We start from the raw sequence: 45,549 nt of genomic DNA, 5'->3' as shown, positions 1-45,549 counted from the left end.
GACGCCACCGGCGACGGCCGAACGGGTGGTCGGCCCGATGCCGGGCAATCCGCCATAGCTCGTCGCATGCGTCTGCCCGTCGATGACGCCGGGAATGATTATGCCGTCGCCCGCCTCGAAAACCTCTGCAGCTTCGGGCGCTGCACCATTGCCGATCGCGCGGATGACGCCATCCGAGACCGCAATCCAGCCTCCGGGCAGAGCCCCGTCGGGAAGCGCCAGCGTCCCGCGTATCACAAGATCAAACATCCTATCCTGTCCTTTCAGTCAGTGAGCCTATTGCCGGGCATGGCGGAAAAAGCGCTGGACGCGTTCGGGTGCATCGTCGGAGAACATCGTCTCCGGCGACCCCTGGGAAACCATCCGTCCGGCCTCCATGAAAACGATGTCGTCGGCTACCGTCCGGGCAAAACCGGTTTCATGGGTGACCACCAGCATGGTCATTCCGGCCCCGGCCAGTTCCTGCATCACCGCCAGAACCTCACGCGACAATTCGGGATCGAGCGCCGATGTCGCCTCGTCGAAGAGCATGACTTTCGGCTGCATGGCGAGGGCACGCGCGATGGCGACCCGCTGCTGCTGACCACCGGAAAGCTGCGAGGGTAAAGCATTTTCCCGATGCGAAAGCCCGACCCTGGTGAGAAGCCCGCTCGCCCTGTCCCGCGCTTCGGCGTGACTGCAAAGCCCCGCGGAAACCGGGGCAAAGGCGACATTGGCAAGCGCGGTCAGGTTGGCGAACAGATTGAACCGCTGGAAAACCATTCCCGTACGCCGGCGATGACCGCGCAGAACACGCTCGCTGGCCGGGTAGAGCCGCCCGCCGCGTTCCTCGCAACCGACCAGTTCGCCGTCCACCCATACCTCCCCGGCCACCGGAGTGGCGAGATAGTTGACGCAGCGCAGCAGGGTGGTCTTCCCCGAGCCGCTCGGCCCGACCAGCGCCGTCGTCGTCCCTTCGCGCACGGCAAGGTCGACGCCTTTGAGAATATCATGAGCACCATAGGAAAGATGAAGGTCGCGCAACTCGACGGCAATTCCCGGATCAGGCCTTTGCGGCCAGGAGCGTAGTGACCAGACGCCCCACACAAGGGTCGTGATGAGAAAGAAGGCAAGGAGAAGCAACGCTTCGACGGAGGGCAATGCGACGGGGATCATGCAAACCCATAATTCTGGGGAATCGTGTCCGTCCTAAGGGACATCCGTGCTTTAACTCACAGGCTGTGGTCATTTCAACGGCGATGGCGAGAGATGCGACGTAGCCTGACGGAGGGCGAGCGTCGTCATCGGACGCGTTCGCATGACGACCCATGCAGGAAGAGCGCGCCAAATACCGCTTGACCTCAACTGCGCTTGAGATCGTACCGATACATGGTGTTTCACCATTGCTCCGGGACAACGATGATAACAAAACTCATGAAGATGCTGGAAGACGGGAGGGACAGTCCCCTTCTGCGCTTTTCAATCGCGAAGGCTCTGGCGGCAGCGGGGCAGTTCGAAAATGCCGCGCATCACCTGCAGGAGGCTATCCGGCAGGATCCCGACTATTCGGCGGTATGGGCAGAACTCGGCGAATGCCGTGCACGGTTGGGAGACAATGACGGCGCGATTACGGCGTGGGTGGAAGGGATGTCGGTCGCCGTCAGGCGAGGCGACATTCAGGCGAGGAGACATATGGAAGTCCGGCTCCGGCGTCTGCGATCACGCACAGCGCGACCTCATTCGGCGGCTTGATCACTATGAAATCCGCCGTGATGTCTCCACAGGATGGATTTGCAGGATGATACGGAGCCGTCTTGGTCGTTCATCCGGGGCTGACTACACCGCTTACTGACGGCGACGCTGACCCACATGTCCGGCCCTCGGAAAGGCTCGGCCCGCCTCGATGAGACGGGCCGGCCGTTCGTTTACGGCTGGGCGCTATCCGACCGCCAGAACCGGTAAAGCTCCGCAACATTGCCGCTGGTCATGAGTGGCATCGCGGCTTTCAGCCGGTCCGCCGGCCAATCCCACCACTTCATCTCCAGAAGCAGCTCGATCGAGTCGTCGTCGAAACGCTTGCGGATCGTTTTCGCGGGATTGCCACCGACGATAGCGTAAGGTTCGACATCTTTCGTCACCAGCGCACGCGTTCCAATCACGGCGCCGTCGCCTATGGTAACACCGGGCATGATGACAGCTTCCGAGCCTATCCAGACATCATTGCCGATGACTGTATCGCCGGACGGCAGATAGCCGTTTGCGGCATTCTCGAATTCCGGCACCTCGGGCATGAAGAAGAAGGGAAAGGTGCTGATCCACTCATTGCGATGGCCCTGATTGCCCGCCATGATGAAGGCTGCGCCCGAACCTATCGAGCAGAAGCTCCCCACCACCAGCCTGTCCGCGCCCTCATCCGGCAACAGATAACGGGCACAATCTTCAAAGCTGTGGCCGTGATAATAGCCGGAATAATAGCTGTATTTTCCGACCAGGAGGTTTGGGTTCTTTACCTGCTTGTCGAGCGTGATGCCCCGGAACGGGCTTTCGAAATAGTTTTCCATTGAGTAATCTCACTGCATGTCTTCGCTTTCGCTTGCCTTGCGGCAAGCCGACACCAGGCGAAAAGCCGGCTGGCTTCTCGTCCGATGCTCCTCGCGCTGCGGCGGGAGCTAGATGCAGGTGGTACTCGATGCTTTGATCATGGCCCCCTGTTACCGCAAAACGAGCCAAAGGCAAAGTGCCGCCACACGACAACCTTCAAAGATCAGGAAGCGATGGCCAGAATGAGCGCGATCATAAGCAGCATGGGGCCCATCCACTTGAAGTGACGCGCCACCGGTGGCCGGTGGGCTGGATTTCCCGACAGGGACAGATATCCGAACCCCACCAGCGTCATCCAGAGGCCGACGCAGAACATGATGAATTCATCAATATAGGCTGCGATCATGTCTTCCCCTCCCAGGCACCGCCCCAATGGCGGCAAACCTTACCAACATGACGACGAATGGCAACGAATAGCCACGGCGCAGTGGCAGGCTGATCCGTCCCGAAAAGCAGAACACCGGGCTCAGGCTAAAAACCCGACCCCGGTGCCCCTGTCTGGAATAGTGCTTTCAGCGCCATGGAGGGCGTGAAGGCAGAGTGGGTATCAGAACTCCTCCCAATTATCCGTTGTCGTATTCAGTGCCGCGTTGCCGGAGAACGCCGCCCTGATCCGGCCGCCAAGGGCGCGGGCCGGTGAGGTCGCCGGTCTGTCGGCCGACGAAGCGGTTCGCACGGGCGCGGAAGCCTCGCTGTAACCGGCTTCAGACAGCTTGAACTGGGCGATCAGCCGGTTGAGCGACGACGCCTCGCGTGCGAGTCCGTGGCTCGCCGCGGTGCTCTCCTCCACCATTGCGGCGTTCTTCTGGGTGTCCTGGTCCATCTGGTTCACGGCCGTATTGATCTGCTGGAGACCGGAGGACTGTTCCTGTGCCGATTCCGCAATCGCCGCCACGTGGCGGTTGATCTCCTGCACTTCCGTGACGATCAGTTCCAATGCCTTGCCGGTCTCTCCGACGAGCTGCACGCCTTGCTGGACCTGACCGTTCGAGGTCGTGATCAGGTTCTTGATCTCCTTGGCGGCGCCTGCGGAACGCTGCGCCAGTTCGCGAACCTCCTGCGCGACAACGGCGAAGCCCTTGCCCGCCTCGCCCGCACGGGCAGCCTCCACCCCGGCATTCAGTGCCAGAAGGTTGGTCTGGAAGGCAATCTCATCGATAACGCCGATAATATTGGAAATCTCATTCGCGGATGTCGCGATCTGTTCCATCGCGGCAACGGCCTTCTGCACCACGTCTCCGGATCTTTCGGCGCCGATCTTCGCGCGGCTGACGAGGTGTCCCGCTTCCTGCGCCCGTTTGGTCGAATCCTTCACCGTCGTGGTGATCTCTTCCAGCGCCGCAGCGGTTTCCTCTACCGCCGCAGCCTGCTGCTCCGTCCGTTTCGCCAGATCGTCGGCCGCTGCGCGGATTTCGTTTGCGCCGGAATCGATGCCACGGGCATTCTGCGCCACCTGGTTGAGCGTCGACTGCAGCTGTTCCGCGGCCCTGTTGAAGTCGCCGCGAATACCGTCCAGGCTCGGCACAAACGGCTGCGCTATGCGGTAAGTGACATCGCCTTCGGCGATCTTCGAAAGCGCGGTGGCAAGATTGTTGACCGCAAACTGAACGTCGGCGGCTTCCTGCGCCTTCTGTTTCTCCCGCTCGATCCGATCCTTTTCGGACATGGACCGGTTCGCGTCCGTTTCAGCCTCGAGCCGCAGGCGCTCCACTGCGCTTTCGCGGAACGCTTGAACGGTGGCGGCCATCTGACCAACTTCATCCTTGCGATCCATGCCGACGATTTCGCTTGCAGTATCCCCAGCCGCCAGCGCTTCCATGCGGGCGCGAAGGCGTGCAATCGGCGTGGTAATGCCGCGGGACGAGATGAGCAGGCCAAGCGCGATCACGGCCAGAGACATGAGTGCGAGTGTGACAACACCCGTCCAGATCGTCGTATTCGTGCTTGCGGTAAGGCGCTCCCGGCCCTCATTCATGACCTGGATGAGCTGTTCGTTACCCGCACTGATTTTCGGCGAAACCTCGGTGATTTTCCGCAGGACGTTAAGCGCCATCTGCTGGGCTTCGGCCCGTTGTCCTGCCTGCATGAGGGAAATGACCTGATTGCCGATTTCCTCGACTTCGACAACACCCTTGAGGATGTCCCGCGCGGCGTCCGTGCGGGCCGGCACGAGTTCCATAATCTTGTTCTGGCGTTCCTCGAGCTGCTTGCGATCTGCCCTGAAGGTCTTTACGGCCGCTTCGAAATCGCTGCTGGCCGGATCGTTGAGGCTGGCGCGAAGCATCTGCATGCCGAGCGCATTGAGATTTCCGCTTGTTCTGGCGTTCAGCACCGCAGCAAGGGCCTCGTGGCCGATGAAATCACTATAGACATTATCGGTGCTTTTATATTGCAGGCTGACATAGCTTATGCCGGAAAGCGACATCAGGCTCATCAGCGAGATGACAAAAACGACCTTCGTTTTTATCTTGGTATTCTTCAGGAATGACATGAACGGCCTCAAGGCAAGCGCTCCTCCTGCCGCCGCACGGGTGGCCGGGGGAACCATATGATGAAACATCGCGGGTAGCTGTTGCCCCTCCTCATAGGGCGACAAGCGGGTGCCTTTTTCGAACCGCAGGGCAGGTCGTGACGGGTCCGCTTGTTCTACCGGCTCCACCGATAAAACCTTGGAACCTGCGTATTTTAGATTTCACAAAACAACTAAACGAAGTGTTACCCTTGCCATGCAAGTGCTGACAATTCGGCATGCCGCAGACGGCTATTGTCTTGATAATGCTCAAGACCCGGCGGGCCAGCGACAAGGGCCAATACAAAAAGAGCAGCGGGAATATCTCCCCGCCGCCCTCTTTCATTCACCGCACCGTCCCGCATCCAGATGCAGGCGGTATTGCGGATTAATAATGCACCGACTGCGAATCGATCGGCGTCGTCTTCGGCGGAGCGAACTTCGTCAGATCGATGCCCTCGACGGCGGAACGATACTCCTCGATGCTCGGCGTACGGCCGAGAATGGCGGACAGCACCACGACCGGTGTTGAGGCCAGAAGCGATTCACCCTTCTTTTCGGCACTGTCTTCAACGACACGGCCCTGGAAGAGACGCGTCGAAGTTGCCAGAACCGTGTCACCCTTGGCTGCCTTTTCCTGGTTGCCCATGCACAGGTTGCAGCCCGGGCGTTCCAGATAGAGGATGTTTTCGTATTCGGTCCGGTTCGTTGTCTTCGGGTTGATGTCATCGAATTCGAAGCCGGAATATTTCTGGAGGATTTCCCAATCCCCTTCCGCCTTCAGCTCGTCGATGATGTTGTAGGTCGGCGCGGCAACGACGAGCGGCGCCTTGAATTCGACCTTGCCTTCGGTCTTTTCGATGTTGCGCAGCATCTGCGCGACGATCTTCACGTCGCCCTTATGCACCATGCACGAGCCGACGAAGCCGAGATCGACCTTCTTGGTAGCGCCATAATAGGAAACCGGACGGATCGTATCGTGCGTGTAGCGTCTCGAAACGTCGTTGTTGTTGACGTCCGGGTCGGCGATCATCGGTTCGTTGATGACATCGAGATCGACGACGACTTCAGCGAAATATTTCGCGTTCGCGTCAGGCTTCAATGCTGGAACTTCACCGGAACGGATTTCCGCAATACGCTGATCCGCCTTCGCAATCAGGCCTTTAAGCGTCTGTGCGGCATTGTCCATGCCCTTGTCGATCATGATCTGGATGCGCGACTTGGCGATCTCCAGCGACTCGATCAGCGTTTCGTCTTCGGAAATGCAGATCGACGCCTTGGCCTTCATCTCGGCCGTCCAGTCGGTGAAGGTGAAAGCCTGGTCGGCAAGCAGTGTTCCGAGATGGACTTCGATGATACGGCCCTGGAACACGTTGTCGCCGTGCTGCTGCAGCATCTGCGCCTGCGTTGCGTGCACCACGTCGCGGAAGTCCATGTAGGGCTGCATCGTTCCCTTGAAGGTGACCTTGACCGATTGCGGGATCGGCATGGTCGCCTCGCCCGTGGCGAGCGCCAAAGCGACGGTGCCGGAGTCCGCACCGAAGGCGACGCCCTTGGACATGCGGGTGTGGCTGTCGCCGCCGATGATGATTGCCCGGTCATCAACGGTGATGTCGTTCACCACCTTGTGGATCACGTCCGTCATGGAGTGATAGACGCCCTTCGGATCACGGCCGGTGATGACGCCGAAATTGTGCATGAAGGCCATGAGCTTCGGCGTGTTGGCCTGAGCCTTCTTGTCCCAGACGGACGCCGTGTGGCAGCCAGACTGATAGGCGCCGTCCACCAGCGGCGAAATGACGGTGGCCGCCATCGCTTCCAGTTCCTGCGCGGTCATCAGGCCGGTCGTATCCTGCGAACCGACGATGTTGACCTTGACGCGAACGTCGGAGCCGGCGTGCAGGACCTTGCCAGGCGTCACGCCAACGGCGTTGCGGTTGAAGATCTTCTCGACGGCGGTGAGGCCCTGGCCTTCGATCGAAATTTCCTTGTTCGGTGCAAAGACAGGGGTCGCCTCGACGCCAAGCGTTTCAGCGGCAAAAGTCTGGAGCTTCTTGCCGAAGACGATGGCATAGGAGCTCCCAGCCTTCATGAATTCCATCTTCTGGGGCGTGAAGGACGAAGCGAGATCGACCAGCTCGGTGCCGTTTTCGTCCCGCAGCTTGCGATTCTTGGCGTCGATCTTGAGGACCGTGCCGGTCTCGACAGAATATTTCTGCTCAAGGATGGGGTTGCCGTCATTGTTGAGGATCGGCTTGCCGTCTTCGCCGAGCTTCTTCACCCAGTTCTTCAGATTGATGCCGATGCCACCCGTCACGTCGACGGTGGTGGCGAAAATCGGCGAAATGCCGTTGGTGCCCGCAACGATGGGGGCATAGTTGACGAAGGGCACGTAGGGGCTGGCCTGCTTGCCGGTCCACAGCGCCACGTTATTGACGCCCGACATGCGCGAGGAGCCAACGCCCATCGTGCCCTTTTCGGCGATCATCATCACCCGCTTGTCGGGGTGCTGCTTCTGCAGCGCGACGATTTGCGCCTGCGCTTCCGGCGAGATCATACACTGGCCGTGCAGCTGGCGGTCGGAGCGCGAATGCGCCTGATTGCCCGGCGACAGGAGGTCGGTCGAAATATCGCCTTCGGCGGCGATGAAGGTGACGACCTTGATCTCGTCCTCGACATCGGGAAGCTTGGTGAAGAATTCGGCCTTGGCGTAGCTTTCAAGCACGTCCCGCGCAATCGCGTTGCCGGCCTTGTAGGCATCACGCAGGCGGAACATGTCGGCATCGTAAAGGAAGACCTGGGTCTTCAGCACTTCACCCGCCTTGGTGGCGATTGCGGCATCGTTGCCGAGCGCGATGTCGAGCAGCACCTTGATCGACGGGCCGCCCTTCATGTGCGACAGCAGCTCCAGCGCGAAGGTCGGGGTGATCTCGGGGACGATGACGTCGCCGAGGATGATCTGCTTCAGAAACGCAGCCTTCACACCGGCGGCGCTCGTGGTTCCCGGCAATGTGTTATAAATGAAAAACTTCAGGGCATCGGCGCGGTGTTCGCTGCCTGCATCCTTGATCAGTTCGATGATTTCGGCGGTCAACGCACCGTCATCGATCGGCTTGGGCGCAAGTCCCTGTGGTTCTCTGCTTTTGATTTCAGCCAGGTAATCCAAGTAAAGGTTCATCGCAATCCCAACGTCATGATGTCTATGGAGCCGAACACAGCGCCACCAAACGGTAGTGCTGGTCGCCCCCGGGTTTCTGTCGGTTTCGACTACGCCAACCGGGGGCCGCTGACAAGATGTCGCATGCCTGTAAGCGCGGGGATGCGCGATATTTCGCCCATCCCACATCTTCGCCGCCAGGTCGCGCCGGCACTCCCCGCCTTATCGTCCCTGCGACGGCTTGCCGAGGCCGAGCAGATGATAAAAGGCGATGGCGCCGATTGTGGCCGTGCCGATGCCATCGAGCGTGAATCCGCCCACATTCAGCTTGAAATTTCCTGCCCCCAGAACAAGGGCGATACCCACCGTGATGAGGTTGCGTGGCTCGGAAAAGTCGACCTTGTTTTCCACCCAAATGCGCCCGGCGGTTGCCGCGATGAGGCCGAAGACGACGACGGACAGGCCGCCGATGACCGGCCCGGGTATCGTCTGTATCAGCGCGCCAAACTTCGGCGAAAAGCCGAGGAGGATGGCCACCAAAGCCGCGACAATGAAAACGAGCGTCGAGAAGATGCGGGTTATCGCCATGACGCCCATGTTCTCTGCATAGGTGGTCATGCCGGTTCCGCCAAAGGCGCCGGAGAAGATGGTCGCGATGCCGTCGCCGATAAAGGCCCGACCGAGGTAGGGATCGAGGTTCCTGCCGGTCATCGCGCCGATTGCCTTGATGTGCCCGAGATTTTCCGCCACGAGGATGACGACGACCGGAGCTATGAGTGCGATTGCCGACGCGGAAAAGACCGGCGTGGTGAAGGTTGGCAATCCGAACCAGGCTGCGGCGGCGACGCCTGAAAAATCAACCGGTTTGCCGAGGCCGAGACCGTTCGCCACCAAGAGATAGGCGAGATAGGCGATCGCGCCGCCGATGAGGATCGGCAAGCGCCGCGCCATTCCGGGCGCATAGACGGCAATCGCACCGACCGAGGTGACCGTCAGAATGGCAATCCATCGCGATAGCTGGTCGCCATCGGGATTGCCAGGGCCGGAGCCGGAGGCGCTGGCTATCGCGATAGGCGCGAGCACGAGGCCGATGGCGGCGACGATGGCCCCCGTCAGGACCGGCGGCATCAGCCGCTCGATCCAGTTATGACCGGCAATCATGACGATCACGCCAATCAGTGCATAAAGCACGCCCGCAGCGATGATGCCGCCGAGCGCAAGCGCGATATTCGGGCTTGCCGCGCCCGCCGCCGCCCCGGTCGCCACCAGAACGGGGCCGATGAAGGCGAAGGATGAACCAAGATAGCTCGGCACGCGACCGCCAACGGCGATGAAGAAGATCAGCGTGGAAATACCGGAAAACAGGATCGATACATTCGGATCGAAGCCCATGATCAGCGGCGCGAGAACCGTGGAGCCGAACATGGCCACGACGTGCTGCAACCCGAGCACCGCGGTCTGCCCGGCGGGCAATCGCTCATCCGGCATGATGCGCCCTTCGGTTTTCAATCGCCAGCGAGGAAAATAACCACCCGTGTCGCTCATCGTCGTCCCCCACGAACCGCCCGGCGCGAGACTGACGGTTTTTCCGTCGCAGATCGCAGCCGCGCAAAAAGAGTTGCCTTTTGATGATAAGCGCGGTTGGCCGAGATCGAATCGGTGGCCGGCGTATCTTTTCTCCGGTAGCGCGATTGGTTCTCGCTGTCATCCGGGCGGCGGGATCGAAATGCGTTTGGCGCCGGCGGGAGTGCGCCCCGCGCCGGCACGGCAAGGAAGCATCGAGCGGATATCAGTCCGCCTTGTCGACAGCCGTCAAAATCTCAACGGCCGCCGTGACACGATCCTCATTGGGATAGTTTTTGTTGGCCAGTATGACGATGCCGAGTTTCCGTTGAGGGATGAAGGCGACATAGGCGCCAAAACCATTGGTGGAACCCGTCTTGTTGACGAAGACATCCTGTCCGGGCTTCAGGGGCGGCGCGATTTCCTGCACCGGAACGGTTTTGAGAAGAGCGCCGGAATTGGACTGGACAAGCGTCTTCAAGGCGACAGGCTGGGCATATTGCTCCCAGACGAGATCCTGCGTCATGGCGCCGACCGCGAAATAACCGGTATGGGTGCTTGCGATCGCCTGCCGGATCTTGCCGTCCAGCTTTTCAAGCCCCAGATTCGCGTTGACGAAGCGGATCATGTCTGTCGCCGTCGATCTGACGCCATAGGCTTCCGAAGAGAGAATGCCCGGCGTCAGGCGGGCCGGCTCGTCGTTTCGCGTGTAGCCCTGTGCATAATTGGCCAACTTCGCCTGGGGAACGACCGTGAACGTGTCCTTCAGGCCGAGCGCGGGAAAGAGCGTGTCCTGCATGGCGGCGTCGTAGCCCTGCCCCATCGCCTTTGCCGTGATGTAGCATGCCGATGCTGGGATTGGCGTAGGTCCTGTGCGTTCCGGCGCCGTAAGAAGGCTTCCAGCTCTTGAGATAAGCCAGCAGCTGCGTTTCCGTTTTGACATTGTCAGGCACCTGTAGCGGAAAGCCGCCTGCGGTGTGGGTGCCGAGATGCGTCAATGTAACGTCACCGAAAGCGGTGCCCTTCATGCCCGGAAGATAATCCCTGACCCTGCCGGACAGCGACAAATGCCCGTTCGCCTCGGCGTAGGTCGCAAGAATAGCCGTGAATGTCTTGCTGATGGAGCCGAGTTCGAACAGCGTTTCAGCCGTCACCGGCTGGCCGGTGCTTTTTGACATCGCGCCGTAAGTGAAAATGTAACTCTCTCCATCGACGCTGATGCCGACCGCAAGCCCGGGTATGCCGTTCTTTTCCATGATGGGCTTGATCGCCGCATCCGTTATCGCCTTCAGCCTCGCCTCGTCGGCGGCCAGAGCCGGCGTGAGGAGGATCGCCGAAAGCATGGCCGTCCATACGATATGTCTGCGGTGAAAATTCATCTGTCGCGTCTCCAAAACCTCAGGTGGATATCAGGCGTTTCCCCAGCCAGCGCGAAAGACGTTTAGCCGCCCTACATTGCACGAACAAATCATGATATCTCGGAGGAGACACAAGAAAATCTAGGTCTCGAATGGTCCGTCAATTTCTTCCCCTGAACGGTCTGCGCGCGTTCGAAGCTTCCGCGCGGCATCTGAGCTTTACCCGCGCGGCGATCGAACTTTGCGTGACGCAGGCCGCTGTGAGCCAGCAGGTCAAGGGACTGGAAAAGCGGCTGGGCGTCGCGCTTTTTCAACGTCTCCCGCGCGGCCTGAAGATAACTGCGGAAGGCGAAGCCCTGCTGCCGACGGTGACCAGTTCCTTCGACCAGATGGCAACGACGCTTGACCGCATCGAGGCCGGGCAGGTGCGCGAACTGCTGTTTCTCGGCGTTGTCGGCACCTTCGCGGTCGGCTGGCTGCTGCCGCGCCTGCAGGCGTTTCAGAAGCGCCACCCCTTTATTGACGTCAGGGTGTCCACTAACAACAACCGGGTGGATATGGCGGCAGAGGGGCTCGATTTTGCCATTCGTTTCGGTCAGGGCTCGTGGCACGGCACGGATGCGTTTCGTCTCTTCGACGCGCCGCTTTCGCCGCTGTGCACGCCGAAACTGGCGGAAACGCTGAAAGCGCCGGCCGACCTGATGGAAGCGACATTGCTGCGCAGTTACCGCGCCGATGAATGGAGCAGCTGGTTTGCGGCGGCGGGCGTCACGCCGGCCGCACAGGTCAATGCCGGCATTGTCTTCGACACGTCGCTCGGGATGATGGAGGCCGCCCTGCAAGGGCTCGGTGTCGCGCTGGCGCCGCCGTCGATGTTTTCACGGCATCTGGCTTCCGGAGCGGTCGTCCAACCTTTTCCCGTCACCATATCGCTCGGAAGCTATTGGTTGACCCGGCTGCAATCGAAACCGCCGACCCCAGCCATGCAGGTCTTTTCCGACTGGCTGTTCGACAGCATCGGCACTGCCTGAAGCCTTTACACGAGGGCGAGCGCCACGCCGCCGGCCGCGCAAAGAAGAACGACGACCCATGGCGGCGCTTTCCAGACCGTCAGCAGGATGAAACCCGCAAGCGCCAGTGCAAAATCCCTGGGGGTGAAGACGGCGCTGGTCCAGACGGGATCATAAAGCGCCGCGCCCAATATGCCGACCACCGCGGCATTGGCACCTCGCATGGCCGCCTGCGCCAGAGGATGCCGGCGAAAACCCTCCCAGAAAGGAAGTGCGCCGACGAGAAGCAACATGCCGGGCAGGAAGATGGCGACGAGAGCGATGGCTGCGCCCGCCACGCCGTTCGGCTGAGGGCCCGCCACCGCGCCGAGATAAGCAGAAAAAGTGAAGAGCGGACCGGGCACGGCCTGCGTTGCGCCATAGCCGGCAATGAAGGCATCCCTGGTGACCCAGCCTGAGGCGACGACTTCGGATTGCAGAAGAGGCAACACCACGTGGCCGCCTCCGAAGACCAGCGCGCCGGCCCGATAGAAGGCGTCAAACAAGGAGAGCCCCTGCCAGGCCGCGCCCGCCGCAAGAACCGGCAGCAGAAAGAGAAGAAGGGCAAAAGCCGCAAGCGAAACATATCCCACGCGTTTCGACACGCGGAAGGCAAGATGGCTGGTCGACCCCGCCGAGGCGGCGCGGCAGAAGACGAGCCCGGCGAGCGCTCCGGCGCAAAGCGCCAGGATTTGCCCGAAAGCGCCGGCGATGAACACGACACAGACGATGGCGGCCATCGCGATGGTCGCGCGCTCACGATCCGGTGAGAGGCTTTTTGCCATTCCCCATACCGCCTGGGCGACCACGGCAACAGCGACGATCTTCAATCCATGCAGCAGTCCGGTGCCGACGGGGCCTTCGATGGATGCGGCGACCATTGCGAAAGCGACGAGAAGAATGGCAGATGGCAGCGTAAACGCCGTCCAGGCGGCCAGCGCCCCGAGCGGCCCTGCCCTCAGCAGCCCGAGCGCAAAGCCCACCTGGCTGGAAGCGGGACCGGGCAGAAACTGGCAGAGCGCCACGAGGTCCGCATAACCGGCTTCATCGACCCATTTGCGCCGGACGACCAGCTCATCGCGAAAATAACCGAGATGAGCGATGGGGCCGCCAAAGGACGTGACCCCGAGCTTCAGAAAGGCCGCGAAAACTTCGCCGGGCGTTCCGATTTTGTGACGCGCGGTGTCGTTCGAAATCGTGGGTGTCGAGGAATTCAACGATAGCTCCCTAAGCGTATGACGGCTGCGCATACACATCGTCCGCACTGAAACGCCGAGGGTATCAGACACTATTACGACAGGGATATGAAGGGCCTTGCGAAATCAGCACCGTGTGAACCGGACCGGGAAACGCTTCAGCCGCCCTCCGGCATCCCGCCGCTCCTGCCCGGCTGAAACATGTCCAGCAATCCGCGATAGGGCTTGGCGACCGGCGTGGCATAAGCACCGCGCTTGGCGGTGGAGAGCCCCATGGATACCAGTGCTTCCGCCTGTTTGACGGCTGCTGCGACGCCGTCAATGACAGGGACGCCGAATTCGGCGCGGAGTTCCGCCGTCAGGTCGGCCATGCCGGCGCAGCCGAGCACGATCGCCTCGGCACGATCCTGCCTCAGAGCCAGCGAAATTTCCTCCCGCAGCCTTTCGCGTGCATTCGAACCCGCCTCTTCCAGCGACAGTACCGGAATGTCGGCGGCGCGGACATTGCAGCGGGAAGACATGCCATAGCGATGGACGAGATGTTCGAGCGGCAGCCGGGACCGTTCCATCGTCGTGACGATGGTGAATTTCTGCGCGATGAAGGCCGTGGCGGAAACCGCCGCCTCACAGATGCCGATGACGGGAATATCTGCAAGAGCCCGGGCCGCATCAAGCCCGGTATCATCGAAACAGGCGATGATCGCCGCGTCGACGCGCAGCACCGGAGCCTTGGCAAGCTCCAGCAGAAGGCCGGGCACCGCGAATACCTCGTCGTAATAACCTTCGATGGAGACAGGCCCCATGGAAGAGGTGACGGCGAGGATTTCCGTATCGCGGCCCGCCACCCGTGTCGCGGCGTCGGCGATGGTCGCGGTCATGGACTGCGTTGTATTGGGATTGATGACGAGAATGCGCATCTTGGGTTTCTTCATCCGCGCGAATGGCGTCGATTGAGTGTGACGATCAGGCCAAGCGTGGCCGCAATCACCAGGAAGGAAAACAGGGTGGTAACGGCGCCGAGCGCATAAAGCACAGGGGTCGTGACATTGGTGGTCATGCCGTAGATTTCCAGCGGCAACGTGTTGTAGGTGCCAGACGTCATCAGCGTGCGGGCGAACTCGTCGTAGGAAAGCGTGAACCCGAAGAGGCCGACACCGATGAGGCTCGGCGCGATCATCGGCAGCACCACATGGGCGAAGGTCTGCCATGAGGACGCACCGAGATCGCGCGCCGCTTCCTCATAGGACGGCGAAAACCGGTTGAAGACGGCGAGCATGATGAGAACGCCGAAGGGCAACGTCCAGGTCAGATGCGCGCCAAAAGCTGATGTATACCATGAAGGCTCAAGCCCAAGCTGCTGAAACAAAACGCCAATGCCAAGGGATATGATGATGGAAGGCACCACCAGGCTGGCGACCGACAGATAAAACAGCGGCGTCGCGCCGATGAATTTGCGACGGAAGGCAAGGCCTGCCAGCAGCGAGACGAGCACGGTTACGACCATGACCATCAGGCCGAGAGCGAAGGAACGGCGGAACGATCCGCCGAAATCGCCGACTGCCTGCTGTTCGAAGAGATTGCCGAACCAGTGCAGCGAGACGCCGTTCAGCGGGAACGTCAGGCCTCCGTTCGGCCCCTGGAAGGCGAGGATGAGGATGGCCGACAACGGGCCGTAAAGGAACAGCACGAAGAGGGCGAAAAAGAAAGCGAGGATATAGAATTCGCGGCCGCGTTTTTCCCGGTGCATAATCAAAGCTCCTTGCGGATATCGACGATGCGCAGGATGCCCGCGACCATCAGGAGAACGAGGACGAGCAGGATGACGGCATTGGCGGCAGCGGCCGGATATTGCAGCAGCGACATCTGGTTCTTCATCATCAGCGCCACCGAGGCGCTTTGGCCGCCCGACATGACCTGAACCGTGGAAAAATCGGCCATGACCAGGGTGACAACGAAGATGCTGCCGATCGCCATGCCGGGTTTTGCGAGCGGGATGATGACATTGGTGAGCGTCTGCCAGCCGGTCGCACCAGCGTCGCGCGCCGCCTCGATCAAGGATTTGTCGATGCGCATCAGCGTGTTGAAGATCGGCGTGACCATGAACAGCGTATAGAGATGCACCATGGCCAGCACCACGGCGAAATCGGAATAGAGCAGCCATTCGATCGGCTCGGGGATGATGCCGGTGCCGACCAGCGCGCTGTTGACGAGACCGTTTCGCCCCAGAACGGGTATCCACGAAATCATGCGGATGATGTTGGACGTCAGGAAGGGCACGGTGCAGACAAGGAACAGCACCATCTGCATGGTGGTGGTGCGGATGTGAAAGGCGAGGAAATAAGCCACCCAGAAACCGCAGAACAGTGTGATGGCCCAGACCATCGCTGCATATTTCAGCGTATTTAGATAGGTCTGCCAGGTGACCCACGATCCCAGTGTCTCGCTGTAATTGAAGGTCACGAAATCAGGATACATCTGGGCAAAATCGTAATCCCAGAAGCTGACGACGGCGATCATCAGGATCGGCAGAGCCAGGAAAAAGCCGAGGATCAGGAAAAGCGGGGCAGCCTGCACATAGGAGACGAGTTTTTGCGGCAGCGCGAAGCTGCGGGGCGGTCTGTCCTTCTTGTCGCTGACGCCGATGAGTCTGACCGTCACCATGGGGAGCCTTTCTGTGGATTTGCAGAAGTGCCGGCGGCATTGCCGCCAGCGGGCACGTTGGAAGGTCCGCCACACCCTCGACGTCATCCTCGGGCTTGACCCGAGGATCCAACCACGTCTGATGTGGTGGTTCGTTAGATCCTCGGGTCAAGCCAGAGGATGACGTCGAGAGGTGGGTGCCTGTCGCAATTGACCGGCGGCACTTGCCGCCGGTCGTCCTGAAAGCATCACGCCGCGATGAACTCGTTCCAGCGGCGGACCATGTAGCGGTCTTCGTCCATGACCGAGTTCCAGCACGCCACCTTGCCCATGCGCTCCTCGAAGGAACCGCCATCGCGCACGGCACCGGCCTTTTCCATGACCTTGCCGTCTGGCGCGATGATATCGCCCTGAGCCGCCTTGCCCTCGACCCAGTAACCCCACTCGTCGGCGGTCATGTGCTCCTTCGCGGTTTCCATGGCGGCGGAGTAATAACCCTGACGGTTGAGGTAGGCGCCGACCCAGCCCGAGGTGTACCAGTTGATATATTCATAGGCTGCATCGAGCTTTGCACCGGACAGATGCTTGGCGAGACCGAGACCGCCGCCCCAGGAGCGATAGCCTTCCTTCAGCGGCTGATATTTGCAGGCGATGCCCTTCGAGCGGACCGCGGCAACGGCCGGTGACCACATGGACTGGATGATGACTTCGCCCGAGGCCATGAGGTTGACGCTTTCGTCGAAGCTCTTCCAGAAGGCGCGGAACTGGCCGTCCTTCTTGGCCTTGATGAGGAAATCGATGGTCTTGTCGATTTCCGCCTTCGTCATGTTGCCCTTGTCGGCATATTTGATGTTGCCCATGGCTTCCATGATCATCGCCGCGTCCATGATGCCGATGGACGGGATGTTGAGGATGGAGGTCTTGCCCTTGAACTTGGGGTCCATGATATCGGCCCAGCTGGTGATATCGCGGCCGACGAGATCGGGGCGGATGCCGAGCGTATCGGCATTGTAGATGGTCGGAACCATGGTGAAATAATCGGTCTCACCCTTGGCAAATGTCTTGTCGCCGGGCTTCTCGACGTAACCGACAGTGTGCGGCGCAGTGCCCTGCGCCACCACGCTGTCAGGCTTCAGCTTGCCGTTTTTGAACAGCGGCACGATCTTGTCGTAATATTTGAGCTTCTTGATTTCCATCGGCTGGATGACGCCGGCCGGATAGACCTTCTTCAGGATCCAGTATTCGATATCGGCGATATCGTAGGAGTTCGGCTGGGTGACGGCGCGCTGGGCAGCGGCGTCGGAATCCGTCGCCGTCATCTCAAGCGTGATGCCGAGGTCCGCCTTGCACTTTTCGGCAATGGCGTTGAGGTTGGAGACGCCGGTGCCGAACTGGCGGATGGTGATGGGGTTCTGCGCCCAGATGGTCGGGAAGCCGGTTATGAGGCCGGAGCCGATCGCCGCACCCGTGGCAGCCGCGCCCGCTTTCAGGAGGCCGCGGCGGGACAGGCCCTTCTTGCTGCTGGTGGTATCGGTCATTTCAAAGTTCTCCTCTGGTTATTTTTGGGGTCACTTCTCTACCCGGCCGAGCACGATGGCATCGGCCGCATTCCATGAGAGCGGTATGGCGTCGCCGGTCCTGACCGGGTTTTCGAAAAAGGCGGCGTCGCTGAGGATGACGTTGAAATCCTCCATGCCGGCGCCGGTCACGGCGATCTTCACGGTGGCGCCGCGATACTCGACATTGGAGACGATGCCCGTGAAACCGAGACCGGGTTGATCGGTCTCACCCACACGCACCCGATCGGTGCGAACGGCGATATCGACCGCCCCGTCATCCGGCGCCGCGCCTGTCGCGGTAAATGTGCCGCCGCCTGCGACTTCAAGCGTCACCAGTTCGCCGGACCTTTCCCTGAATCGTCCGGAAATGACATTGTGGTCGCCCATGAAACGGGCGACGAAAGCGGTCGCCGGTCGCTCGAAAACCTCACGCGGGGTCGCGGCCTGCTCGATGCGGCCGTCATTCATGACGACGATGATATCGGCCAGTGCCATCGCCTCTTCCTGACTGTGGGTGACGTGGACGAAGGTGATGCCGAGTGAAGTCTGCAGCTTCTTCAGCTCTGCGCGCATGCGGATCTTGAGGAAGGGATCGAGCGCCGAAAGCGGCTCGTCCAGCAACAGCGCCTCGGGATCGGTAATGAGCGCGCGCGCCAGCGCCACACGCTGCTGCTGTCCGCCGGAAAGCTGGGCCGGGCGGCGGCCGGCATAAGGCTCGAGCTGCATCAGGCGCAGCATGTCCAGCGCCTTTGTGCGCCGGGTCTCCCTGTCCACACCCTTCATCTTGAGGCTGAAGGCGACATTGTCGACGAGATCGAGATGCGGAAACAGCGCATAGGACTGGAACATCATCGCCGTGCCGCGCCGGGCGGGCGGCAGATCGGTCACGACGGTGTTGCCAAGCCTGACATCGCCGCTGGAAATGCTCTCGTGACCAGCGATCATCCGGAGCGTCGAGGTCTTGCCGCAGCCCGACGGGCCGAGCAGGCAGCAGTAGCTCCCCGCCGGTATCTTCAGGCTTATCGCATGGACGGCGGTGGTGTTGCCGTAAATCTTGGATACGGAAGCGATGTCAATTGCGGCGGCTTTGCTCATAAACACTCTCCTGCGACACTTCTATCCATGCAGGAGGCGTGCCAATCGGCTTTCTCATTGATGCAAAAGGATAATTTAAATGGGGAGAACCACCGGTTGGGAAGAGTGCCCAAATTTACAGCGATTGTTTTCGATGCGATGGAAAAATTGTATGCAATCTTGGCGACTAATTGATTACGCGCCGCTGGTTCACATGGCGCATGAACGCGCAAGTCGCAGCGCGAAGCCTGCGGCGCACGGGCCACTGCGCACGCCGTTCTGCGGGCGTGCGCAGCCATGGAATGTTAGAGCACACCGAGGAACTGCCTGAGTTCCGGTGTGCGGGGGTTAGCGAAAACTTCTTCCGGCGGGCCGATCTCGTGTACCCTTCCCTGATGCATGAAGACGACGCGCGAGCAGACGTCACGGGCGAACTTCATTTCATGCGTCACCATCAAAAGTGTCATGCCCTCCCTGGCAAGCTCACGCACGACAGCGAGCACCTCCGACACCAGTTCCGGGTCAAGCGCGGACGTGATTTCATCACACAGAAGCGCGATGGGCTGCATGGCAAGCGCGCGGGCGATGGCCACGCGCTGCTGCTGACCGCCGGAGAGCTGGTCCGGATAAGCGTCGAACTTGTGCGCCAGACCGACACGCTCCAGCATCCTGCGCGCCATCGCCTCCGCCTCGGGCGCCGCCAGCTTCTTCACCACCATCTGCGACAGCATCACATTGCCGCCGGCAGTCAGATGCGGGAAGAGATTGAACTGCTGGAAAATCATGCCCACCTTTAATCTGAGGGCCTTCAGATGCAGCTCGTCATCAAGCAGCTGGGCGCCCGCCACCTGAATGGAGCCGCTGCTGATCGTCTCAAGACCGTTGATACAGCGTAGCAGCGTCGATTTTCCCGAACCGCTTTTCCCGATGATCGCGATCACCTCTCCGGGCTCGACATCCAGGTTGATGCCCTTCAGCACCTCGTTGTCGCCAAAGCTCTTGTGGACTTCAGTGATTTCGATGAGCGACATTGAGCTTCCTTTCGAGAAACTGGCTGGATTTCGACAGCGGCCAGCAGAGGGCGAAATAGATGAGCGCCACCAGCCCGTATACCGTGAAAGGCTGGAAGGTCGCGTTGGTGACGATCGTGCCGGCCTTGGACAGTTCGACGAAACCGATAATGGAGGTGAGCGCGGTGCCCTTGATGACCTGAACGGAAAAACCGACTGTCGGTGGAATGGCGATCTTCATCGCCTGGGGCAGGATGACGTAACGCATCTGCTGCATTCGGCCCATGGCAAGGCTCGCCGAGGCCTCCCATTGCCCCTTTGCGATCGACTCTACACAGCCGCGCCAGATTTCCGCCAGAAACGCAGCAGTCCACAGGATGAGCGCCACGCCTGCGGCAAGCCAGGCTGGAACATCGATTCCGAAGAGGCCGAGGCCGAAAAAGGCGATGAAAAGCTGCATCAGGAGCGGCGTGCCCTGAAAGACTTCGATGTAGATGCGGGCAAGACGGCCCAAGGCCGGACGCGGACTGATGCGCAGCCACAGAAGCGCGAGGCCGACCAGGCCTCCGCCAGCGAAGGAAACCAGCGACAGCAGCAGCGTCCAGCGCGTGGCAAGCAACAGGTTGCGCAGAATATCCCAGAAGGTGAATTCCATCATCGCGCCAGCCTCCGCGGAAAAAGGAGGCCGCCCAGCGCCAGCATGCCCTGCCGCAGCAGGATCGCGAGCAGCAGGTAGATCACCGTCGAAACAATATAGGCCTCGAAGGCGCGGAAGGTTCGCGACTGGATGAAGTTGGCCGCAAACGTCAGGTCTTCCACCGCGATCTGCGAGACAACCGCCGAGCCGAGCATGACGATGACAACCTGCGACGTGAGCGCTGGCCAGATGCGCTGCAGCGATGGCCGGAGCACCACGTGGCGGAAGGTTTCGAAGCGCGTCATCGCAAGGCTTGCCCCCGCCTCGAACTGGCCTTTCGGTGTTGCCTGGATGCCGGCGCGAATGATCTCGCAGCTATAGGCGCCGAGATTGACGATCATCGCCAGATTGGCGGCGGTCAGCTCCGAAAGCTTGAAACCAAGCGACGGCAGGCCGAAAAAGATAAAAAACAGCTGGATGAGGAAAGGCGTATTGCGGATGAGTTCGACGTAACCGCCGACGATGGGCCTTAGCCAGGAGGGGCCAAGCGCACGGGCCCAGGCGCAGGCGGTGCCGAGCGACACGCCGATAACGCCGCCCACCAGCGTCAGCTGGCTGGTGATGGCAATACCCTTGGCAATCTGCGGCCAATATTCGCCGAGCCACAGGAAATCAAATTGATAGCTCAAGAAAAGTCCCCTTGCGCCGGTGGTGAGAAAGCCGTCCCGGGGAACCGGGACGACGGGGATATGTGACGATCAGAGATCGGCCGGCAGATCCTGCCCGAGCCATTTGGTGGCGATGGCATTCAGCGAACCGTCCGCCTTGGCCGCGGCGATAGTCGCATTGACCTTTTCCAGCAGGGCCGTCTCATTTTTGTTGAGGCCGATGTAGCAGGGCGAATTCTTGATCAGGAATTTCATTTCCGGCCGCTTCGGCGGGTTCTTCGCCAGAATGGCGGCGGCGACCACGTTACCGGTTGCGACAACCTCCGCCTGACCGGACAGGAAGGCAGAGATGGTGCCGTTATTGTCCTCATAGCGCTTGATGGTGGCGTCAGCGGGCGCAACCTTCGTCAGCTCGAGGTCTTCGACAGAACCGCGTGTCACGGCAACGGTCTTGCCCTTCAGGTCCTCGGCTTTGGAGAGGGAAACGTCCTGCGGACCGAATACGCCGTTGAAAAAAGGAGCATAGGCGGTCGAAAAATCGATGACCTTCTCGCGTTCGGCGTTCTTGCCGAGGCTGGAGATCACCAGATCGACCTTGTTGGTCTGCAGATAGGGAACGCGGTTGGCGCTGGTGACCGGCACCAGCTCCACCTTCACGCCCAGCTTGTCGGCGATCAGCTTCGCGACGTCGATGTCATAACCCTGCGGGGTCATGTCGGCCCCGACACTGCCAAAGGGTGGAAAATCCTGCGGCACGGCGACGCGCAGCGTGCCGCGTGCGGCAATGTCGGCAAGGGCGTCCGCCTTTGCGGGCGCGGAAAGTCCGAAGGCGGCAGCCATGGCGGCGGCGGCGATGAAGGTCCGTCTGAATATCATGGGTCATTCTCCTTGTGCTGGTTCTGTTGCTCGGTTTTTTTGTCGGTATCGCCGCGGTTATGTTCCGGAAGGGCGAGCGAGTGGCGAAGACCGGCGAGCGGGTCAGGTCGCCGGGTGAGATCGAGGCCGGTTTCCACTTCGTCCAGATGTTCGATTGAAAGCTCCGCCGCCCTCGCGAAATCGCCGGATGCCATCGCCTCGAATATCCGGCAATGTCCCTGATGCGACTGCAGCGCATGAAATTCCGACTGGTAAAGCATGGAAATGAGGATCGTGCGGGCTGTCAGGTCGCGCAGCAGTTCAACGAGGACGGCATTGCCACAAAGCTCGGCGATCCTGATGTGAAAATCGCCCATGAGGCAGGTCAGGCGCTGCCGGTCGCCCGCGGCTATGGCGACTTTCTCTTCCTGGAGATGCGCCAGGAGAACGCCGCGCCCTTCTTCGGTAAGGGTCCGCATACTGCGCACTAACCCGGATTCGATGATCCGGCGCGCTTCATAGATGGTCATCGCCTCCTCGGCAGACGGCTCGACCACGAACCAGCCCCGCCTCGCACTAACGTGCACGATTCCCCGGGTTTCCAGCCGCATCATCGCCTCGCGTACCCGGGTGCGCGATACGGAGAAAAGACCGGCAAGCTGGTTTTCGCTGAGCCGTGTGCCCGGCCGGATACGCGCCGACAAAATGCCGGATACGATGGCCTCTTCAATGTTTATCTGACGATCCTGCCTGGTATGTAAATCTTGCATACAAGACAGAAAGCAAAGCCCGTGCCAGACGGATTCCCCACTTTAAATCGCGGGGAAAATGACATGAGCTCAAAATTTGAGCAACCTGTCCAGCGCACACGAAAGAAGCAGCCTGTTAACAGGACAGATTTTCATCACTAGATCAAAACGCCCGCAGGCGATTAACCCTACCCGGCCTTGAACCGGTCGAAAGCCGTGAGATATTTGACCGTAGGGTCGGCGTCCCAGCGATAGATTTCGGTGCGCAGAAAATGCAGCTCCTCCGCCAGCATCTCTTCCGGCAGCTCCGCCCACCAGGATTTCGGCCGGCCGTCCGAACCGTCCGACCAGCGATACCCCCGCTTTTTGAGGTGATCCTTCATATCGAAGGGGCTGTTCTCCGCGTAGATCCGGACGCGCGATCTACGGCTAGCCGCGTGAAGCTCCATGAAGGGCGTCATGCCTTCCTGGCCCGGCCGGTTCTGCTCGAGCACCTCCAGCAGCGCGAAGCAATCATCAACCGCGCGATGGCCATCATGGAAATAACCGGACTGACCGATCAGATAACCCAGCTTGTTGCCCTCAAATCCACGCACCCGCCAGTCGATTTCGGAAACGGAGCAGGCCCAGGCCTTCTCATTGAATATGGGCGAGAAGGCTTCACAGAAGGGACGGTCGAAGCCGGCATTGTGGGCAATGATCAGATCGGCATCGCCGACGAGAGAAGCCAGCCGCTCCATGTCGATCGCCTGCCCCGCAACCATGTCATCGGTGATCCCTGTCAGCCGGGTGATCTCCGCCGGTATGGCGACGTTGGGCTGCCGCAGTCCGCCGTAAATGCCGGTGACGTCGCCAATGGCGCCCTGATCGTCGAACGTGAAGGCGATGACGCCGATCTCGATTATTTCGTCCGTCCGGTGGTTCAGACCCGTGGTTTCGGTGTCGAGGATCACACCCCGGCGGGAAAATTCCGGCCTTGGCCGTTCCACGACCTGACGCGGCATGAGCTTGCGCAGAACGCGGTAATTGCCGGTGGATTCGAGATAGCCCGCCAGCCCCTCGTCATCCATCGCGACCCTCTGCACCGCTCCGCGTCCCGGCATTTTTCGCCCCCGTTCGGTCTCGGGAAGCCGCGCGGCCGCGGAAGCGAAAAAGTCCAACTGGGAGGTCATGAGGTGCCTGCCGCCTTGCCCGGAAATCGAAAATCAGTACTCCAACATATGCGTAGAGGCTCACGGTAACAACAGCAGACGCTCTCATCCACAGAAAGGCGGCGCCAATCCGTTAACGAAAGACGCGCACGGTTTCAGGCTTCGGAAAAAACCGCCGTCATCTGTAAATCTGCGGCGATCTCAACCACGGCGGTCAGGGAGCCGGACGCCCCAGGACAGTCTCGCAGCTTGCCGGATCGCCGATGATCTCGCTCGTGGTGATGATGGAAGCTGCGTCCGCGGTGATCTTGATGATGCAATCGCGGCGATGTTGCTTGATTTTCATGCCCTCGGTCTGCGAGACCTGCGCCTGCCCGTCAACGGTCCGGTATTCGCGCCGGTTGCTGAGCCCGGCATAGGTCTCGACATCCACTTTCAGCCAGTAGGATTCGGTTGCGCCTTTTTCGATGATGACCTTGTTGGGGCGGCCAAGCCGGGCGATTGCCGCCTCCCGCGGCTGCCCTTTAAAACCGGCCACAGTGCGGGTGATTTCCGTCTGCCCGGTGCTGGTGCACGCCACGGCCATGGTCAGCACCGCTGCCAGCGCTCCGGTTTCAAGCAATCTCATGTGCAATTCATCCCCTCGTCACACGTCACCGGCCCGCGGGTTGCGGTCGCCGCCGGCCGCAAATCTAGGAGCGATCATCTCACACTGAAAGGAGGAGCGGCGTATGGGCCGATCAACTTGTCATGATCAGCCGCGGCCCCTGCTAGCGATTGCGGAACACGGTGCAGGGAACACCCGCCCCGCGGATTTCACCACAAAGCGCATTGGCTTCGGCTCTGGTCTCGCGGCCGATGCGCGCGGCGTAACGCGGGCGCGAACCGAAATTGCCACCCCTTTGCCGCACGATCAGTGCGCGCTCGGCATTGAGAGGCCCCGACAATTGGCCTATAGCACGGGTAAAGAGCCGGTTCGCCACCGTCGGATTGTAATGGGCGGCAAGCTGCACACCCCATGGCGCCCAGTCGGCCGAAGATATCAGGACGGGATCGTTGATCGTGCGTGTATCGGCAAGCCGCAGGCAGGCGTCGATGAAGGGCCGGCTGCCGTCCAGCGCCGGCGCGGCCTTATCAGGTGGATTGTCTTTCCAGCTTTCCACAGGGTACCCGGTGATTGCAAAGACATAATCGCGCGTTTCCACCGGCAGGCGACCTGTCGCGATAAAACCGCGCAGCCCCGCCTCGCCGGCATTATAGGCTGCGGCTGCCAGACCGAAATTGCCGAAGCGCAGCTTCAGCTCCGACAGATAGCGTGACGACGCCTCCAGCGCAGCAATGATGTTGAAACTGTTGTCCAGACCACGCAGCCTCGCCGTCCCCGGCATGAACTGGGCAATGCCTTCCGCCCCCTTCGGGCTCACCGCATCGGCCCGGAACAGGCTCTCCCGCCAGATCAGCCTGGCGAAATAATCCGGCGGAACGGCATGGCGCGCGGCGAGAACCTCGATGGCGTGGCAAAGGTCCCTGTTGTAGCTCTGGGGACTGATGCACAATTCGGGCGCCACATCGTGGGCATGGGCGCAGGACGCCTTGCCGTCAGCCGGCGTTTCGGCCTGCGCCGGCCCGAGAAACGCCGCCAGCCAGCAGAGAACGAGCACGACCCTGCCTGTTGATTTCATCCCTGCCAAACGAAAGTCCCCGTAATCTTCAGGCGCGCTGCGTCGATTATCCGACAATCGCGACGATATGCCTATACCCGCACTCGCATGGATCGATTTCGATTTCGGTTTCAGACGTTTCATGGCCTCCCATGCCAAGGCCCGCAGGGGATGGAAGGGAACCGGAGATGCTTCTAGAAGTCCTGCCATTCCTCACGCGCGACAGCCGCGCTCGACGCGCCACGCACGCCCGGCGGGCGGGATAGCGGGTGGCGCGGGGCGGCGGCACCGGGCTGGTCCGACCAGCTGCCCGTAGAGGCCGCATGACGCGCAGTCTCCTCGAACCGGAACTGGCCAAGGAGCTCGAACAGGGCCGCAGCCTCCCGCGCGAGGCTGTGGCTTGCGGCCGTCTGCTCCTCCACCATCGCGGCGTTCTGCTGGGTAGCCTGATCCACGCTGTTGACCGCCTGATTGATTTCGGCAAGCGCCGTGGACTGTTCGCGGGCCGCATCCACGATCGCCGCCACATTGGTATTGATGTCGCGGACCTGCTCTGCGATTTCCTGCAGCGCCGAACCCGCCCTGGTGACGAGGCCGACGCCGTTTTCCACCTGCTTGCCCGAAGCGTTGATCAGGTTCTTGATTTCCTTCGCGGCCGTCGCCGAGCGCTGCGCAAGCTCGCGCACCTCCTGCGCGACAACGGCAAAACCCTTGCCTGCCTCGCCTGCACGGGCCGCTTCCACGCCCGCATTGAGCGCCAGAAGGTTGGTCTGGAAAGCAATTTCGTCGATCACGCCGATGATGCTCGAGATTTCCCGCGATGATTTTTCAATCTGATCCATGGCGCCTTTGGCATCGCGCACCACCTGGCCTGAATGTTCGGCATGGTCGCGGGCACGGGCAACGATCCTGCCGGCTTCTTCCGCCCGACGGCTTGAATCACTGACTGCGGTGGTGACCTCTTCAAGCGCGGCAGCGGTCTCCTCTATCGAAGCCGCCTGCTGCTCCGTCCGTCTGGCAAGATCATCTGCCGCGGATCGTATTTCATTCGACCCGGAAGAAATGGCGCCGGCATTTTCAGACACCCGCGTCATGGCCCGCTTGAGCTTTTCCGAAGCCGCGTTGAAATCGTTGCGCAGCCGTTCGAGCGAGGGAATGAAAGGCGTGTCGATGCTCTGGGCAAGATCGCCTTCGGCAAGGTCTGTAAGGCACTGCGCCAGCTTTTCGACATTCTCGACACGGCCGGTCACATCGGTCGCGAATTTGACGACCTTGAACACTTTCCCATTCAGATCGAAGATCGGATTATAGGAAGCCTGGATGAAGACCTTGCGGCCGCCCTTGCCAAGACGCATGAATTCATCCGCCACCAGATCGCCGCCGGCGAGCCTTTCCCAGAACTGCCTGTAGGCCGGTGACTGTGTATAGGCCGGCTCGCAGAACATGGAATGATGCCGGCCCTGCACTTCCGCCAGAGAATAGCCCAGCGCCGTCAGAAAATTCTCGTTGGCAGTCAGGATTTCGCCGTTCGGCGAGAATTCGATGATGGCCTGCGCCCGGGAAAGGGCGTCGATCTTGCCGGCGTCTTCCGCCGCCTTCAGCTTGCGTGCGGTGATGTCTGTAGCGATCTTCACCACCTTCACCGGCTTGCCGCGGCGAAACACCGGTTTATAGGAAGCCTCGATCCAGACCTCCCTGCCGCCCTTGCCGATACGCTTATACTGCTGCTGATCGAACTGACCGGCAGCAAGCTTTGCCCAGAAGCCCTTGTAATCCGCCGAAGCCATGACGGCGGGTTCGACGAACATGCTGTGATGCCTGCCGAGGATTTCCGAAAGTTCGTAACCCAGAGCCCGACAGAAATTCTCATTGGCGGCAAGAATCTTTCCCGAAGGTCGAATTCTATGATGGCCTGGGATTTGGAAAGCGCGGCGAGAACCGCGAAAGCATTGGCACCACGATCAAGAACACTCAAGCGCGCTTCTCCGATAAAACAGGAAGTTTCCATCCAAAATTATTCACGCATATTATAATTTCAGTATTAATTGATATTTAATGATAATTTTATTTTCGTCCGATGCGCGTGCGTACTCCAGCGAAATTTCCATTCATTGGTTCGTTTTTTGAAATTTCACACCTGTCCCCGTAGTCGAAGACGGGGCGATGCAATAGTTCCATTGCTACATTTGTTCCGAGTCGGGAGCCCGCTTCCGGCTTGGGCAATATATTTGGGGGAGACATGATTGATCTTGTGGCAGTGCTTGCGGTGTGGACCTATATCGGCGGTTTCTTATGGCTGACGGCCCGGCTGGCGAAGCGCACGGGCGAACCGGTTTGGCTTTTTGCCAAGGGTCGCGAAAGGCAAACCGTTCCCGCCACGCTTTTCCGTGTCGCGTTTCTTCTCGGCGCGCTTCTGCCGCTTTTCACCCTCTGGCTGGAACCGCAAGGGGCCGGTTGGCTGCTGGACCGACATTATACCGGCGCAGCCATCCGCTTCGCTGGGGTGGTTATGGCGCTGGGGGGAAGTGCGCTCGCGCTCTACGCGCAGCATTACATGGGCAAATCGTGGCGCATCGGCGCGGCCGAAGGCCATCTCGGAACCATCGTGGATACCGGGCCTTTCAGCATGTCAAGAAACCCGGTCTTCGTCGGGCAGATTGTGCTGTTTGCGGGATTGGTTCTGGTGTTCACATCCGTTCTGCAGCTCACCGTCGCCATCGTCCTCATCATTGCGGTGATGCTGCAGGTCAACATTGAAGAGCGCGTGCTGACAAAGGAACTTGGCCCGGCCTATGTTGCCTATCGCCGCAGGGTGAGACGCTGGCTTTGACACTGGTCACGTATTGTTTTCGGAACGTTTGCGCTGCGGCTGCATTTTATGCCGGATGGGGAGCCGTCAATCTGCCCATGAGTTACCCGCCGGCAAGGGGGAAGCCGTCAACCTCGGAGGACCATACCCATGCAAAAGAACATGATCTGTATCTGGTACGACAAGGACGCAGAGGCAGCAGCCCGTTTTTATGCCGACACGTTTCCCGATAGCGAGGTTATAAAAGTGTATCACGCGCCGGGCGACTATCCCTCCGGCAAGCAGGGGGACGTTCTCATGGTGCAGTTCACTGTCGCGGGCGTAACCTGCATCGGCCTCAATGGTGGGCCGCAATTCAAGCACAGCGAAGCTTTCTCATTCCAGATATCGACTGAAGATCAGGAGGAAACCGACCGCTACTGGAACGCCATCGTTGGCAATGGCGGCCAGGAAAGCGCCTGCGGCTGGTGCAAGGACAAATGGGGCATCTCCTGGCAGATCACGCCACGCGTGCTGATGGATGCCATGGCTGCCGGCGGGGCAGAAGCCAGACGAGCCTTCACGGCGATGATGGATATGAAGAAAATCGACGTCGCCGCCATCGAAGCCGCACGCCGGGGTTGATGGAGACAGACGGTTCAGCATCAGGTAGCGGAACGCCCGCTTTCCACGTAAATAACTGACGTCTAAATAGAAATACATGCATTGCGCTTCCAGCGATCGTATTTCGCCGCGCCGACGATGCTGCGCCGCAAGTCATCATAAAACGTTCAACAAAATGTAAGCTATCCGTCAAATACGACTGTTAGCAGAGCCCGTGGCTTCGTGCTCAGGACATGACGTCCCTGCCGATCAGGCCATCATTCCATCAACGGGGCTCAACTCATGAAACCTTCCGCTCTGACCTCTTTCATGGCCGGCGTTGCCATTGCCGCCGCCTTCGGCGCCACGGCTGCCCACGCTGAAAAGACCAAGTTCGAATTCTGGTACGGCCTTTCCGGCGATCTTGGCGAACGCGTTCAGGACACCTGCAAGAAGTTCAACGAATCCCAGGCTGAATTCGAGATCGTCTGCACGTCTCAGAACGATTACGACGCCACGCTGCAGAACACCATCGCCGCCTACCGCGCCAAGAAGCAGCCGGCGATCACCCAGATTTACGACGCCGGCACGCTGGACATGATGCTGTCCAAGGCTTTCGTTCCCGCGAAAAAGCTGATGGCTGACAATGGCTACAAGATCGACTGGGACAATTATTTCCCGGGCATTGCCAATTATTATGCAACGGCTGCGGGCGAGCTGAACTCCTTCCCCTACAATTCATCCACCGCTGTCTTCTATTACAATGTCGATGCGTTCGAAAAAGCCGGCATCACCTTCAAGCCCGATACATGGGAACAGGTTGAAGAGGCCGCGAAGAAGCTGAAAGCCGCCGGTTTCGAATGCCCGCTCGCCTTCAACTTCGACACCTGGATGCTGATGGAACAGTTCTCCGCCATCCATAACCAGCCGATCGCCACCAAAGGCAACGGCTATCAGGGCCTCGACGCGGAACTGACGATCAACAAGACCAAGTTCGTCGACCATGTGAAATTCTTCAAAAAGATGCAGGACGAGAAGCTGTTCGTCGTCAAGACGAAGCAGCTCGGCATGGACATCCTGCCCGCATTCACCTCGCAGACCTGCCAGATGTTCATGTCTTCGATTGCCGGGCACGGCACCGTGGGCAAAGGCATGCCTGAGGGCGTGAAGTGGGACGTGGCCATGCTGCCGGTCTGGAAGGGCACGCAGCGGCAGAACTCACTCGTCGGTGGCGCTTCCCTGTGGGTCATGGCCGGCCGTCCGGAAGCGGAATACAAGGGCGCGGCAGCATTCCTCAACTTCATCGCCCAGCCGGAGATGGTTCAGTGGTGGTCCACGGTCACCGGTTACATCCCGGTCACCAAGACCGGCTTCGACGCCATGAAGGCCAACGGCTTCTACGACAAGGCACCCTATAAGGGTCGCGAAAAGGCAATCGAGAGCCTGACTTTCACGCCGCCTTCCGAATATACCCGCGGCATCCGTCTCGGCAACTTCACGCAGATCCGCAAGGAAGTCTCCACGGCACTCGAAGCCATCTTCATGCAGAATGCCGACGTTCAGGGGGAACTCGACAAGGCCGTCGAGCGCTCCAATGCCGGCCTGCGCCGCTTCGAAAAGACCTATGCCGGCGCCAAGCTGAACTAAGCTTTGCCGTTTTGAAGGGGCTTGCCCGCGGGATCTCCCGGGCAAGCCCGTCCAGTTCTCCACTTTTGCCGGTTACTCAATGGAAAAGCGCGCCGTCTTCAAGAGCACGTGGTTGCCCGTGCTGTTCGCCCTGCCGCAGCTTCTGCTGATCTTTCTGTTCTTTTATTGGCCTGTGGCAGCGGTCATCAACTGGGCGTTCACACTTGAGCCGCCCTTCGGCGGTGCGGCGGAATTCGTCGGGCTCGCCAATTTCAAGGAGACCTTCTTCGATCCGCTTTATTGGCAATCGGTGCTCGTCAGCCTGATCTTCGCCGTCGCCGGTCCGTTCTTCACCATTCTCATCGGCCTTGTCCTTGCGCTTTGCGTGGATCGCGCCCTTCCCGGCTCCGGCTTCTTCCGGGTGCTCTACATTCTTCCTTACGCCATCGCCGGGCCTGCGGCGGGCATGGCTTTCCGTTTCATCCTCTCGCCGGAACGCGGGCTTGCCGCCTCGCTCAACGCCTGGTTGCCGGATTTCTGGAACCCGGCGAAATATGGCGAGCACGCGCTGATCCTCGTCATCGTCATCTTCATCTGGAAATGGGCGGGTTACACCTTCATCTTCCTGTTCGCCGGCCTGCAATCCGTGCCGCGCGCGCTGACGGAAGCAGCCGCCATGGACGGCTCCGGGCCCGTCCGCCGCGCCATCGACATTCAGGTGCCGCTGTTGGCACCGACCCTGTTCTTCCTGACCGTCATCATGATGACGGAGGGTTTCGTCGGCGCGGATACGTTCGGCATCGTAGCCTCCACCACCGAGGGCGGTCCCAACCGCGCCACCGAAGTGATGGTCTACCGCATCGTCAGCGAAGCGTTCGAGGGGCTGAACTATTCCGGCGCCTCGGCACAGAGCCTCGTCCTCATCGGCCTCATCATGATTTTCACCTTCATCCAGTTCCGCTTCGTCGAGCGGCAGGTCCATTACAAGTGAGGCGACGATGATCCAGCGCACCCCCTATGCCGACGCCCTGACCTACGGGCTGATGATTGCCGGTTTTCTTCTGCTCATCGGTCCCCTGCTCGTCGTGATCGCCGGCGCTAGCCAGTCTGTCGTTCAGGTCAACAGCATCCCGTTCAGCTTTCTGCCGCAGGGCGAATTCCTCACCAACGCCCAAACCGCCTGGCAACGCGCCAATCTCGGCAACGCCCTTCTCAACAGCATGATCATGGCCACACTGGTCACGATCGGCAAGGTGGCCCTTTCGGCCTTTACCGCCTTTGCCATCGTGTTCTTCCGCTCGCCGCTGAAGCACCTCTTCTTCTGGACGGTGTTCATTACCCTCATGCTGCCGCTGGAAGTGCGCGTGGTGCCGACCTATTCGGTAGCCGCGGATATTTTCCAGCCATTCCGCTCCATCCTCGGATGGTTCGGAATTGAGGTCTCAGTGGAGTGGAACCTCCTGAATTCCTATGTCGGCCTCACCCTGCCGCTGGTCGCGACCGCCACCGGCACCTTTCTATACCGCCAGTTCTTCATGACCATCCCCGACGAACTGGCTGAAGCGGCGCGCATGGACGGATCGGGGCCAATCCGCTTCTTCGTGGAAATGCTGTTGCCACTCTCCAGAACCAACATGGCGGCGCTCACCACCATCATGTTCGTTTATGCCTGGAACCAGTATCTCTGGCCGTTATTGATGGTCACCGATCCTTCCTACAAGACGGTGATGATGTCGCTGCGCGCCCTTCTGCCCGCCGAAGACGGCACGCCGGACTGGAACGTGACCCTGGCCGGCTCCCTCATCATCATCACACCGCCGCTTCTCGTTGTCGCCTTCCTGCAACGCTGGTTCGTCCGCGGTCTCGTTTCGTCCGAAAAGTGACGGCGCGCGGCTTTTAACAACAAGGTTCCCATCATGGCTCAGATCGATATCCGCCAGCTCCGCAAATCCTATGGCAAGACCCCCACGCTGCATGGCGTGGATCTCACTTTCGGCTCCGGCGAATTCGTCGTCATCCTCGGTCCCTCCGGCTGCGGCAAGTCCACCCTTCTGCGCATGATCGCCGGGCTGGAGGACATCACCTCCGGCGAGATCGCGATTGGCGGACGCGTGGTCAACAGGCTCGAGCCGCGTGAGCGCGGATGCGCCATGGTATTTCAGAACTACGCGCTCTATCCGCACATGACCGTCGCCGGCAATATCGGCTACGCGCTGAAAGTTGCCGGCGTCGCCAGGGCCGAGCGCCAGCGCCGGATCGAGGAAACGGCGAAGATTGTCGGCCTTTCCGATTATCTGGAACGCAAGCCGGCTGCGCTTTCCGGCGGCCAGCGCCAGCGTGTGGCCATGGCCCGGGCAATCATTCGGGAGCCGCAGGTCTTCCTGTTCGATGAGCCGCTCTCCAATCTCGACGCCAAGCTGCGTGTCACCATGCGCGCCGAAATCCGCAAGCTGCACCAGCGCCTGTCCGCCACCTCCGTCTTCGTCACCCACGACCAGGTGGAAGCCATGACGCTGGCCGACCGGCTGGTCGTGATGAACAGGGGCATCGTCGAACAGGTCGGTCATCCCCTCGATATCTATCATCGTCCCGCCAGCACCTTTGTTGCATCCTTCATCGGTTCGCCGGCCATGAACCTGTTCACCACCCGGGTTGAAGTGGAATCCCACGCCGTCATGCTGGCCGGTACGCCGGTGAAACTCTTTCCCGAAACCGCACTGGAACTGCGCGGCCGCGACGTAACGGTCGGCATCCGCCCGGAGCAATGCCTCGTCAGCGCGGATGGCGAGGGCGTGCCGGCCATCGTCGATTTCGTCGAAGAACTGGGATCGGGACGCATCGTACACGCCGAGATTGCCGGCGAAACATTCTCCGCTGCCATAGGCGAGGACCTGGCCGTGAAGCCCGGCCAGCGCATCCATCTCGGCCTGCCGGCCGCGCAGCTCCACTTCTTCGATCCGGCTACCGGCAAGCGTATAGAAACGGAAAGCGCCATTGAGACCCGCCGCACGGGCAACGAGGCGCTTCTGGCGGTCTGAACACGGACGGCACCGAAAAAGAGGTCCGGTGGCAGGCCGCCTGCCGGACCTTCACACGACGCGGCCCCTTCACGACGATACGAAGTTGCAGACATATTACCCGCCCGCGACAACCGGTCGGCAGCGACGGTTGCATCGTCGCAAACGCGATCCCGGGAAAAATCTTTCGGTTTGCAAATCATAATCGGAATAGTCTTTGCCGCGCCAATTCCCTGACGGGGATATCGTCGCCGCAAGCAAGAAGCGGGCTTGCGCCCGCCAGCGGATGCGACAGCGAGCCGTCCGCGCCGAAACACCGACAAGAGAGTGAAACCCAATGGCAAATGATCGCAAACTGCATCTCGGCGCCTTTACGAGGCCCGTCAGCCTCCACACGGGCGCATGGCGTTATCCCGGCGCCTTTCCTGACGCCAATTTCAATTTCGCCCATCTGGCGCGTTTCGCGCAGCAGCTCGAAGCTGCGAAATTCGACGCATTTTTCATGGCCGATCATCTCGCCGTCCTGAACATGCCCACGGAGGCACTGCGCCGCAGCCATACCGTTACTTCCTTCGAGCCCTTCACGCTTCTTTCCGCCCTGGCCGCCGTCACCCAGCGCATCGGTCTCGTCGCCACCGCGTCCACCACATTCGACGAGCCCTATCACGTGGCCCGGCGTTTTGCCTCTCTCGATCACCTCAGCAATGGCCGCGCCGGCTGGAACATCGTCACAACCTCGAACCCGGACGCCGCCCGGAATTTCGGCCGTGATGATCAACCCGACCACGCCGAGCGCTATGGCCGCGCGCGGGAGTTCTATGATGTCGTCACCGGGCTGTGGGATTCATTTTCGGACGATGCCTTCATTCGGGATGTCGATAGCGGACTGTTCTTCGACCCTGAAAAAATGCATGTGCTGAACCACAGGGGCCCCGAATTTTCGGTGCGCGGACCGCTCAATATCGCCCGCCCGGTGCAGGGCTGGCCGGTCATCGTTCAGGCCGGCGCATCCGAACCCGGACGCCAGCTCGCCGCCGAAACCGCTGAGGTGGTCTTTGCGGCCACACCCACCCTTGCAGCCGGCAAGGCCTTTTACAAGGACGTAAAGGACAGGACGGTCGCCGCCGGACGGTCGCGTGATGGCATCGTCATTCTGCCTGGCGCGTTCGTTCTTGTCGGCGATACGGTCGAGGAGGCAAAAGCCAAGCGCGCCAGGCTCGACAGCCTCGTCCACTATGAAAGCGCGATAGCATCGCTGTCGATCGCGCTGGGTCACGATGTGTCCGGTTTCGATCCCGACGCCCCGCTGCCCGAAATTCCGGAGACGAATGCGAGCAAATCCAGCCGCGAAAGAGTGATAGAACTTGCCAGAAGCGAAGGGTTGACCGTGCGTCAACTCGCGCAGCGGCTGGGCGGCTATGCGGGGCTCGCCTTCGTCGGCACGCCGAAAACCATCGCCGACGAGATGGAACAATGGCTGCGTGAGGAAGGCTCGGACGGCTTCAACGTCACCTTCCCCTTCCTGCCCGCCGGCCTTGACGATTTCACTACGCTGGTCGTGCCGGAACTGCAAAAGCGCGGACTGTTCCGAACGGACTATGAGGGTCCGACATTGCGCGATCATCTCGGACTGCACCGCCCGGTCAACCGCTTCTTTGCTTGATAACGGGATGTCGCGCCGATCCCTCCGGGATTAGGGAGATTTTCCACGCCGCTTTCGAAGTTTGGCATGGGGTTCCAGAGGTGCGTATTGACCACAAAAACCCCTGCCTTTAGCCTTTATGTACATAAAATCCATAAAATAGGTGAAGTAAATGAAGGCCGAACATTCCCGCCGCCATATCCTCAAGCTCGGTATTGCCGGCGCGCTTGCCGCGCCGCTTGCAACTCGCGGTGCGCTGGCACAGAGCACGCCGGAATTTCCGGCAGAGCTGAAGCTGGACTGGGGATTTTATTCGTCCCATACACTGCTGATAAAGAACAAGGGCTGGCTTGAGGAAGCGTTTAAGGATGTCGGCACCAAGATCACCTGGGTACAATCGCGCGGCAGCAACAACTCGCTGGAGTTCCTCAAGGTCGGCTCGACCGATTTCGCCGGTTCCGCGGCGCTTTCGGCCTTTCTTGCCCGCGCCAATGGCGTGCCGCTGAAAGTCATCTATGTAGCAAGCTGGGGCGGTTCGTCCATCATTCAGGTGCGTCCGGATTCGCCGGTAAAGACGGTGGCCGATCTCAAGGGCAAGACCATTGCCGTCACCAAGGGCACGGCTCCCTATTTCACCCTTGTCCGCGCGCTTGCTCAACACAAGCTGTCAGTCGATGATCTGAAGGTTGTAAACCTGCAGCACCCCGAGGGGTTCAACGCGCTGCAGCAGGGACAGGTGGATGCCTGGGTCGGTATCGATCCGCACACCTCCCAGGCCGAGCTTGCCGGCGACAGGGCAATTTTCGATGAGCGTAGCTGGCGCGACGGCAGTGTCTTCAGCGTATCGGAGACGTTCCTTGCAAAACACCCGCGCGCGGTAGAGCGTCTGCTCGGCGTGTGGGTGCAGACGCAGAAATGGATCCGCGAGAATAACGGCGAATTCATCGATTTCGTCACGAAGGTCACGGGCAACGACCCCAAGATCACGGAACTTACCATCAACAAGCGTGACTGGAACGACCCCGTCCCGGGTGAAGAACTGCTGAATTCGATCCGTATCGTTACCCCGCTGCTTGGCGACGACGTCCTGCGTCCGGGGGTCAATGTCGACAATGTTCTTGCGTCATTGATAGACCCGGCTCCGGCGAAAAAGGTGCTGGGCGCATGAATTCCCATCCGCGCGAATTTCAGCGCGTGAGACAGCCATCCAGACAGTCTCCTTCCCGATCGACGCTTGTGCAAAAGGTGGGGGCTTTCTTCACACGGTTCGACCTGCGCGGTGCGATCGTGCCGGTCGGGTCTTTGCTGCTGCTCGAGCTTTTTGTTCGCATGGGCTGGGTGAGCCCTTATGTGCTGCCGCCGCCATCGGAACTCTACGATACGTTTCTGCGGCTTGCTGAAGGACCTCTCTGGACCAATGTCGCGGCAAGCACCGCCCGCGTTTTCGTCGGCTTCGTCATCGGCTCGGTGCTTGCGGTCATCGTTGGATCGCTGGTCGGGCTGGTCGTTGCCGCCGAGCGTTATCTGGAGCCCACGTTCCAGGCCCTGCGCGCGGTTCCGAGCCTCGCCTGGGTGCCGCTGCTGATGATCTGGTTCGGCATCGGCGAAACCTCTAAAATCGTCCTGATCGCCAAGAGCGCGTTTTTCCCGGTCTATCTCAACCTGTTCTCCGGCATCCGCAATGTGGATCGCAAACTTGTGGAAGTGGGCGAAATGTATCGCCAGCCCCTGCCCGTACTGGTCTGGCGAATTTTTATCCCGGCCTCCCTGCCTCATCTTTTCACCGGCCTGCGTTACGGGCTGTCCCTTGCCTGGCTGAGCGTCGTGGCAGCCGAGCTACCGGCCGCATCCGAAGGGATCGGCTACATGCTTTCCGACGGGCGGGAACTGTCCCGTCCCGATCTGGTGATGATCGCCATCATCTGCCTTGCGGTGCTCGGCAAGATTTCCGACAGCCTGTTCAAGATCGTCGAGGAACGCTGCCTGCGTTGGCGCGATACCTATCCCCTGCAGGAAGGAGGTCGGTTGCGATGAGCCTGCTTCAGGTTGACGTGCGCGAAAAGGCCTTCGGCGATACCGTTGTCCTTCAGGACATTCATCTGGGGCTCGGCGATGGCGAAGCGGCGGTTCTTCTCGGGCCAAGCGGCTGCGGAAAGAGCACGCTGCTGCGCATCGCCGCAGGTCTGGACAGGCGATTTGCCGGCGCAGTGACGATCAACACGGCGGAAGAAGACGGAGCGACGGACACGCGGCCGATCGCCTTCGTCTTTCAGGAACCCCGCCTGATGCCCTGGCTGACGGTTTCCGAAAATATTGGCTATGCGGCCGGCAAGAAATTCGACGTGCAGCGGGTTGAAGGGCTGATCAACGACGTAGGCCTCAGCGGCCACGGCGCGGCGCTGCCAAAGGCGCTTTCCGGCGGCATGGCGCAGCGTGTCGCCATCGCTCGGGCGCTCTATACGCAACCGCGTATCCTGCTGCTGGATGAACCCTTCAGCGCGGTCGATGCCTTCACGCGGATGAAGCTTCAGGACCTTGTTCTAAAGCTTGTCGAACAGCGCGGCATCTCATTCCTTCTCGTCACCCACGATATCGATGAAGCTCTCTATCTCGGCGACCGGATTTACATGATGGGTGCCCATGACGGTCGTATACAGGAGGAGATCGAGGTGGACGTGCCACGCCCCCGTGACCGGCGCTCACCCCGACTGGCAACCCTCAAGAACGACGTGCTGACAGCCCTGCACAAGGCGCATGTCATCTGATCGTTCGCCCCCTCACCCTTTCACACCGGACGAGATCATGATGGCTTCCGTTACCCGCCGCTGGAAGATGACGTAGGCGATGATGACCGGCAGCGCGGCAAGCATGGCGATGGCCATTAGCCGTGCATAGGCAACGCCGAATGTGTCATTGACCTGGGTGATGCCGACCGGGATCGTCATCATGTTTTCCGAGGTAACGACGAGGAAGGGCCAGAAGAAGGCGTTCCAGACCGTGATGAATGTCACGATCGCCATGGCGGTCGTAATGCCCCAGTTCAGCGGCAGGTAGACCTTGAAAAGGATCGTATACTCACCGCCGCCATCCAGAACCACAGCCTCGCGCATCTCCTTCGGCACGCTGTCGAAGAACTGCTTGTAGACGATGATGACGATGGGCGTGATTAGCTGCGGCAGGATGATGCCTGCCCAGGTGTTGATGAGGTTAAGGTTTTTCATCAGGATGAACTGCGTGACGACAAGCGTCTGCGCCGGCACCATGAAACTCGCCAGCACGATGCCATAGAGCAGGCGTCGGCCCGGAAACCGTATCTGCGAGAGGGCATAGGCGCACAACATCGAGATAAGAAGCACCGATACGGTAACGATCGCCGCCGTGCCGACCGAGTTGATATACCAGTTCATCAACTGCGTGTTGAAGATGGCGTTCACATAGGCGCTCAGCCGGAACTCGTCGGGTATCAGCAAGGTGTTCCCTGCAACATTCTCATCCGAGCGAATGGAGGTGACGAAGGTCCAGTAGAGCGGAAATATCCATACCAGCGCCGCCGAGAAGGTCAGCACGGTCAGGATGATGTTTTCTAGTCTTCTGGTAAGGCTCATGAGTTCCTCCGGATGCGCAGCAACTGGAACTGGAGAATGGAAACGATGACGATCAGCAGGAACAGCACGGTGGCGACGGCAGAGGCATAACCGCCATTGTTGAGCTGGAAGGCTTCACGATAGACCTTTAGAAGCAGCACGAAGCTTGAGTTGAAAGGGCCGCCGCCGCTCAGGAGATAGATCTGGTCGAATATCTTCAGTTGCAGGATCAACTGAAGGGTCAGCACGAGGGCTGTCACGGGCCATAATAGCGGCCAGGTCACGCGCCAGAAGCGTTGCCACGTCGTTGCGCCATCGAGCGAGGCGGCCTCATAAAGCTCGGCCGGAATGTTGCGAAGACCCGCGATGAATAGCAATACGTTGAAACCGTTGGTCCACCAGATGGTGACGACGGCGACCATCGGCATGACCCAATAGGGATTCTTGAAGACCGCGACCGGTTTTCCGGCAAACAGGGAAATTACCGGCTGAAGAATGCCGAACTGAAGATCGAGCATCCACGTCCAGATTTCCGTGACGACCGATACAGGCAAGACATAAGGCAAGAAAAACAGGCTCATCGCAACCGTCTGCCTGACGCCCGAAAGGCGGCTGACGGCGAGTGCGATCATCAGCGCGATGACAGTCGTCGGGACCACGGTTAGAAGCACAAAATAACCGTTGTTCTTCAGCGACGTGATAAACAGGCGGTCGCTCAGCAGCTTTGCGTAGTTTGCAAACCCGACCCAGTTTCCATCACCGATCAGGGGCGCATCGGTGAAACTCATGCGCACCATCTCGATCAGCGGATAAAGGAAGAAGGTGGCGAAGACCACGATGAACGGCGTCACCATCGACAGCGCGATCAGCGATTTCTTGCGCCGGTTTTCAATCATAGCCATGGACTGTCTCCGGGACTTCACGCATTGCAGGCGCCCTCCGGCCAGAGACCGGAGGGCCGGTTCCTGTCACTTCAGCTTGCTCTGCAGCTCTTCCTTGATCTGCTCCACCGCATCCGTGCCGCTCATGAAGCCCTGAATGGCCGGAGCGATGACGTTGAGCGCGGCATCATAGGCAGGCGAAGCGACACCCGTGATCGTCGTTTTCGGATCGAACACGGCTGCTTCCGCAAGTGACGCATAGGTGGCGTTCGGCTGCATCGCCTTGTAATCGCTGCCCTCGGTGATCGATTTATAGGCCGGGATATGGCCGGCATCGGCCCAGCTGATGGCGTGTTTTTCCATCCAGCCGATTACCTTCATCACCGCGGCGCGTTTTTCGCCGGAAACGGTCTTGTCACCCTGGTTGGGAATGGCAAAAGCGTGTGAATCCGCCCATGTAGCGCGTTTACCCATGAAGGGCGGAACCTCGACCGCGCTCCATTTGAAGCCCAGCTTGTTGTTCTTTTCCAGGTCCTTGTAGGTCGGCACTTCCCAGACGCCGTTCAGCTGGAAGGCGGATTTTCCGGCGGAGAAGAGCGCGACGGACGCGGGATATTCCGCCTGCTCCGGCGCCCAGCCGTTTTCGCGCCATTTCGACATGGTATCGATAGCCTTGGCGGCCTTCTCCGCATTGTCGCCGGCCAGCACCTCGCCATTGGTGACGAGTTCACCACCCTGCTGCGAGAACAAGGTGTAGAAGACGCGCCAGACACCGGCTTCTCCGCCGGATTGATACGTGACCGGCGTTTCGACGCCTTTTTCCTTGGCCCAGGCCAGCGCCTTCTCGAAGTCGTCTATCGTCTTGATACCGGTCAGCTTGCCTTCGGCATCGATATAGGGCGAGCCTTTGAGAAGATCGGCATTGTAATAGAGAACCAGCGCGTGAATATCGAAAGGCACGGCATAAAGCTTGCCGTCATGGGTGGCCGCATCGAGCGGCGCACTGAAGAAATCGTCCTTCTTCAGTCCCGCATCCTCAAGATCCTTGTCGGTAATCTCGCTCAGCACCTTCTCCTGCAGCGCCAGCGGCGCACGGGACAGGTGATAGGTCATGACGTCAGGTCCTTCGCCGACGGCAGAAGCGGTCCGCACCTTGGTATAGAAGGGCACGCCCCATTCGAGCGTCGTTCCCTTCACCTGAATATCAGGATGTTCCTTGTTGAAGGCATCGATCAGCGCCTTCATGCGCACGCCGTCACCACCGGACAGGAAATCCCACCAGACGATATCCTGTCTGGCCAGCGCCGGCAGGGCGGTCAAACCCAGAACCGTGCCAACAAGCAATGTCTTGATCAGTCGCATCGTTCACTCCTCCCGTTTTCTTTGAAAACACCCCATGGGGATGGTCTGCTGCATCGACAGGCGCCTCCTCGCGCCTATCGCAACCTTCTGCCGTCGCTGTCGAAAACCATGATGTGGTCGGGCGCGGCGGTGAGCGAAACCGGACGGCCATCCAGGCTCTCGCGCGAGCCCTGGCGCTGCACGATGATTTCCCTGCCGGCCCCGGTGCGGGTATAGAGGTAGGAGACGTCGCCCAGCTCTTCCGCGACCTCGACAACGACCGGCAAGGCGCCGTCCTGTGTTATGATCAGATGCTCGGGTCGGATCCCGATCTCGACACGCTGCCCGGCGGAGACGGGTTGCGAGAGCCGCGCCTCGATATGTCGATGCCCGCCATCGGGCGAAAGCGTCACGACGCCTTCGTGCTGTCCGACGACGTCCGCCTGCAGGAAGTTCATCGCCGGTGAGCCGATGAAGCCCGCGACGAACCGGTTATCAGGATCGTCATAGAGGGTGAGCGGTGCACCCGCCTGCTGCACGACGCCGCCCTTCAACACGAAGATCTTGTCCGCGAGCGTCATGGCCTCCACCTGATCATGGGTGACATAGATCATTGTGGCACCCAGCTTGCGGTGAAGCCGGGTCAGCTCCAGCCGCATCTGCACGCGCAACTCCGCATCGAGGTTCGAAAGCGGCTCATCGAACAGGAAGACCTTCGGCTGTCGAACGATGGCGCGGCCGATGGCGACGCGCTGGCGCTGTCCACCGGAAAGCTGCGACGGCTTTTTCTGCAGATGATCTTCCAGCTGCAGGATGCGGGCCGCCTCGCCCACCCTCTCATTCACCTCCGCCTTCGGCCGGCGGGCAAGACGCAGGCTGAACGCCATGTTCTCGAACACCGTCAGATGCGGATAGAGGGCGTAGTTCTGGAAAACCATCGCAACGCCGCGATCCGCCGGCTCGACGGCCGTGACATCACGGTCGTCGATGGCTATGCGTCCGCCGCTGGTCTCTTCAAGACCGGCAATCATCCGCAGCAGCGTGGATTTTCCGCAGCCGGAAGGCCCGACGAAGACCGCGAAGCTGCCGGTCGGGATGTCCATCGAGACATCCCGGATCGCCGCGAAGGAGCCGAAGGACTTGGCGATATTATTAAGACGGACACCCATGGCCGCCTCACTGAACCTTCACACGCAGCACATGATAAGACAGCGCCGGCACGGACCCCTTCAGCGCTCCGTCTTCGACGCCGACACCGCTGCCCGGCACCGGCACGACACGATCCGGCTGATCCGGGCCATTACCGACACGCAGATCGTAACCCGCCATGGCCAGATGCAGATCGAGCGTGGCCGACGAGAAACCGGTGAGGCTGACATCGAGGTCGGCGGCCTCGCTCAAGTGCCGGTTCAACACGAACAATGTCACCATGCCTTCCGCCTCGTCATAGACACTGGCGACATCGAGATATTTGACATCATCGGCCGCATTGCAGTCATAGGTCGGGCAATCAACGGCGACATTCAGCGCGACGCCACGGCCATAAAGCGAAGCGAACTGGTATGGATAATAGATCGTCTGACGCCATGCCGGGCCGTTCTTCTCGGCACGGATGGGGGCGATGACATTGACGAGCTGCGCGATGCAGGCGATGCGCACCCGATCCGAACGGCGGATGAACTCGTTGAGCAGACCCGCCACGAACAGTGCGTCCTCGAAATTGTATGTCTCTTCGAGAAGTGCGGGCGCTTCCGGCCAGTCCCAGCTCTTGATGCGTTTGCCGTCTTCTTCGCGGATGTGATACCAGACGTTCCATTCGTCGAAGCAGATGGAGACGTCGTTCTTGGCGCGCTTCTTCGCCTTCACATAATCGATGACGCCCGCAATCGTCTGGATGTAGCGCCCGGTTTCCTCGATCTTGCCGAAATAATTCAGCGTGTCGCGGCTGTTATTGCCGAAATATTTGTGCAGCGAGATGTGATCCACGTTTTCATAGCACTCCTCGAGAACTTCCCGCTCCCATTCGGGATAAGTGGGCATGCCGTCATTGGAGCTGCCGCAGACAATTGCTTCAATTGTCGGGTCGAAACCCTTGAAGGCCTTGGCGGTTTCGTTGGCGAGACGCCCGTACTCCACAGCCGTTTTGTGACCGATCTGCCAGGGTCCGTCCATTTCGTTGCCAAGGCACCACATTTTCACGCCATGCGGCTTTTCGGCGCCATGGCTGCGGCGCAGATCGCTGAGCGTCGTACCGCCGGGGAAGTTGACGTATTCGAGGAAGTTGCGGGCGTCGTCCAGACCACGGGAGCCGAGATTGACGGCGAGCATCATTTCGATGCCGGCCTTCTGCGCCCAGTCGGCGAATTCATTGATGCCGATCTGGTTGGTTTCCTTGGAGCGCCAGGCGAGATCGAGACGGATGGGACGCTGATCGCGCGGCCCAATGCCGTCTTCCCAGCGATAGGCCGAAACGAAGTTGCCGCCCGGATAACGGATGGCCGGGATCTTCAGGTCCTGCACGAATTTCAGAACGTCCTTGCGAAAGCCGTTTTCATCCGCCTGAGGATGGCCCGGCTCGTAGATGCCGCCGTATATGGCGCGCCCCATATGTTCGATGAAGGCGGAATAAAGACGATCGTCGATACGCCCAATCCGGAAGTCCCGGTGGACTGAAACCCGCGCTTTCATAAGGCTCTCCTCCCATGCGCATTTATATCGTGAAATGTGGTATAAACCACATTTGATAATATAGTTGCCGAGGGAATCCGCGCCTGTCAACCGCGAAAATCATACTTATTAAATTTGCTGGATCAGGCAGCCGTTCGCAGGCGCAGAACGATGTCCTGGTCGTAATTTCCGAACCCGCGGCCAAATATGTTCAGACCGCCCGGATGTTTCGCATCCGCCTTGACCTCGATGCGCAGCCGGATGGAACGGTGGCTGGTCAGATCGATATCCGCGAGCGTCACATCCGAAATCCGGGTCCCATCCACAAAGGTTCCCTGGGCGGTAATCCGCCATGTTTTCAGCATACCGTATTGCGAACCGGACAGCTTCCACCAGTCAGGCGTGAACGTTCCCCGCTTGTCTCCAAAATCGCCGGGCGACGTCCAGACGCCGATTTCCCTGCCGTTAACGGACAGGGTGATGTCCGACGGCCAGTTGCTGTGGGTTCCGGGAACCTCGGAACTGACCTCCATGGAAAACTCGACTTCCTCGACCTCCCGCCCCTGAATCTTGGCGTTATTGGGGAACTGATACTCGACGAAACCCGATGTCAGCCATAACAAGGCCGTCTTCATGCGGTCCGGATCCATGAACGTATCGGGCACATCCAGAAGCCCGATAATGCCCTCCGGCGAGCAGATGCCACAGGGCGCCGTTACCGAACTTTGCGTGTAAAGACCGAGAGGCATCGCCACGGCAATATAGTTTGAGGTCGCCGGGGTTTCGGGTTTTCGGAAGGAAACGATGAGTTCGTCACAGGTGGCAAAGCAGATTTTCTGGCTGCCCTTGCGCGCCTTGCGCGTCTCGGTTCGCAGCAACCCCGCCTCCTCCAGAACGGCCACGCCGGCGGAAACGGTGGACTGGGGCAAATCCAGCCTCTGCGCAATTTCGTTGACATTGAGACCGCTCCCCTCGTGCAAGAGCTTCAATATCTGCACGCGGATCAGCGATGCGGCCGCTTTCAGCACATCGAATTCTTTTTCAGCATCAACGAGAAGGAAATTAGGCGCCATATTCTAATCTTCAGATTTATCGATCCAGATCAGAATTTCTGGCTTAAATGCCATGCACTTGTCCAGTGCTGTTTGCCATGCAGGCGCTTCCAAAAGGCGGAAAGCGGGATTCACCGCCATCGCTTCATGAAAAAGACATCACCACGCGGCTGCGAGACCGCGCGGCGATGCCCTTTCGTCGTCAGCCGCGCTTGCGCAGGGTCCGCGTGCCGGTGTCGACGAGATTTTGCGCTGCTTCATCCACGGTGGCGCGGCCGAAGGCAAGCGAATCGGCGATGGGGCGCATCACGCCGCGGTCGAACTCATTGGCGCCGATCGGGGCAGGCTCCGGATAGGGATCGAGCTTGCCCGACAGGCTCTCAATGTAATCCACCGTCTTGCGCTCGGTCTCGTTGAGCGTCGGCAACAATGCCTCGCGCACAACCTTGGCGGGCGGCACGCCGCGCTCGACGCCGAGTACCTTGCCTGCTTCCAGATCGTTGACGAAGAAGTTGATGAATTTCGCCGCCGCTTCCGCGTTGGTCGAAGTGGACGAAATGGACCAGATGAGGCCCGGCCGATAATAATGCCCGGTCGGCTTGCCCGGCCCCTCACCCGGCAGCATGCCGATGGACAGCGTTTGCTTGTTGAGTTTCTGGTAACCGACAAGCTGGTTGGAATAGGCAAAACCAATGGCCGAATTGCCAAGCGTCAGCGCGTTGGATTCGATGGTATTGTCGTCACGCGTCTGGATATCGGCGGAAACGCAAAGCTTGTTCTCGCGCAGGTCCTCCCAATAGGCGAACCATTCCTTGGCATCTTCCTTGTTGAAGCCGATGGTGCCGTCCTGAAACAGAAGCTTGCCGCGCTGGCGCAGCCAGACATCGAAGACATAATGATAACGCGCGCCATAGGGTACGGCCCAATAGTTG

Annotated in this window: 39 protein-coding genes and 3 pseudogenes (1 of these 42 only partly in view); 12 read left to right on the top strand and 30 right to left on the bottom strand. The window is 60.1% G+C overall.

Translation table 11 applies throughout. From position 1 onward, the window contains the following. Positions 1-249: pseudogene (locus EGT36_RS26845) on the bottom strand (dihydroorotase); the annotation flags it as partial. Positions 250-276: 27 nt separating this feature from the next. Further along, a complete protein-coding gene (locus tag EGT36_RS26840) occupies positions 277-1,155 on the bottom strand; it encodes an amino acid ABC transporter ATP-binding protein (protein ID WP_125271463.1) in 879 nt (292 codons plus the stop codon). A 243-nt stretch (positions 1,156-1,398) separates the two neighbouring features. Between EGT36_RS26840 and EGT36_RS26835 the strand changes: the two genes are divergently transcribed. Next, a complete protein-coding gene (locus EGT36_RS26835) occupies positions 1,399-1,731 on the top strand; it encodes a tetratricopeptide repeat protein (RefSeq protein ID WP_125271396.1) in 333 nt (110 codons plus the stop codon). A gap of 173 nt (positions 1,732-1,904) precedes the next feature. On the opposite strand, the gene catB is transcribed toward EGT36_RS26835, so the two are convergent. The 6 genes and pseudogenes from catB to ampC form a co-directional block, all read right to left on the bottom strand. Then, a complete protein-coding gene (gene catB / locus EGT36_RS26830) occupies positions 1,905-2,540 on the bottom strand; it encodes a type B chloramphenicol O-acetyltransferase (RefSeq protein WP_125271395.1) in 636 nt (211 codons plus the stop codon). A gap of 203 nt (positions 2,541-2,743) precedes the next feature. Then, positions 2,744-2,926: a hypothetical protein gene (locus tag EGT36_RS26825; RefSeq protein WP_044459299.1), complete on the bottom strand. Its 183-nt coding sequence runs from the start codon at positions 2,924-2,926 to the stop codon at positions 2,744-2,746. A gap of 201 nt (positions 2,927-3,127) precedes the next feature. After that, positions 3,128-5,071, bottom strand: coding sequence for a methyl-accepting chemotaxis protein (locus EGT36_RS26820; RefSeq protein ID WP_004444865.1), 1,944 nt, complete (start codon positions 5,069-5,071; stop codon positions 3,128-3,130). A gap of 406 nt (positions 5,072-5,477) precedes the next feature. Further along, on the bottom strand, positions 5,478-8,267 hold the full coding sequence (locus tag EGT36_RS26815; protein ID WP_125271394.1) for a bifunctional aconitate hydratase 2/2-methylisocitrate dehydratase: 2,790 nt from the start codon (positions 8,265-8,267) through the stop codon (positions 5,478-5,480). Between the two features lie 201 nt (positions 8,268-8,468). Further along, positions 8,469-9,791: a solute carrier family 23 protein gene (locus tag EGT36_RS26810; protein WP_004444867.1), complete on the bottom strand. Its 1,323-nt coding sequence runs from the start codon at positions 9,789-9,791 to the stop codon at positions 8,469-8,471. Positions 9,792-10,035: 244 nt separating this feature from the next. Further along, a pseudogene (gene ampC, locus EGT36_RS26805) lies at positions 10,036-11,188 on the bottom strand (class C beta-lactamase). A 131-nt stretch (positions 11,189-11,319) separates the two neighbouring features. On the opposite strand from ampC, the gene EGT36_RS26800 reads away from it, so the two are divergent. Continuing rightward, a complete protein-coding gene (locus tag EGT36_RS26800) occupies positions 11,320-12,198 on the top strand; it encodes a LysR family transcriptional regulator (RefSeq protein WP_006700572.1) in 879 nt (292 codons plus the stop codon). 5 nt (positions 12,199-12,203) lie between these two features. On the opposite strand, the gene chrA is transcribed toward EGT36_RS26800, so the two are convergent. From chrA to EGT36_RS26725, 15 genes and pseudogenes are all read right to left on the bottom strand, one after another. Beyond that, a complete protein-coding gene (chrA, locus tag EGT36_RS26795) occupies positions 12,204-13,433 on the bottom strand; it encodes a chromate efflux transporter (protein ID WP_172965720.1) in 1,230 nt (409 codons plus the stop codon). A 137-nt stretch (positions 13,434-13,570) separates the two neighbouring features. After that, positions 13,571-14,329 (bottom strand): aspartate/glutamate racemase family protein, encoded by a 759-nt coding sequence (locus tag EGT36_RS26790; RefSeq protein WP_125271393.1) that lies wholly within the window; start codon positions 14,327-14,329, stop codon positions 13,571-13,573. A gap of 11 nt (positions 14,330-14,340) precedes the next feature. After that, positions 14,341-15,159, bottom strand: a complete 819-nt coding sequence (locus EGT36_RS26785; protein WP_022562606.1) for an ABC transporter permease — start codon at positions 15,157-15,159, stop codon at positions 14,341-14,343. A 2-nt stretch (positions 15,160-15,161) separates the two neighbouring features. Continuing rightward, a complete protein-coding gene (locus tag EGT36_RS26780; protein ID WP_004444878.1) occupies positions 15,162-16,073 on the bottom strand; it encodes an ABC transporter permease in 912 nt (303 codons plus the stop codon). A 227-nt stretch (positions 16,074-16,300) separates the two neighbouring features. Next, complete coding sequence (locus tag EGT36_RS26775; protein WP_004444880.1) at positions 16,301-17,590, bottom strand: ABC transporter substrate-binding protein; 1,290 nt, start codon at positions 17,588-17,590, stop codon at positions 16,301-16,303. 30 nt (positions 17,591-17,620) lie between these two features. Then, the gene (locus EGT36_RS26770; RefSeq protein WP_004444882.1) at positions 17,621-18,706 is read right to left on the bottom strand and encodes an ABC transporter ATP-binding protein; all 1,086 of its coding nucleotides are present in this window, start codon (positions 18,704-18,706) and stop codon (positions 17,621-17,623) included. A gap of 284 nt (positions 18,707-18,990) precedes the next feature. Then, positions 18,991-19,716, bottom strand: coding sequence for an amino acid ABC transporter ATP-binding protein (locus EGT36_RS26765; protein ID WP_006700492.1), 726 nt, complete (start codon positions 19,714-19,716; stop codon positions 18,991-18,993). After that, positions 19,694-20,353: an amino acid ABC transporter permease gene (locus tag EGT36_RS26760; RefSeq protein WP_004444886.1), complete on the bottom strand. Its 660-nt coding sequence runs from the start codon at positions 20,351-20,353 to the stop codon at positions 19,694-19,696. The genes EGT36_RS26765 and EGT36_RS26760 overlap by 23 nt, the downstream gene beginning before the upstream one ends. After that, positions 20,350-21,021, bottom strand: a complete 672-nt coding sequence (locus EGT36_RS26755; RefSeq protein ID WP_113730311.1) for an amino acid ABC transporter permease — start codon at positions 21,019-21,021, stop codon at positions 20,350-20,352. The genes EGT36_RS26760 and EGT36_RS26755 overlap by 4 nt, the downstream gene beginning before the upstream one ends. Positions 21,022-21,090: 69 nt before the next feature. After that, positions 21,091-21,876 carry a transporter substrate-binding domain-containing protein gene (locus EGT36_RS26750; protein WP_107339627.1) on the bottom strand — a complete coding sequence of 262 codons (786 nt, stop codon included), beginning with the start codon at positions 21,874-21,876 and terminating at the stop codon, positions 21,091-21,093. Next, positions 21,873-22,625 (bottom strand): GntR family transcriptional regulator, encoded by a 753-nt coding sequence (locus EGT36_RS26745; protein WP_125271392.1) that lies wholly within the window; start codon positions 22,623-22,625, stop codon positions 21,873-21,875. Before EGT36_RS26745 ends, EGT36_RS26750 begins: the two co-directional genes overlap by 4 nt. 167 nt (positions 22,626-22,792) lie before the next feature. After that, the gene (locus EGT36_RS26740) at positions 22,793-23,776 is read right to left on the bottom strand and encodes a 3'-5' exonuclease (protein WP_044459291.1); all 984 of its coding nucleotides are present in this window, start codon (positions 23,774-23,776) and stop codon (positions 22,793-22,795) included. Positions 23,777-23,969: 193 nt separating this feature from the next. Then, positions 23,970-24,383, bottom strand: a complete 414-nt coding sequence (locus tag EGT36_RS26735; RefSeq protein WP_022562613.1) for a hypothetical protein — start codon at positions 24,381-24,383, stop codon at positions 23,970-23,972. A gap of 142 nt (positions 24,384-24,525) precedes the next feature. Next, positions 24,526-25,437, bottom strand: coding sequence for a lytic transglycosylase domain-containing protein (locus EGT36_RS26730; RefSeq protein WP_125271462.1), 912 nt, complete (start codon positions 25,435-25,437; stop codon positions 24,526-24,528). A 173-nt stretch (positions 25,438-25,610) separates the two neighbouring features. Further along, positions 25,611-27,391, bottom strand: a pseudogene (locus tag EGT36_RS26725) (methyl-accepting chemotaxis protein). A 264-nt stretch (positions 27,392-27,655) separates the two neighbouring features. Here EGT36_RS26725 and EGT36_RS26720 point away from each other — a divergent pair. From EGT36_RS26720 to EGT36_RS26675, 10 genes are all read left to right on the top strand, one after another. Continuing rightward, positions 27,656-28,246, top strand: coding sequence for a methyltransferase family protein (locus tag EGT36_RS26720; protein ID WP_125271391.1), 591 nt, complete (start codon positions 27,656-27,658; stop codon positions 28,244-28,246). Between the two features lie 129 nt (positions 28,247-28,375). Further along, complete coding sequence (locus EGT36_RS26715; RefSeq protein WP_004444902.1) at positions 28,376-28,849, top strand: VOC family protein; 474 nt, start codon at positions 28,376-28,378, stop codon at positions 28,847-28,849. Positions 28,850-29,110: 261 nt separating this feature from the next. Continuing rightward, a complete protein-coding gene (locus EGT36_RS26710) occupies positions 29,111-30,454 on the top strand; it encodes an extracellular solute-binding protein (RefSeq protein WP_004444904.1) in 1,344 nt (447 codons plus the stop codon). 79 nt (positions 30,455-30,533) lie between these two features. Then, positions 30,534-31,424 (top strand): carbohydrate ABC transporter permease, encoded by an 891-nt coding sequence (locus EGT36_RS26705; protein WP_125271390.1) that lies wholly within the window; start codon positions 30,534-30,536, stop codon positions 31,422-31,424. A 7-nt stretch (positions 31,425-31,431) separates the two neighbouring features. Next, positions 31,432-32,316, top strand: a complete 885-nt coding sequence (locus EGT36_RS26700) for an ABC transporter permease subunit (RefSeq protein ID WP_004444907.1) — start codon at positions 31,432-31,434, stop codon at positions 32,314-32,316. Positions 32,317-32,349: 33 nt separating this feature from the next. After that, positions 32,350-33,471, top strand: coding sequence for a sn-glycerol-3-phosphate import ATP-binding protein UgpC (locus EGT36_RS26695; protein WP_006700579.1), 1,122 nt, complete (start codon positions 32,350-32,352; stop codon positions 33,469-33,471). Between the two features lie 316 nt (positions 33,472-33,787). Further along, complete coding sequence (locus tag EGT36_RS26690) at positions 33,788-35,113, top strand: LLM class flavin-dependent oxidoreductase (protein WP_125271389.1); 1,326 nt, start codon at positions 33,788-33,790, stop codon at positions 35,111-35,113. A 151-nt stretch (positions 35,114-35,264) separates the two neighbouring features. Beyond that, positions 35,265-36,260 (top strand): aliphatic sulfonate ABC transporter substrate-binding protein, encoded by a 996-nt coding sequence (locus tag EGT36_RS26685; RefSeq protein ID WP_034496579.1) that lies wholly within the window; start codon positions 35,265-35,267, stop codon positions 36,258-36,260. After that, positions 36,257-37,126 carry an ABC transporter permease gene (locus EGT36_RS26680; protein ID WP_125271388.1) on the top strand — a complete coding sequence of 290 codons (870 nt, stop codon included), beginning with the start codon at positions 36,257-36,259 and terminating at the stop codon, positions 37,124-37,126. The genes EGT36_RS26685 and EGT36_RS26680 overlap by 4 nt, the downstream gene beginning before the upstream one ends. Further along, positions 37,123-37,857: an ABC transporter ATP-binding protein gene (locus tag EGT36_RS26675; protein WP_125271387.1), complete on the top strand. Its 735-nt coding sequence runs from the start codon at positions 37,123-37,125 to the stop codon at positions 37,855-37,857. Before EGT36_RS26680 ends, EGT36_RS26675 begins: the two co-directional genes overlap by 4 nt. Before the next feature lie 12 nt (positions 37,858-37,869). On the opposite strand, the gene EGT36_RS26670 is transcribed toward EGT36_RS26675, so the two are convergent. The 7 genes from EGT36_RS26670 to EGT36_RS26640 form a co-directional block, all read right to left on the bottom strand. Beyond that, on the bottom strand, positions 37,870-38,697 hold the full coding sequence (locus EGT36_RS26670) for a carbohydrate ABC transporter permease (RefSeq protein WP_004444918.1): 828 nt from the start codon (positions 38,695-38,697) through the stop codon (positions 37,870-37,872). Then, positions 38,694-39,578: a carbohydrate ABC transporter permease gene (locus tag EGT36_RS26665; RefSeq protein ID WP_004444920.1), complete on the bottom strand. Its 885-nt coding sequence runs from the start codon at positions 39,576-39,578 to the stop codon at positions 38,694-38,696. The genes EGT36_RS26670 and EGT36_RS26665 overlap by 4 nt, the downstream gene beginning before the upstream one ends. A gap of 66 nt (positions 39,579-39,644) precedes the next feature. Beyond that, positions 39,645-40,919 carry an extracellular solute-binding protein gene (locus tag EGT36_RS26660; RefSeq protein WP_022562625.1) on the bottom strand — a complete coding sequence of 425 codons (1,275 nt, stop codon included), beginning with the start codon at positions 40,917-40,919 and terminating at the stop codon, positions 39,645-39,647. Between the two features lie 74 nt (positions 40,920-40,993). Continuing rightward, entirely contained in the window at positions 40,994-42,067 is a 1,074-nt protein-coding gene (locus EGT36_RS26655) for an ABC transporter ATP-binding protein (RefSeq protein WP_125271386.1), read from the bottom strand. Between the two features lie 7 nt (positions 42,068-42,074). Then, the gene (gene arfA / locus EGT36_RS26650) at positions 42,075-43,586 is read right to left on the bottom strand and encodes an arabinosylfuranosidase ArfA (RefSeq protein WP_125271385.1); all 1,512 of its coding nucleotides are present in this window, start codon (positions 43,584-43,586) and stop codon (positions 42,075-42,077) included. Positions 43,587-43,708: 122 nt separating this feature from the next. Further along, the gene (locus EGT36_RS26645) at positions 43,709-44,638 is read right to left on the bottom strand and encodes an ArsR/SmtB family transcription factor (protein ID WP_125271384.1); all 930 of its coding nucleotides are present in this window, start codon (positions 44,636-44,638) and stop codon (positions 43,709-43,711) included. A 181-nt stretch (positions 44,639-44,819) separates the two neighbouring features. Then, on the bottom strand, positions 44,820-45,549 hold the 3' portion of the coding sequence (locus EGT36_RS26640) for an ABC transporter substrate-binding protein (protein ID WP_022562627.1). It continues 563 nt past the right edge of the window; 730 of the gene's 1,293 nt are visible here — the last part of the coding sequence; its start codon lies beyond the right edge, outside the window; its stop codon occupies positions 44,820-44,822.

Origin of the sequence: Agrobacterium sp. FDAARGOS_525 (assembly GCF_003938925.1) — a bacterium.
Classification (GTDB): Bacteria; Pseudomonadota; Alphaproteobacteria; order Rhizobiales; family Rhizobiaceae; genus Agrobacterium; species Agrobacterium pusense.
This window is presented reverse-complemented; position numbering and strand designations above follow the sequence as displayed.

Bases quoted from the DNA above. Each gene is read 5' to 3' on its own strand.
- EGT36_RS26770 (WP_004444882.1), bottom strand. From the start codon at position 18,706: ATGAGCAAAGCCGCCGCAATTGACATCGCTTCCGTATCCAAGATTTAC.
- EGT36_RS26690 (WP_125271389.1), top strand. From the start codon at position 33,788: ATGGCAAATGATCGCAAACTGCATCTCGGCGCCTTTACGAGGCCCGTC.
- EGT36_RS26655 (WP_125271386.1), bottom strand. From the start codon at position 42,067: ATGGGTGTCCGTCTTAATAATATCGCCAAGTCCTTCGGCTCCTTCGCG.
- EGT36_RS26710 (WP_004444904.1), top strand. From the start codon at position 29,111: ATGAAACCTTCCGCTCTGACCTCTTTCATGGCCGGCGTTGCCATTGCC.
- EGT36_RS26810 (WP_004444867.1), bottom strand. From the start codon at position 9,791: ATGAGCGACACGGGTGGTTATTTTCCTCGCTGGCGATTGAAAACCGAA.
- EGT36_RS26745 (WP_125271392.1), bottom strand. From the start codon at position 22,625: ATGCAAGATTTACATACCAGGCAGGATCGTCAGATAAACATTGAAGAG.
- EGT36_RS26750 (WP_107339627.1), bottom strand. From the start codon at position 21,876: ATGATATTCAGACGGACCTTCATCGCCGCCGCCGCCATGGCTGCCGCC.
- EGT36_RS26695 (WP_006700579.1), top strand. From the start codon at position 32,350: ATGGCTCAGATCGATATCCGCCAGCTCCGCAAATCCTATGGCAAGACC.
- EGT36_RS26700 (WP_004444907.1), top strand. From the start codon at position 31,432: ATGATCCAGCGCACCCCCTATGCCGACGCCCTGACCTACGGGCTGATG.
- arfA (WP_125271385.1), bottom strand. From the start codon at position 43,586: ATGAAAGCGCGGGTTTCAGTCCACCGGGACTTCCGGATTGGGCGTATC.
- EGT36_RS26775 (WP_004444880.1), bottom strand. From the start codon at position 17,590: ATGACCGATACCACCAGCAGCAAGAAGGGCCTGTCCCGCCGCGGCCTC.
- EGT36_RS26705 (WP_125271390.1), top strand. From the start codon at position 30,534: ATGGAAAAGCGCGCCGTCTTCAAGAGCACGTGGTTGCCCGTGCTGTTC.
- EGT36_RS26680 (WP_125271388.1), top strand. From the start codon at position 36,257: ATGAATTCCCATCCGCGCGAATTTCAGCGCGTGAGACAGCCATCCAGA.
- EGT36_RS26840 (WP_125271463.1), bottom strand. From the start codon at position 1,155: ATGATCCCCGTCGCATTGCCCTCCGTCGAAGCGTTGCTTCTCCTTGCC.
- EGT36_RS26765 (WP_006700492.1), bottom strand. From the start codon at position 19,716: ATGTCGCTCATCGAAATCACTGAAGTCCACAAGAGCTTTGGCGACAAC.
- EGT36_RS26820 (WP_004444865.1), bottom strand. From the start codon at position 5,071: ATGTCATTCCTGAAGAATACCAAGATAAAAACGAAGGTCGTTTTTGTC.
- EGT36_RS26715 (WP_004444902.1), top strand. From the start codon at position 28,376: ATGCAAAAGAACATGATCTGTATCTGGTACGACAAGGACGCAGAGGCA.
- EGT36_RS26785 (WP_022562606.1), bottom strand. From the start codon at position 15,159: ATGCACCGGGAAAAACGCGGCCGCGAATTCTATATCCTCGCTTTCTTT.
- EGT36_RS26790 (WP_125271393.1), bottom strand. From the start codon at position 14,329: ATGCGCATTCTCGTCATCAATCCCAATACAACGCAGTCCATGACCGCG.
- EGT36_RS26660 (WP_022562625.1), bottom strand. From the start codon at position 40,919: ATGCGACTGATCAAGACATTGCTTGTTGGCACGGTTCTGGGTTTGACC.
- EGT36_RS26760 (WP_004444886.1), bottom strand. From the start codon at position 20,353: ATGATGGAATTCACCTTCTGGGATATTCTGCGCAACCTGTTGCTTGCC.
- EGT36_RS26815 (WP_125271394.1), bottom strand. From the start codon at position 8,267: ATGAACCTTTACTTGGATTACCTGGCTGAAATCAAAAGCAGAGAACCA.
- EGT36_RS26735 (WP_022562613.1), bottom strand. From the start codon at position 24,383: ATGAGATTGCTTGAAACCGGAGCGCTGGCAGCGGTGCTGACCATGGCC.
- EGT36_RS26825 (WP_044459299.1), bottom strand. From the start codon at position 2,926: ATGATCGCAGCCTATATTGATGAATTCATCATGTTCTGCGTCGGCCTC.
- EGT36_RS26740 (WP_044459291.1), bottom strand. From the start codon at position 23,776: ATGACCTCCCAGTTGGACTTTTTCGCTTCCGCGGCCGCGCGGCTTCCC.
- EGT36_RS26675 (WP_125271387.1), top strand. From the start codon at position 37,123: ATGAGCCTGCTTCAGGTTGACGTGCGCGAAAAGGCCTTCGGCGATACC.
- EGT36_RS26670 (WP_004444918.1), bottom strand. From the start codon at position 38,697: ATGAGCCTTACCAGAAGACTAGAAAACATCATCCTGACCGTGCTGACC.
- catB (WP_125271395.1), bottom strand. From the start codon at position 2,540: ATGGAAAACTATTTCGAAAGCCCGTTCCGGGGCATCACGCTCGACAAG.
- EGT36_RS26685 (WP_034496579.1), top strand. From the start codon at position 35,265: ATGAAGGCCGAACATTCCCGCCGCCATATCCTCAAGCTCGGTATTGCC.
- EGT36_RS26800 (WP_006700572.1), top strand. From the start codon at position 11,320: ATGGTCCGTCAATTTCTTCCCCTGAACGGTCTGCGCGCGTTCGAAGCT.
- EGT36_RS26730 (WP_125271462.1), bottom strand. From the start codon at position 25,437: ATGAAATCAACAGGCAGGGTCGTGCTCGTTCTCTGCTGGCTGGCGGCG.
- EGT36_RS26665 (WP_004444920.1), bottom strand. From the start codon at position 39,578: ATGGCTATGATTGAAAACCGGCGCAAGAAATCGCTGATCGCGCTGTCG.
- EGT36_RS26645 (WP_125271384.1), bottom strand. From the start codon at position 44,638: ATGGCGCCTAATTTCCTTCTCGTTGATGCTGAAAAAGAATTCGATGTG.
- EGT36_RS26780 (WP_004444878.1), bottom strand. From the start codon at position 16,073: ATGGTGACGGTCAGACTCATCGGCGTCAGCGACAAGAAGGACAGACCG.
- EGT36_RS26720 (WP_125271391.1), top strand. From the start codon at position 27,656: ATGATTGATCTTGTGGCAGTGCTTGCGGTGTGGACCTATATCGGCGGT.
- EGT36_RS26835 (WP_125271396.1), top strand. From the start codon at position 1,399: ATGATAACAAAACTCATGAAGATGCTGGAAGACGGGAGGGACAGTCCC.